This window comes from Mycolicibacterium gilvum, assembly GCF_900454025.1.
Classification (GTDB): domain Bacteria; phylum Actinomycetota; class Actinomycetes; order Mycobacteriales; family Mycobacteriaceae; genus Mycobacterium; species Mycobacterium gilvum.
In genome coordinates, this window is sequence record NZ_UGQM01000001.1 from 5958186 (window position 1) to 6014007 (window position 55822).

60 protein-coding genes and 4 pseudogenes (2 of these 64 only partly in view) are annotated in these 55822 nt (G+C 66.2%); 33 read left to right on the forward strand and 31 right to left on the reverse strand.

Annotation, left to right across the window (positions count from 1 at the left end):
• From DYE23_RS28120 to DYE23_RS28125, 3 genes and pseudogenes are all read left to right on the forward strand, one after another.
• Window positions 1-222 (forward strand): annotated as a pseudogene (locus DYE23_RS28120) (spirocyclase AveC family protein) (it extends 692 nt beyond the left edge of the window).
• Between the two features lie 16 nt (window positions 223-238).
• On the forward strand, window positions 239-391 hold the full coding sequence (locus DYE23_RS30990; protein WP_172527855.1) for a DUF7156 family protein: 153 nt from the start codon (window positions 239-241) through the stop codon (window positions 389-391).
• A 151-nt stretch (window positions 392-542) separates the two neighbouring features.
• A complete protein-coding gene (locus DYE23_RS28125; RefSeq protein ID WP_172527856.1) occupies window positions 543-1400 on the forward strand; it encodes a 3-carboxyethylcatechol 2,3-dioxygenase in 858 nt (285 codons plus the stop codon).
• On the opposite strand, the gene DYE23_RS28130 is transcribed toward DYE23_RS28125, so the two are convergent.
• Entirely contained in the window at window positions 1369-2448 is a 1080-nt protein-coding gene (locus tag DYE23_RS28130; protein WP_264033115.1) for a CaiB/BaiF CoA transferase family protein, read from the reverse strand. The two genes, DYE23_RS28125 and DYE23_RS28130, sit on opposite strands and share 32 nt — an antisense overlap.
• A gap of 139 nt (window positions 2449-2587) precedes the next feature.
• On the opposite strand from DYE23_RS28130, the gene DYE23_RS28135 reads away from it, so the two are divergent.
• Window positions 2588-3787 (forward strand): CaiB/BaiF CoA transferase family protein, encoded by a 1200-nt coding sequence (locus DYE23_RS28135; protein ID WP_172527956.1) that lies wholly within the window; start codon window positions 2588-2590, stop codon window positions 3785-3787.
• Here the strand turns inward: DYE23_RS28135 and DYE23_RS28140 are convergent.
• Genes DYE23_RS28140 through DYE23_RS28150 form a run of 3 tightly spaced genes read right to left on the reverse strand, consistent with a single transcriptional unit; the run spans window position 3784 to window position 6017 of the window.
• Window positions 3784-5124 (reverse strand): TetR/AcrR family transcriptional regulator, encoded by a 1341-nt coding sequence (locus tag DYE23_RS28140; RefSeq protein WP_115328715.1) that lies wholly within the window; start codon window positions 5122-5124, stop codon window positions 3784-3786. The two genes, DYE23_RS28135 and DYE23_RS28140, sit on opposite strands and share 4 nt — an antisense overlap.
• A gap of 12 nt (window positions 5125-5136) precedes the next feature.
• Entirely contained in the window at window positions 5137-5586 is a 450-nt protein-coding gene (locus DYE23_RS28145; protein WP_115328716.1) for a MaoC/PaaZ C-terminal domain-containing protein, read from the reverse strand.
• Window positions 5583-6017 carry an FAS1-like dehydratase domain-containing protein gene (locus DYE23_RS28150; RefSeq protein WP_172527857.1) on the reverse strand — a complete coding sequence of 145 codons (435 nt, stop codon included), beginning with the start codon at window positions 6015-6017 and terminating at the stop codon, window positions 5583-5585. The genes DYE23_RS28145 and DYE23_RS28150 overlap by 4 nt, the downstream gene beginning before the upstream one ends.
• A 78-nt stretch (window positions 6018-6095) precedes the next feature.
• Here DYE23_RS28150 and DYE23_RS28155 point away from each other — a divergent pair, with 78 nt between their 5' ends.
• Together DYE23_RS28155 and DYE23_RS28160 are read left to right on the forward strand one after the other, a co-directional pair.
• Window positions 6096-7556: an aldehyde dehydrogenase gene (locus tag DYE23_RS28155; protein WP_115328717.1), complete on the forward strand. Its 1461-nt coding sequence runs from the start codon at window positions 6096-6098 to the stop codon at window positions 7554-7556.
• 19 nt (window positions 7557-7575) lie between these two features.
• The gene (locus tag DYE23_RS28160; RefSeq protein ID WP_115328718.1) at window positions 7576-8709 is read left to right on the forward strand and encodes an NDMA-dependent alcohol dehydrogenase; all 1134 of its coding nucleotides are present in this window, start codon (window positions 7576-7578) and stop codon (window positions 8707-8709) included.
• A 5-nt stretch (window positions 8710-8714) separates the two neighbouring features.
• On the opposite strand, the gene DYE23_RS28165 is transcribed toward DYE23_RS28160, so the two are convergent.
• Complete coding sequence (locus tag DYE23_RS28165; RefSeq protein ID WP_115328719.1) at window positions 8715-9815, reverse strand: Gfo/Idh/MocA family protein; 1101 nt, start codon at window positions 9813-9815, stop codon at window positions 8715-8717.
• A gap of 169 nt (window positions 9816-9984) precedes the next feature.
• Between DYE23_RS28165 and DYE23_RS28170 the strand changes: the two genes are divergently transcribed.
• From DYE23_RS28170 to DYE23_RS28185, 4 genes are read left to right on the forward strand one after another with little or no spacing between them, the layout of a single operon-like run.
• The gene (locus DYE23_RS28170) at window positions 9985-11256 is read left to right on the forward strand and encodes a cytochrome P450 (protein ID WP_115328720.1); all 1272 of its coding nucleotides are present in this window, start codon (window positions 9985-9987) and stop codon (window positions 11254-11256) included.
• Complete coding sequence (locus DYE23_RS28175) at window positions 11253-12056, forward strand: enoyl-CoA hydratase/isomerase family protein (protein ID WP_115328721.1); 804 nt, start codon at window positions 11253-11255, stop codon at window positions 12054-12056. The genes DYE23_RS28170 and DYE23_RS28175 overlap by 4 nt, the downstream gene beginning before the upstream one ends.
• Window positions 12057-12061: 5 nt before the next feature.
• Complete coding sequence (locus DYE23_RS28180; RefSeq protein ID WP_115328722.1) at window positions 12062-12484, forward strand: Zn-ribbon domain-containing OB-fold protein; 423 nt, start codon at window positions 12062-12064, stop codon at window positions 12482-12484.
• Window positions 12481-13404, forward strand: a complete 924-nt coding sequence (locus DYE23_RS28185; RefSeq protein ID WP_115328723.1) for an SDR family NAD(P)-dependent oxidoreductase — start codon at window positions 12481-12483, stop codon at window positions 13402-13404. Before DYE23_RS28180 ends, DYE23_RS28185 begins: the two co-directional genes overlap by 4 nt.
• Before the next feature lie 26 nt (window positions 13405-13430).
• Here DYE23_RS28185 and DYE23_RS28190 read toward each other — a convergent pair whose 3' ends face one another.
• From DYE23_RS28190 to DYE23_RS28205, 4 genes are read right to left on the reverse strand one after another with little or no spacing between them, the layout of a single operon-like run.
• Entirely contained in the window at window positions 13431-13709 is a 279-nt protein-coding gene (locus DYE23_RS28190; protein ID WP_115328724.1) for a cytochrome C oxidase subunit IV family protein, read from the reverse strand.
• On the reverse strand, window positions 13709-14299 hold the full coding sequence (locus tag DYE23_RS28195) for a cytochrome c oxidase subunit 3 (protein ID WP_264033118.1): 591 nt from the start codon (window positions 14297-14299) through the stop codon (window positions 13709-13711). Before DYE23_RS28195 ends, DYE23_RS28190 begins: the two co-directional genes overlap by 1 nt.
• A complete protein-coding gene (locus DYE23_RS28200) occupies window positions 14296-15015 on the reverse strand; it encodes a hypothetical protein (RefSeq protein ID WP_172527858.1) in 720 nt (239 codons plus the stop codon). The genes DYE23_RS28195 and DYE23_RS28200 overlap by 4 nt, the downstream gene beginning before the upstream one ends.
• Window positions 15016-15050: 35 nt before the next feature.
• Window positions 15051-16109 (reverse strand): TIGR03857 family LLM class F420-dependent oxidoreductase, encoded by a 1059-nt coding sequence (locus tag DYE23_RS28205; RefSeq protein WP_115328725.1) that lies wholly within the window; start codon window positions 16107-16109, stop codon window positions 15051-15053.
• 43 nt (window positions 16110-16152) lie between these two features.
• Between DYE23_RS28205 and DYE23_RS28210 the strand changes: the two genes are divergently transcribed.
• Window positions 16153-17238 (forward strand): phosphotransferase family protein, encoded by a 1086-nt coding sequence (locus DYE23_RS28210; protein ID WP_115329145.1) that lies wholly within the window; start codon window positions 16153-16155, stop codon window positions 17236-17238.
• A gap of 67 nt (window positions 17239-17305) precedes the next feature.
• Here DYE23_RS28210 and DYE23_RS28215 read toward each other — a convergent pair whose 3' ends face one another.
• The 5 genes from DYE23_RS28215 to DYE23_RS32045 all read right to left on the reverse strand — a co-directional run bounded on the left by DYE23_RS28215 (window position 17306) and on the right by DYE23_RS32045 (window position 20048).
• Complete coding sequence (locus tag DYE23_RS28215) at window positions 17306-18130, reverse strand: mycofactocin-coupled SDR family oxidoreductase (protein WP_115328726.1); 825 nt, start codon at window positions 18128-18130, stop codon at window positions 17306-17308.
• On the reverse strand, window positions 18127-18966 hold the full coding sequence (locus DYE23_RS28220) for an NAD(P)-dependent oxidoreductase (RefSeq protein WP_069412407.1): 840 nt from the start codon (window positions 18964-18966) through the stop codon (window positions 18127-18129). Before DYE23_RS28220 ends, DYE23_RS28215 begins: the two co-directional genes overlap by 4 nt.
• The gene (locus tag DYE23_RS31560) at window positions 18966-19196 is read right to left on the reverse strand and encodes a cytochrome P450 (protein WP_235660521.1); all 231 of its coding nucleotides are present in this window, start codon (window positions 19194-19196) and stop codon (window positions 18966-18968) included. Before DYE23_RS31560 ends, DYE23_RS28220 begins: the two co-directional genes overlap by 1 nt.
• Window positions 19197-19201: 5 nt before the next feature.
• Complete coding sequence (locus DYE23_RS28225) at window positions 19202-19663, reverse strand: cytochrome P450 family protein (protein WP_235660522.1); 462 nt, start codon at window positions 19661-19663, stop codon at window positions 19202-19204.
• A gap of 178 nt (window positions 19664-19841) precedes the next feature.
• Entirely contained in the window at window positions 19842-20048 is a 207-nt protein-coding gene (locus DYE23_RS32045) for an SDR family oxidoreductase (protein ID WP_372516267.1), read from the reverse strand.
• A gap of 392 nt (window positions 20049-20440) precedes the next feature.
• Between DYE23_RS32045 and DYE23_RS28235 the strand changes: the two genes are divergently transcribed.
• Window positions 20441-21847, forward strand: coding sequence for an IS1380 family transposase (locus DYE23_RS28235; RefSeq protein WP_016341434.1), 1407 nt, complete (start codon window positions 20441-20443; stop codon window positions 21845-21847).
• Between the two features lie 131 nt (window positions 21848-21978).
• Here DYE23_RS28235 and DYE23_RS30995 read toward each other — a convergent pair whose 3' ends face one another.
• The 3 genes from DYE23_RS30995 to DYE23_RS28245 are packed head-to-tail and all read right to left on the reverse strand — an operon-like array spanning window position 21979 to window position 23740.
• Entirely contained in the window at window positions 21979-22128 is a 150-nt protein-coding gene (locus DYE23_RS30995; protein WP_172527859.1) for a hypothetical protein, read from the reverse strand.
• A 5-nt stretch (window positions 22129-22133) separates the two neighbouring features.
• A complete protein-coding gene (locus tag DYE23_RS28240; RefSeq protein WP_115328727.1) occupies window positions 22134-22577 on the reverse strand; it encodes a Zn-ribbon domain-containing OB-fold protein in 444 nt (147 codons plus the stop codon).
• Window positions 22574-23740, reverse strand: coding sequence for a thiolase C-terminal domain-containing protein (locus DYE23_RS28245; protein WP_115328728.1), 1167 nt, complete (start codon window positions 23738-23740; stop codon window positions 22574-22576). The genes DYE23_RS28240 and DYE23_RS28245 overlap by 4 nt, the downstream gene beginning before the upstream one ends.
• Window positions 23741-23791: 51 nt before the next feature.
• Between DYE23_RS28245 and DYE23_RS28250 the strand changes: the two genes are divergently transcribed.
• Window positions 23792-24328 (forward strand): hotdog domain-containing protein, encoded by a 537-nt coding sequence (locus tag DYE23_RS28250; protein ID WP_115329146.1) that lies wholly within the window; start codon window positions 23792-23794, stop codon window positions 24326-24328.
• Window positions 24329-24399: 71 nt separating this feature from the next.
• On the opposite strand, the gene DYE23_RS28255 is transcribed toward DYE23_RS28250, so the two are convergent.
• From DYE23_RS28255 to DYE23_RS28285, 7 genes are read right to left on the reverse strand one after another with little or no spacing between them, the layout of a single operon-like run.
• A complete protein-coding gene (locus tag DYE23_RS28255) occupies window positions 24400-25899 on the reverse strand; it encodes a class I adenylate-forming enzyme family protein (RefSeq protein WP_115328729.1) in 1500 nt (499 codons plus the stop codon).
• Window positions 25900-27051 (reverse strand): acetyl-CoA acetyltransferase, encoded by a 1152-nt coding sequence (locus DYE23_RS28260; protein WP_115328730.1) that lies wholly within the window; start codon window positions 27049-27051, stop codon window positions 25900-25902.
• On the reverse strand, window positions 27048-28070 hold the full coding sequence (locus DYE23_RS28265) for an acyl-CoA dehydrogenase family protein (RefSeq protein ID WP_115328731.1): 1023 nt from the start codon (window positions 28068-28070) through the stop codon (window positions 27048-27050). Before DYE23_RS28265 ends, DYE23_RS28260 begins: the two co-directional genes overlap by 4 nt.
• Before the next feature lie 19 nt (window positions 28071-28089).
• Entirely contained in the window at window positions 28090-29262 is a 1173-nt protein-coding gene (locus DYE23_RS28270) for an acyl-CoA dehydrogenase family protein (protein ID WP_115328732.1), read from the reverse strand.
• Window positions 29263-29307: 45 nt separating this feature from the next.
• Complete coding sequence (locus DYE23_RS28275; protein ID WP_372516205.1) at window positions 29308-30072, reverse strand: aldolase/citrate lyase family protein; 765 nt, start codon at window positions 30070-30072, stop codon at window positions 29308-29310.
• Window positions 30069-30890, reverse strand: a complete 822-nt coding sequence (gene hpaH / locus DYE23_RS28280) for a 2-oxo-hept-4-ene-1,7-dioate hydratase (protein WP_115328733.1) — start codon at window positions 30888-30890, stop codon at window positions 30069-30071. The genes DYE23_RS28275 and hpaH overlap by 4 nt, the downstream gene beginning before the upstream one ends.
• Window positions 30891-30918: 28 nt before the next feature.
• Window positions 30919-31851 (reverse strand): alpha/beta fold hydrolase, encoded by a 933-nt coding sequence (locus tag DYE23_RS28285; RefSeq protein ID WP_115328734.1) that lies wholly within the window; start codon window positions 31849-31851, stop codon window positions 30919-30921.
• A gap of 197 nt (window positions 31852-32048) precedes the next feature.
• Here DYE23_RS28285 and DYE23_RS28290 point away from each other — a divergent pair, with 197 nt between their 5' ends.
• The 15 genes from DYE23_RS28290 to DYE23_RS28360 all read left to right on the forward strand — a co-directional run bounded on the left by DYE23_RS28290 (window position 32049) and on the right by DYE23_RS28360 (window position 44904).
• Window positions 32049-32294 (forward strand): hypothetical protein, encoded by a 246-nt coding sequence (locus DYE23_RS28290; protein WP_098002342.1) that lies wholly within the window; start codon window positions 32049-32051, stop codon window positions 32292-32294.
• 32 nt (window positions 32295-32326) lie between these two features.
• Window positions 32327-33445, forward strand: a complete 1119-nt coding sequence (locus DYE23_RS28295) for a thiolase family protein (protein WP_115329148.1) — start codon at window positions 32327-32329, stop codon at window positions 33443-33445.
• Window positions 33442-33891 (forward strand): Zn-ribbon domain-containing OB-fold protein, encoded by a 450-nt coding sequence (locus DYE23_RS28300; protein ID WP_069412422.1) that lies wholly within the window; start codon window positions 33442-33444, stop codon window positions 33889-33891. Before DYE23_RS28295 ends, DYE23_RS28300 begins: the two co-directional genes overlap by 4 nt.
• On the forward strand, window positions 33888-35177 hold the full coding sequence (locus DYE23_RS28305) for an aromatic ring-hydroxylating oxygenase subunit alpha (RefSeq protein ID WP_172527860.1): 1290 nt from the start codon (window positions 33888-33890) through the stop codon (window positions 35175-35177). The genes DYE23_RS28300 and DYE23_RS28305 overlap by 4 nt, the downstream gene beginning before the upstream one ends.
• 1 nt (window position 35178) lies before the next feature.
• The gene (locus DYE23_RS28310) at window positions 35179-35691 is read left to right on the forward strand and encodes an aromatic-ring-hydroxylating dioxygenase subunit beta (protein WP_115328735.1); all 513 of its coding nucleotides are present in this window, start codon (window positions 35179-35181) and stop codon (window positions 35689-35691) included.
• On the forward strand, window positions 35691-37265 hold the full coding sequence (locus DYE23_RS28315) for a class I adenylate-forming enzyme family protein (protein WP_172527861.1): 1575 nt from the start codon (window positions 35691-35693) through the stop codon (window positions 37263-37265). The genes DYE23_RS28310 and DYE23_RS28315 overlap by 1 nt, the downstream gene beginning before the upstream one ends.
• Window positions 37262-38047 carry an enoyl-CoA hydratase/isomerase family protein gene (locus DYE23_RS28320; RefSeq protein ID WP_115328737.1) on the forward strand — a complete coding sequence of 262 codons (786 nt, stop codon included), beginning with the start codon at window positions 37262-37264 and terminating at the stop codon, window positions 38045-38047. The genes DYE23_RS28315 and DYE23_RS28320 overlap by 4 nt, the downstream gene beginning before the upstream one ends.
• 10 nt (window positions 38048-38057) lie before the next feature.
• Complete coding sequence (locus tag DYE23_RS28325) at window positions 38058-39548, forward strand: aldehyde dehydrogenase (RefSeq protein WP_115328738.1); 1491 nt, start codon at window positions 38058-38060, stop codon at window positions 39546-39548.
• Window positions 39549-39569: 21 nt separating this feature from the next.
• On the forward strand, window positions 39570-40160 hold the full coding sequence (locus DYE23_RS28330) for a flavin reductase family protein (protein ID WP_115328739.1): 591 nt from the start codon (window positions 39570-39572) through the stop codon (window positions 40158-40160).
• The gene (locus DYE23_RS28335) at window positions 40160-41326 is read left to right on the forward strand and encodes an acyl-CoA dehydrogenase family protein (protein WP_115328740.1); all 1167 of its coding nucleotides are present in this window, start codon (window positions 40160-40162) and stop codon (window positions 41324-41326) included. The genes DYE23_RS28330 and DYE23_RS28335 overlap by 1 nt, the downstream gene beginning before the upstream one ends.
• A gap of 53 nt (window positions 41327-41379) precedes the next feature.
• Complete coding sequence (locus DYE23_RS28340; protein WP_172527957.1) at window positions 41380-42276, forward strand: LLM class F420-dependent oxidoreductase; 897 nt, start codon at window positions 41380-41382, stop codon at window positions 42274-42276.
• Between the two features lie 13 nt (window positions 42277-42289).
• Complete coding sequence (locus DYE23_RS28345) at window positions 42290-43027, forward strand: alpha/beta fold hydrolase (RefSeq protein WP_115328742.1); 738 nt, start codon at window positions 42290-42292, stop codon at window positions 43025-43027.
• A 7-nt stretch (window positions 43028-43034) separates the two neighbouring features.
• Window positions 43035-43853: a thioesterase family protein gene (locus DYE23_RS28350; RefSeq protein WP_115328743.1), complete on the forward strand. Its 819-nt coding sequence runs from the start codon at window positions 43035-43037 to the stop codon at window positions 43851-43853.
• A complete protein-coding gene (locus tag DYE23_RS28355; RefSeq protein ID WP_235660524.1) occupies window positions 43850-44572 on the forward strand; it encodes an enoyl-CoA hydratase/isomerase family protein in 723 nt (240 codons plus the stop codon). Before DYE23_RS28350 ends, DYE23_RS28355 begins: the two co-directional genes overlap by 4 nt.
• A gap of 125 nt (window positions 44573-44697) precedes the next feature.
• On the forward strand, window positions 44698-44904 hold the full coding sequence (locus DYE23_RS28360) for a hypothetical protein (RefSeq protein WP_115328744.1): 207 nt from the start codon (window positions 44698-44700) through the stop codon (window positions 44902-44904).
• Window positions 44905-44933: 29 nt separating this feature from the next.
• On the opposite strand, the gene DYE23_RS28365 is transcribed toward DYE23_RS28360, so the two are convergent.
• Window positions 44934-46163 carry a CaiB/BaiF CoA transferase family protein gene (locus DYE23_RS28365; protein ID WP_115328745.1) on the reverse strand — a complete coding sequence of 410 codons (1230 nt, stop codon included), beginning with the start codon at window positions 46161-46163 and terminating at the stop codon, window positions 44934-44936.
• Between the two features lie 226 nt (window positions 46164-46389).
• On the opposite strand from DYE23_RS28365, the gene DYE23_RS28370 reads away from it, so the two are divergent.
• From DYE23_RS28370 to DYE23_RS28385, 4 genes and pseudogenes are all read left to right on the forward strand, one after another.
• Window positions 46390-47061 (forward strand): TetR/AcrR family transcriptional regulator, encoded by a 672-nt coding sequence (locus DYE23_RS28370; RefSeq protein WP_115328746.1) that lies wholly within the window; start codon window positions 46390-46392, stop codon window positions 47059-47061.
• A 181-nt stretch (window positions 47062-47242) separates the two neighbouring features.
• Window positions 47243-48406 (forward strand): acyl-CoA dehydrogenase family protein, encoded by a 1164-nt coding sequence (locus DYE23_RS28375; RefSeq protein ID WP_115328747.1) that lies wholly within the window; start codon window positions 47243-47245, stop codon window positions 48404-48406.
• Window positions 48407-48426: 20 nt separating this feature from the next.
• The gene (locus DYE23_RS28380; RefSeq protein WP_115328748.1) at window positions 48427-50067 is read left to right on the forward strand and encodes an FAD-dependent oxidoreductase; all 1641 of its coding nucleotides are present in this window, start codon (window positions 48427-48429) and stop codon (window positions 50065-50067) included.
• A 160-nt stretch (window positions 50068-50227) separates the two neighbouring features.
• Window positions 50228-50614, forward strand: a pseudogene (locus DYE23_RS28385) (enoyl-CoA hydratase-related protein); the annotation flags it as partial.
• Between the two features lie 232 nt (window positions 50615-50846).
• Here the strand turns inward: DYE23_RS28385 and DYE23_RS28395 are convergent.
• From DYE23_RS28395 to DYE23_RS28425, 6 genes and pseudogenes are all read right to left on the reverse strand, one after another.
• Window positions 50847-51659: an alpha/beta fold hydrolase gene (locus DYE23_RS28395; protein ID WP_115329150.1), complete on the reverse strand. Its 813-nt coding sequence runs from the start codon at window positions 51657-51659 to the stop codon at window positions 50847-50849.
• 133 nt (window positions 51660-51792) lie between these two features.
• Window positions 51793-52935 carry an acyl-CoA dehydrogenase family protein gene (locus DYE23_RS28405; protein WP_115328750.1) on the reverse strand — a complete coding sequence of 381 codons (1143 nt, stop codon included), beginning with the start codon at window positions 52933-52935 and terminating at the stop codon, window positions 51793-51795.
• A gap of 7 nt (window positions 52936-52942) precedes the next feature.
• A pseudogene (locus tag DYE23_RS31860) lies at window positions 52943-53297 on the reverse strand (hotdog family protein); the annotation flags it as partial.
• Window positions 53292-53384, reverse strand: a pseudogene (locus DYE23_RS31070) (SDR family mycofactocin-dependent oxidoreductase); the annotation flags it as partial. The pseudogenes DYE23_RS31860 and DYE23_RS31070, both read right to left, overlap by 6 nt.
• Window positions 53385-53386: 2 nt before the next feature.
• On the reverse strand, window positions 53387-54196 hold the full coding sequence (locus tag DYE23_RS28415) for a crotonase/enoyl-CoA hydratase family protein (protein ID WP_069412439.1): 810 nt from the start codon (window positions 54194-54196) through the stop codon (window positions 53387-53389).
• A gap of 355 nt (window positions 54197-54551) precedes the next feature.
• Complete coding sequence (locus DYE23_RS28425; protein ID WP_069412440.1) at window positions 54552-54746, reverse strand: ferredoxin FdxE; 195 nt, start codon at window positions 54744-54746, stop codon at window positions 54552-54554.
• Between the two features lie 127 nt (window positions 54747-54873).
• Here DYE23_RS28425 and DYE23_RS28430 point away from each other — a divergent pair, with 127 nt between their 5' ends.
• On the forward strand, window positions 54874-55822 hold the 5' portion of the coding sequence (locus DYE23_RS28430) for a pyruvate, phosphate dikinase (RefSeq protein ID WP_115328752.1). 686 nt of this gene lie beyond the right edge of the window; 949 of the gene's 1635 nt are visible here — the first part of the coding sequence; it begins with the start codon at window positions 54874-54876; its stop codon lies off the right edge, out of view.

The window sequence follows — 55822 nt, forward strand, 5'->3', positions numbered from 1 at the left end:
GGTCGGCACGCTAGCTGTCGCCACGAAGCACTCTCGGCTGACCAAGCAGCAAGAGTTCGATGACTGTCTCACTACGAGGTCACCATTCCGCGGTAGCGCTTCGAGCTGATGCGACTGGGGGCCTGGTTCATCGTGTTCCAGGTCAGCTTCTTCGTGTTCCTTATTCTGCCGCTGGTCATCATGCGGTGGGCCACCGGCGCCGACAGCCCCTACATCCCCTGATCACTGAGGAGCCGACATGAAGGACATGCCCGCCGAGTTCTTCCTTCCCCCGCAGGGCAATGAGGCGCTGAAAAGGGAAACCATCCGACTGCTCGCGGGGTGCACCGCGTTCATCGTGATCCTCGGCATCATCGTGGCGCTGACGCAGGGCATCGTCGTCAGCGTGTAATCCCGTCGTCCGAGGGGTGCGCGGTGCAATAGCGTTGTCTAGCAATCCAAAGGACAGGATTCGGGCCAGCTCCTCGATGGACACGGCGGGAGTCTCCCGCGGAGCGGCGCACTCATCTAACATTGGTGTCACTTCTACCGGAGGTGCGTAAGTGACGTCAGAACGGTTGGTGGTCTGCGCGAGCCACAGCCCAGGCAAGGAACGCGATGTGGAGCACGCCTTCGGGCGCCGCTTCCGAGCTGCGCTGGACATGGCAGCGGACCGGGTCCGGCAGTTCGATCCCGACCTGGTGGTGGTTTTCGGCGGTGACCACCGCCGGGCCTTCCGCCATGTCGTGCCGGCGTTCGGGATCGCGCTGTCCGCATCGATTCTCGCCGAGGGCCGGCATCCAAGCGGTGATCTCGACGTGCCACCCGACACTGCCCGCCTCCTGTGCGAACACCTGCTGTGGGAAGGCTTCGATGTCGCCGCGTGCCGCGACATCGGATTGGATCATGCATTCGCACAGCCGATCCGAGACCTGGTGGGCGAGTTGGCCGACAAACCTGTCATCCCCGTGGCAGTGAACTGTGCGACCGCTCCCCTGCCCAGGGGGCGCCGCGTCGCCGAGTTCGGCGCGGCGGTGGGACGGTTCCTCGACGGCCTCGACGAACGGACCGTGGTCATCGGGACCGGCGGCTTGTCGCACTCGCCGCCCAGCCTGGAGGTCGACACCTACGACCTCGGTGACGAACAGCGGGCCAAGATCATCGCCGACGGAATGCCGGAGGCTCGCACCAAGATCCGGCCCGACTGGGATGCCGAGGTGTTGCAAGCGATGTCGGCCTGGGATGTCGAGAGGTTGGTCGGACTCGTAGACAACGCGCACGCGCGAGCGGGGGCGGGAGCCAACGAAGTCCGCACTTGGCTGGCAGCCGGGGCCGCGGGCGGCGGACGGCCGGTATCACCGTTGGTCTACGAGCCGGTGCCGGAATGGATCACCGGGATGGCGGTCGCCGCGTCGGCGTGAGTGGACCGTCCGCGCCGGGCTTCGGGGTAGGCGCAGGCGTGCGGGAAAACAGCGGCGCAGGTGCCGGCTGGAGCGTTCCTCCGACGTCGACGAAGATGTTGCGCGCCTTCAGATGTGGATCATCCATGGCTTCGGTGGCGGTCAACACCGGTGTGACGCAAGCATCGCTGTCGGCGAACAGCCGCGACCAGTGGTCGCGGGGATGCGCACCGAACCGCTCGGACAGCACCCGCCGCATCGCCGGCCAACCCGCGGGGTCACGTTGCGGACCAAGAGTGGTTGGATCGATGGCCAGCAGTCGAAGCAACTCGGCATAGAACGCCGGCTCCAGTGCGCCGACCGCCACGTAACGGCCGTCGGCGCACTCGTAGGTGCTGTAGAACGGCGCCGAGCCGTCAAATGCATTGGCTCCCCGCTCATCCGACCACCGTCCGTCGGCCAGCATCGACCACACCACGTGGCCCAGCATCGAAGCTCCGTTGACTATGGCGGCGTCGATCACCTGCCCGCGCCCGGAATTCTGGCGCTCGATCAGGGCGGCGAGCACGCCGACGACCGCGAACAGCGAGCCCCCTCCGTAGTCACCGACGAGGTTGAGCGGCGGCGGTGGCGGCCGGTCCGGGGCACCCATAGCGTGCAGCAAGCCGGTGAGACCGATGTAGTTGATGTCGTGCCCGGCCTGCTGGGCGCGGGGACCAGTCTGCCCCCACCCCGTGACCCGGGCGTAGATCAGACGCGGGTTGAGCTGTGCGCACTCGTCTGGACCCAGGCCGAGCCGCTCGGTGACCCCAGGGCGGAACCCCTCGAGGAGAACGTCGGCTCTGTCGATGAGTTCACGCACGGCGGCGAGTTCGTCTGGATTCTTCAGGTCCGCGGCCACGATTCGCCTGCCGCGGTGGCCCGCGACCGCGCCCCCGGGTCGCTGCACACGAGTCACCTCTGCGCCGAGGTCGGCCAGCAGCATGGCGGCATGCGGACCGGGACCCATACCCGCCAGTTCGACTACGCGGATCCCAGACAGCGGACCTGACGAAACGGCGTGCTCCACGATCCCAACCCTAGCGATAATCTGACAGATTGCGCATATTTAATATCGCAGCCATAGGCCCAGACGATCTAATACGCGGTCTGTGGCATTGTTAATCTGACATCAACGTCATACCGCATGGGAGTATCGCACCGTGAGTATCTCCGCGCCGGAGCAGGAGCCGCTCTCGGGCATCAGCGTCGTGAGCCTCGAGCAGGCCGTGGCCGCGCCGTACGCGACCCGACAGCTCGCTGACCTCGGCGCACGTGTCGTGAAAGTCGAACGGCCCCCTGGCGGCGACTTCGCCCGCGGCTACGACCACACCGTCCGAGGCGAATCGAGCTATTTCTTCTGGCTCAACCGCGGCAAGGAGTCGCTGGCCGTCGATCTCAAGCACCCAGACGGGCTGGCCATCGTGCACCAGCTTCTGGAGACGGCCGACGTGCTCGTCCACAATCTCGGGCCGGGCGCGGCCGCCCGCATGGGACTCGACGCCGATGCGGTCGCGGCCTCGCATCCAAGGATCATCACCGCGACCATCAGTGGCTACGGGAAAGACGGCCCATGGGCAGACCGCAAGGCCTATGACCTGTTGATCCAGGCCGAAGCCGGACTGTTGTCCGTGACAGGTTCGCCCGGCAACGTGGCGCGCACCGGTGTATCCATCGCCGACATCGCCGCCGGGATGTTCACCTTTTCGGGCATCCTCACCGCGCTCTACACGCGGGCAATGACCGGCGTGGTTCGGCCGGTGTCGGTGTCGCTGTTCGACGCGCTCGTGGAGTGGATGTCACAGCCCCTCTACTACGGCCGCTACGGAGGCACTCCACCTCTACTCACGGGAGCGCGCCACCCGACGATTGCGCCGTACGGGCCGTTCATTTCCCGTGATGGCGACACGGTGTTGCTGGCGGTGCAGAATACGCCCGAATGGCAGCGCTTCTGCGAAGTCGTATTGGAAGCGCCCGAGTTGATCACCGACTCCCGGTTCGCGACGAATCCCGACCGGGTCGCACACCGCAACGAACTCGAGCCGATCATCAGCGCGACGGCCGGGGGCATACGCACCGACGCCTTCGAGCAGCGCCTGCGGCTCGCCGGTGTCGCCCACGCGCGGATGAACGACGTCGAGCAACTGGCGCACCATCCGGTGCTGACCGGCCGTGACCGCTGGCGCACGGTACGCACCCCGGGCGGGGATGCAGACGCGTTGGCGCCGCCGGTTGCACTCGGTGGCGTCGAGCCTTCGATGGGTGACGTGCCCGCCCTGGGCGCGCACAGCAGAACGATCCTGCGGGAACTTGGGTTTTCGCCCGAAGCGATCGACGGCCTCTTCGATGCGGGAGTGACGTCCGGCTAGGTCGAGCGCCCGAAGAAGCCCCGCTTGATACAAGTCATCAGCAAGGTGACGATCTCGTCGTCGTCGACGGGGTGGGGCAGATCCAGAGTGGCCTGCGGCACCCGCGTGACCAGCGCGCGCACGATCAGCGCGGAGACCACGGGGTCGAACGGGTAGACACCCGGTCGCCGGATCAGCATCCGTGCCGCACCGAGGTCCATGAGCACCTGACCGTGCTCGCCGATGCCGAGGACGGTGGCGTCGTCGGTGGCGCCTTCGGCCCACACGTCGATGCAACCGGAATACCTGTCGTAGAACTCGACGTAGGTGGCCAGCCAGTGCTGAAGCGTGGATTCGTCGGCGACGGGATCCAGCAGGGCGATCCGGTCCGCGAATGCCATTGCGGCACCGTAGATTTCGCTGGCGATAGCCGCTAGCAGATCCTGCTTGTCGCTGAAGTACTTGTAGAAGGTGCCCCGCGCCACGGCCGCGGCCTCCACGATGTCGTCGACGCTGGTACTGCGATATCCGCGGGCCCGGAACTGCGCGGCGCCCGCGTCGGCCAGCGCGGTCACGGTGGCCACCGCCCGCTTGCTGAGGTGGGCGGTGCGCTCGCTGATGGACAGTCCCGCGACGTTCGGTTCCTCAGGAACCTCCACCGCATCCACCTCGGCGGCGGGGTCGTTGCTGGCGCGCAGCCGTAGCGAGGTCAACACAGCGGCGGGGGTGTCGGGAAACAGCACCAACTGCAGGAACACCGACAAAGTGTCGACGGCATCCTTGGCGCTGCGGCCGTAGGCGCCGTCGGTGTGGACGAACAGGTTGATGCGGTGCACGAGGGCGGTCATCGTCATGGCCGCGATCTCAGGATCGATCCCTGTCACACCCGAGGCGGCGAGGCGTTCGGCCACCCGGTGGTTGTAGCTGCGGACGAAGCGGGCGATTTCGGGCCGGACGTTCGCGTCCGACGAGGCGATCGCCGTCCACTGGACGAACATCGTTGAGTACTTCTCGAACACCCAACTCCACTCGCCCAACCACCAATTGAGGTTGTCGAAGCCGACCTCGTCCGGCCCGAGAGGACCGATGCGCCGCGCCACCCGGAACAGCGCGCTACCGCATTCGTTGAGCAACTCGAGGAAGATCTCGTCCTTGCCCCTGAAGTACTGGTAGAGCGTGGCCCGCGACACTCCCGCCGCCTTGGCGATCGCATCGACCGACGTGTCGAAGTATCCGAGCCGTCCGAACAACTCCAGCGAGACCTCGGTGATCCGGGTGCGGGTACTGGCACCACGGGCACCGATGGCAGGACTCGATGGGCCGTAGCTGGCCCGGCGGACGATCGATGCTTCGGACATGATGCGTCCAGCCTATGGTCTGGCTGGGCTGACGGCGCCGCTCGCTGTCGTGTTTCGCGGAATCAGGAACTCCGCCGAGCCGGTCACAGCCACCCCGCCCGTTTGGCGGGTGGCCGCCAACTCCACTGTCACCCGGTCCGCGCCCGGCTCCTCGGTGACGTCAACGATCGTCCCCGAGCAGGTGAGCACGTCACCGGGCCACACCTGTTCACGGAAACGCACCCCGAATCGGCGCACGTTGCCTGCCCCGAGCCAATCGGAGGCGAATCCGGCCAGCAGGGCCGCGGAGAACATCCCCTGCCCGAACACCGACGGATACCCCGCCGAGCGAGCGAATTCGTCGTCGTAGTGCATCGGGTTGAGGTCGCCGGACGCCCCGGCGTAGCGGACGAACATCTGACGGGTGAGCGGGCCGAACTCTCGTGCCGGCGCCGGCGTTTCCACCTGTGCTGCGGCGCTCACTTCGCGGCCATCTCGATGAAGGTCGCCCTGGCCTCCGCCACGAGTGCTCCTTGTGGATCGCGGTATTCGGTGACGACGGTGGCGAACTGCATGGTGCCGCCCCGCTTACCTGGTTTGGAGAATCGCTCGACGAGACGCTCCCGCGCGGTCAGGACCGCGCCGGCGGTGGGCACCTCGCCGTGGAAGGTGTATTCCTGCTCGCCGTGAAGCAGTCGCTTTCGGTCGAACCCCACATTGACGCGCACGCCGGGCGGCGCCCAGCGGGCGGCGGTGGTGAGGAAGGTCGGTGGCACGATCGCGTCGGGTCCGCGGAAGTCTGGGTTGTCGGAGAGCATGGCCTCGGCGAACTCCGCGATCTTGCCCCGCTCGACGACCACTTCCCACTGGCGGCCCTCGGTCTCGTTGCTATCACTGTCAGGCATACCGGTCATAGTGACCAATAGTGTCAGAATATCTTCTCCACGGGTAGGTTGATCTCTCATCATCCCCAATGAGCCGCTTGTCTGAAAATGACATTGCTGCCAGAATCGGTGCCCATGGTCGAGTTGGCGGCGAGCTACGTAGCGGGAAAGTGGGCTGCAGGTGCACTCGCGGAAACTGTGGAGGTGACGTCACCGGCTACGGGCCAAGTGGTGGGCGCGATCGGCGTGGCGGGCGCCGAAGAGGTTGATGCCGCTGTCGTCGCAGCGCGTGCAGCGTTGGTGACGTGGAGGCAGGTCTCCCCCGCCGACCGGGGCGCCGCGCTGGGCAGGCTCGCCGACGCGTTGACCGCCCGCAAGGGCGAACTGGCCGATCTGGCCACGGCGGAGATCGGCTCGCCGCGGTCGTGGAGCACCTTCGGGCAGGTCCTCACCGCCACCGGCGTATTGAAGGCCTATGCCGCGATCGCACCCGAGTATCCGTTCGTCGCCACTCGCCCCTCGATGACCGGTGGAACCGTGGAGGTACGCCAGGTGCCCATCGGTGTCGTGGGCGCGATCGTCCCGTGGAACACCCCGCTGTTCATCGCCGCTCTCAAACTCGGCCCCGCCTTGGCGGCCGGCTGCACGGTGGTGCTCAAACCCGCTCCGGACGCACCACTGGCCTTCGGCGTGCTGATGGAGGCGATCGAGCAGGCCGGCATCCCTGACGGTGTGGTCAACGTCGTCAACGGAGGCACCTCGACCGGCGAGCTGCTCGTCGCGCATCCGGGGATCGACAAAATCAGCTTCACCGGATCTACGACGGTCGGCGCCAAGATAGGCGCGGCGTGTGGCACCAGAGTGCGACGCTGCAGCACCGAACTCGGAGGCAAGTCGGCGGCCATCGTGCTGCCCGACGCGCCGCTGGAACAGACGGTCAAGGGTCTGGTCGGCGGCGTGATGGGCAACAACGGTCAGTTGTGTGCCGCGCTGACGCGTATCCTATTGCCCCGCAGCCGATACGACGAGTTCGTGAGCGCGCTCCAGGTGGCCGTCGAAGCGCTGACCGTCGGAGACCCCGCGGACAGATCCACCGATATCGGTCCACTGATCAACGAAGCCGCTCGCGACAAGGCGGAAGGGTTCCTGCAGCGGGCACGGGACGAAGGAGCCACCGTGCTCGTCGGCGGCGAACGACCGAACCTGCCAGGATGGTTCGTCGCGCCCGCGCTGGTGGCGGCGACCAACGACATGGAGATCGCTCGCGAGGAGGTCTTCGGTCCGGTGGCCGTCGTCATAACGTACGACGACAGCGAACCGGACGCAGAAGATGCGGTCAGCATTGCCAACGATTCCCGCTACGGCTTGGTGGGCGCGGTCTGGTCAGCCGACGAGCAACGGGCCGCTGAGGTGGCAGCACGACTTCAGGTCGGCTCGGTGGCGGTGAACTCGACCGCGGTCCTCGATTTCGGCAGTCCGTTCGGCGGATTCAAGCAATCAGGCATCGGTCGCGAAGGCGGCCCCGAGGGCCTCGCGGGCTTCGTCGAATACCAAGCCATCATCCGTTAGGCCGGAAGGAAATCACGGAATGCAGACACAGGCTGCCGTGCTGTTTGAGCGCAACACGCCATGGTCGATCGAGACCATCGAACTGGACCCGCCGAGGGCGACTGAGGTACTCGTCGAGCTGCATGCCTCGGGCATGTGCCATTCCGACGACCACCTCGTCACCGGCGACATGCCGATCCGGCTGCCCTGCATCGGCGGTCACGAGGGTGCGGGCGTCGTCAAGGCGGTCGGCGACCACGTGTCCTGGCTCGCGCCCGGCGACCACGTCGTGTTCAGCTTCATCCCGTCCTGCGGCCGGTGCCCGTCGTGCTCAACGGGCCATCAAAGCCTCTGTGACCTTGGCGCAAAGATCTACTCGGGCATGCAGATTCACGACGGAACCGCACGCCACCACCTGAACGGCGAGGATCTCGCACTGGCTTGTGGTGTCGGATCATTCGCGCACCACACCGTCGTTCACGAGGCGAGTTGCGTCAAGATCCCGGAGCACTACCGGCTGGACCGGGCGTGCCTGCTGGGCTGTGGCTTCATCACCGGATGGGGATCATCTGTCTATGCCGCCGAAGTCCGACCGGGTGACACGGTTGCTGTTGCGGGCGTGGGTGGCATCGGCGCCGCGGCAGTGCAGGGTGCACGACTGGCGGGCGCCCGCACGATCACCGTCATCGACCCGTCGGAGTACAAGCGGGAGGAGGCGCTCAAGATGGGCGCCACCCACACGGCAGCGGATTGGAAAGAGGCGAAAAATGTTGTTGCCGAGGCGACTTGGGACCGCGGGGTGGACAAGTTCATCTGCGCGATGGGCGTCGGTGATGGTCAACTCATCGGGCAGGCGCTGGCAATGACGGCCAAACGCGGCAAGCTGGTGGTCACCAATATCCACCCGATGTTGGAACGCGAGGTCCGAGCGAACCTGATGGATCTCACGCTCACCGAGAAGCAGATCGTCGGAACCCTATACGGCTCGGGCAATCCACGGGCGGACATCCCGAAGATCCTGGAGCTCTCCAGTGCCGGACAGGTCGACCTGGATGCGATGGTCACCCGCACCTATCCCCTGGCGAAGGTCAACGACGGCTACGCCGACATGCATGCCGGTGCCAATATCCGTGGCGTGCTCATCTATCCGCCCGCCGAGGCCGCGCTGGGCTGAACCGCTCACGCCTTTGCGTGTACCGGTTCCCATCCACCGCCCTGGGCGGAGCGGTGCGCTGCGTCGATCACCGCGAGTGACACCAGACCGTCCTCGAACGTGGCCGCGGTACTGGGCTCGCCGTCGAAGGCGGGCAGCCAGTCCTCGAGCATGAGCGCCATCGCCCGACTGGCATGGCCGGCCAGGCCGGTGGGCAGCTGGTCCGGGTGGGCGGGTTCACGCTCATCCACCTGCAGCGGGGTCAATCCGTCATCGGTGGCCAGACCCGCCGAGTACCGTGCCGATCGAAGATCGCCGTCCCCGATGATGGTGCCTTCGGAGCCGAACACCTCGAGGCGGTAGTGGTCGGCATGCGCACCCATCACCGAGACACTGAGCACCGCAGTCATTCCGGACGGCATCCGCATGAGCACAGCTGCGGTGTCATCTGCGGTGATTCGCAAGGTCTCGCCGTCGGCGAGGTGACGGACGGGGTCGCTGACGGTGACCTCGGCACATACTTCCTCGGGCGCACCGAACAGGCTGCACACGAAGTCGAGGTCGTGCACCAGCATCCCGGCGAGGTAGCCGCCACCCTGTTCCCGGTCATACATCCAGCGCGCCTGCGGCGGATGGCTCGGGTGCCAGTAAGACGCGCTGCGGCTCACCCGTGCCAGGTACTGGTCACCGAGGAACCCCGAACGCACCCGATCAGCAACAGCGAGCCAGTCCGGATTCCAGCGATTTTCAAAGCAGCATGCCGTGGGTACGCCGGCTGCCGCGGCGGCACGCACCATCTCGCGGGCCGCCTCCGGGTCGCCGGCAAGCGGCTTCTCGCACAGCACGGGTTTGCCCGCGGCGAGGGCGGCCAGCGTCATGTCGCGGTGCAGCACCGTCGGCGTAGCGACGGAGATCACGTCGAGGTCGTCACGCTGGACGAACGACTCCCAGTCTGTCGACGTCTCCTCGATCCCGAGCTTGGCCGAGACGCGCTCCAGACGATCCGGGGTGCGGGCGCAGAGCGCAACGGGCTCGAAGCCCGCCGCCGCCCGGAAACCTGGCACCTGTACGTGCGCGCCCCACCCCACACCGATGATGCCGACTCTCAGCGGGGTGCGGTCCGTCATGTGCTCTCCTCGGCTGTCCTTTTGTCGATCGCCTCTTGGCGGACTCGACCACTAGTGACACTAATGTTAGATATCGGTGCGGATCAAGGAGGGGAAAACCGCGCAATCCCCTCAACTAACGCCTACCCGACATTGCCTATAAGTGACATGAGTGCCAGAATCTAGAGCTGTGAGCGCGATCGACGTCGACGAGCAACAGTTCGCACCATTGATCGACCTGCGGTGGTGGCAGGAACATCCCGCAGAACGCCCGGAGATTTACCGGCGCCTGCGGGACGCTGGCGCGGTCTTCGTGCGGACCAACCGGCCCGATGCTCCCCGCGCCCGCGGCTTTTGGGCGGTCGGCGCACACCGCGATGTGGTCGACATCAGCCGACGAGCCGACGAGTTCTGCTCCGGGCATGGCACCCAGATCTTCGACCAGACCGCCGAGATGCGCGAATACCGCGGGTCCATCATCGACATGGACGACCCCGAGCACATGCGGCTTCGCAAGATCGTCTCCCGCGGGTTCACCCCGCGCATTCTCGCCGAGATGCGTGGCTTGGTGGAGGAGACAACCGCAGAGATCCTGGACGAGATGCCCCGCACCGGGAAGTGCGACTTCGTCTCGGCGTTCGCCACGCTGCTGCCGCTGCGCATCATCGACAACATGCTGGGGGTGCCGCGGGAGCACGAGCAGTTCATCGTCCATGCCACCAACGTCGTACTCGGCGCCTCAGATCCGGAGTACGTACCCGATCAGACCGCGGCGGGAATCGGGGCGGCGGTCTCCGAGGCCAGCGAGCGGCTCATCGAACTGCTCAAAAGTATCGCCGAAGACCGCATCGCCCGGCCGCGTAACGACGTGATCAGCAAGCTCGTCACCTCCGACGAGGAGAATTTGACGCCGCAAGAACTGGCGAAGTTCTTCATCTTGCTGATCGGCGCGGGCAACGAGACCACCCGCAACGCGCTCACGCACGGCCTGCTGATCCTCAGCGCGCATCCGGACCAACGCGACCGGCTGCTGGCGGACTACGACGAGTTGGCGCCGACTGCCGTCGAGGAGATTCTGCGGTATGCGAGTCCTGTGATCCACATGCGCCGCACCGTAACCCGCGACGGTGTGACGCTGACAGACGCGGACGGGCAGGTGACACACACCTTCGCCGCCGGGGACAAAGTAGTCGTCTGGTATCCGGCCGCTAATCGCGACCCCGCTGTATTCGCCGACCCCGAGGCGTTCGACATCGCACGAAAGCCCAACAACCACATCGCCTTCGGGGGACCCGGCCCTCACTATTGTCTCGGGGCCCACCTCGCCCGCTTGGAATTGAAAGTGGCCTTCCAGATGCTCTACGACCGCTACCCCGACATCAGCGCTGCCAGCGAGCCGGTCATGCTGAGATCCAACTTCGTCAACGGCATCAAACACCTCGAGGCGACCTACACACCATGAACACCACTGCGGCCGTGCTATCCGACACCACCGATGGCATCCTCACAATCACCCTCAATCGGCCAGAGGCCGCGAACGCGGTCCGGCCCGACGACCGCGACACGATCATCGCGCTGCTGGCCGCCGCCGCGGACGACGAGAAAGTACGCGCGGTGGTGTTGCGCGCCAACGGGAAACACTTCTGCTCGGGCGCTGACGTGGCTTCGCTGGCGGACCGGCGGGCGCGGGGCGAGAAGCGAGTGCTGGAGCCGACGCGACGCATCATGAACGGGGCCCAGAAATTGGTTGCCAGCGTGTTGGATTGCCACAAGCCGGTGATCGCCGCGGTGCAGGGTGCTGCGACAGGCCTGGGGGCCCACATTGTCTATGCGTCCGATCTCGTGATCGCCACCGAAAATTCCTATTTCGCTGAGTCATTCGTCAAGCGCGGGCTGGTTGTCGACGGTGGAGGGTGCTACCTGCTGCCTCGAAGGATCGGCATGCAGAAGGCAAAAGAGATGGCCTTCTTCGGAGAGCGCCTGACGGCAGCCGAAGCGTTGGCACTCGGTCTGGTGAACCGCATGGTCGCCCCGGCTGAGTTGGACGCGGCGGTGGCCGACTTCGCCGGGCGACTGGCGGCGGCACCGACGAGCGCCATCGCGTTCACCAAGCGACTCCTCAACGACTCCCCCGACACCGATCGGTCCGGGGCGTTCGTCGCCGAGGCGATGGCCCAGGAGATCCAGTCCTACTCACATGACTCGAAAGAGGGTGTGCAGGCGTTCATCGACAAGCGCCCGACCGAGTTCACCGGGTGGTGAAGTAGATGGCGCGCGCCGACATCCCGGTCATCGACCAGGTCAGCGAGCCGTATTGGGCCGCGGCGCGGCAGGGTCACCTGCTGATCGCCAAGTGCCGGCCGTGCGGGCGGGTGCATCACTACCCGCGGCCGTTCTGCCCCTTCTGCTGGAGCGACGACGTCCACCCTGTTCAGGCCAGCGGAACCGGAATCCTGTACACGTATTCGACGGTGTACGTGAATGATCTGACTCCGTTCAGCTCGCGACTGCCCTACGTTGCCGCGATCGTCGAGCTGCCCGAAGGCCCGCGGCTGATGACCGCCATCGAGGGCGTCGAACCCGAGCGTCTTCGGGTCGGAATGCCCGTCACCGCGATTTTCCGGCCCGTAGACGAGACAGATCCCGACAGCCCGTATCTCACGATATTCACCCCAAGAGAGGACTCATGACCGGACTACTCGACGGCAAGGTCGCCCTGGTGACCGGCGCCGGGCATGGCATCGGCCGTGGCCACGCACTCGAACTGGCCAAGCATGGCGCGACGGTGATCGTCAATGACCTTGGCACCACCCTTTCCGGCGAGGGCACCGGCAAGGTCGCCGACGAGGTCGTCTCGATCATCGAGAGCCGCGGTGGCAGCGCGGTGTCCGACTTCAGCGACGTGGGCGACGAGCAGCAGGTAGACCTTGCCGTGGAACGCGCCTACTCGCAGCTGGGCAGGCTTGACATCGTGGTCAACAACGCGGGCATCGTGCGCGACAAGGCGATATGGAACATGACGGCCGACGACTTCGACCTGGTGATGCGGGTGCACGTGCGCGGCAGCTGGCTGACCAGCCGCGCGGTCGCGCGGAAATGGCGCGCGGAATCCAAGGAATCCGGCGCAAAAGTCTATGGCCGCATCATCAACACCACCTCGGGCGCCGGCCTGCACGGCCACTTCGGTCAGACGAACTACAGCACCGCGAAGTCGGCGATCGTGGGCCTGACCCAGACGCTCAGTCTCGAGCTCGCATCGATCGGCGCCACCGTGAACGCCATCAGTCCTGGTGGACGCACGCGCATGTCCGCGTCCATGCCGGGAGCAGAGGCGGCCATCGAGCCCGACGAGCGCGCCGAGGACGAATTCGATCCCAAGGACCCGTCGCTGGGCTCTCCCGTGGTGGCGTGGCTCGCCAGTCCCGAAGCCGGCCATGTCAGCGGTCAGGTGATCCGGGCCATGGGCGAGCATCTGCAGCTGCTCAAGGGCTGGCATCCGGTGACGTCGGTCTCCAACGGCCAAAAGCGATGGGATGCAAACAAACTCGGTGCCATCATGGCCACCGACGTGTTCGGGACGCGTAACACCGGCCTGCGACTGGGCGGCTGACGCGCTGCCGGACGTTGCACAAACGGTCACAGAAATAGGTATAGCCCGGACAGCAAGGCCCACAGCGCCACGCAATATCCCTCGAATGCGATCCGCAGAGGCTTTGGAGCGTTTCGCAGTTCCATGAAGTCGAGCCCGACGAGCCGTATCTTGATCGCGGCGATCCCAAGGATGACGACCGCCATCGCCGAACCGGTGCCATGGTCGGCGCCCAGAGCGAAGGACACCACCGTCGCTGCGATCAACACCAGCCAGGACACGCCCGCGCGGCCACGGACGAAGGCCAATACGGAGGGGCCCGGCATCACGACACCAGGTACAGCAGCGGAAACAGCACGATCCACAGCAGGTCGACGAGGTGCCAGAAACAAGCCCCGCCCTCCACGACGGCCATCCGCGTTGGTCCGAGTTCGTGCCGCCGCGTCTGGGTGAGCAGGAATGTCAGCACCGTAATACCGACACAGACGTGAAGCAGATGTATACCGGTGAGGATGAAGTAGTACAGGTAGAAGTGATTGGCGATGACCGCGTGTCCACCGGTCACCAACGAGTAGTACTCGAAGGTCTTGAGGGCGATGAACACTCCGCCCCACGCCATTGCCGCCACGGTGGCCGAGCGCGCGATGTGCCGGGCTCCCGACCGCAGCGCACGCAACGTGATGACCACGAGCAGTGAACTCGTCAGCAGTACCAGCGTGTTGGTGAACCCAACCCCGAGGTGCAGCGTCTTGCGCGCGAGGTCGAACTGTTCGGGGTTCTTGGCCCGCTCGACCATGAAGGTGGCGAAAAACGCGCCGAATACCAGCATGTCGCCGAACAGGAACACCCACGTGCCGCTCTCACCGGGCACGCGCCGCGTCGGCGTCGCGGTCAGCGAAGATGCATGAACTGTCACGAAGCCACGAGGGTGAGGGATCGCTCGGCGGCCTGCTCCGCACTGATCGAGCGGAGCAGCACCAGCGTCACCGCGATCATCCAGACACTGAACGCCACCAACGGAATCCAGAACGCGAAGACGCCGTTCCACGCCAGCGGCCCGCTGTTGAAGACCATCACCGCGCCGCCGGGCAGCGCGAGCAAGGCGTACCAGGCGTTGAGGTAGCCGAACCACCGCGGGAACGTCCCCGGTTCCGTGCGGTCGACGAACGACGCGGTCGTGAGCACCACGGCCTGCACGACCAGGGTTCCCACGATGCCGACGAACATCAACCAGAAAACGTCGTTGAGCGCCTGGGTGATCTGGGGATCACGCTCTTCGGGCCGAAACGCTGCGGTGGCCATCACCATCATCGGGAACAGAAAGCCCGGCACGAAGATGACGCCACCGAAGATCTGGGTCACCGACAGCACACCCCACTTGCCTTCGACCCGTCGCACCCGCAGGCAGATGGTGGCCAACCACGGCAGCGCGAGGCATGCGGCGAGCAGGCTGAACGCCAGGCCGACTCGCACCCGCAGCTTGTTGGCGACGAGAAAGTCGGCGATGGACTGGGCGCTCGCGGTCGGCGAGAGCGGCGGGATGAGCTTGGCGATGAGCATGAAGAAGACGAAGAACAGCGCGAGCATGACAACTCCGCCCCACGCGGCGATGCGTTGGAGTTTCAAGTCCACGGGCGAAGTGTAGGTCTAATCCGCTCAATGTTTAACTAGTTTGATGATTTTGCTTCGGCGCCGTTGAACAGGGCGTCGAATCGGTCGGGCGTGCTGCTGTGCAGTACCAATTCGTCGGCACCCGCATCGCGGAAGCGTTCGAACATCAGATGGCAGGAGCGCGCCGACCCGACCGCCGCCGCCTCCGCCGTCCACGGCCCAGGTAATGCGGAGGCGGCCTCGACGAGTTCCTCGCGGGTGAGCACCGAGTCCGCCGAACCCCTGACACCGGCAAGTAGCGGATGACTTCGCAACCTGCTCAATGGTTCCGGATCCCACCCGTTGACTGCCGCCAATCGCTCGCCGAATCCCGGAATCTGGTAGTACGTCACCGCCCGAGCGTCCACTACAGCGAGCTCCTCCTCGGCGGGCAGCTCGCACGCGACCACAACAGTGGCGTACACCCGCACACTGCCCACCGGGCGGCCCGCTGTGCGCTCGGCGTCCCGGACGCGCCGTACCGAACGCTCGACGGCGGCGGGGGTCAGGAACGGATGCAGCAGCACGCCGTCGAAGTGGCGACCCGCGAGCTCCAGGCCCTTGGGTCCGATCGCCGCGAAGACCACTGGCGGCACCGGCTGATCCGGTAGGTCGTTGAGCCGCAACGACGGGTACCTGCCCGCGGGTCCGTCGTAGCTGACCTTCTCACCCCGGCACAGTCGGCGGAAGATGTCAGCGTGGTCGACGATCGACGCGTTCGTGGAACGAGGTAGCCCCACCGCCGCCCACATCGCGTCGACCGAGCGTCCAACGCCAAGCATGAATCGTCCGCCCGACAGCGCCTGAGCCGTCATCGCCAGCGACGCCAGCAGTGCGGGATGCCGGGACTGGAGATGGGTGATGCCCGAGGCTATCCGGATCCTCGAGGTGGCTTGGCTCACCGCGCCTGCGATCACCCCGAGATCCTTGGTCCCCCACCGCTCGCTGAGCCATACGGTGTGCAGATCGAGACGCTCGGCGGCCTTCGCCTGATCGACGACGACCGCGGGGTCGGCGACGCGTCCGGGGAGCACGTAAGCGCCGAGCGCTATGCCGCTGAGCTGTCTGCCATCCATCCCGCTATTCTGACAGTAGTGTTCAGGTCCGCGAAGGGGGATGATGGCTTACACATCTGCGCGCGGCCAATTCGGTAGTCGGACGAGCGACATTCTGCAGGCCTGGCTGCCGCCGAGCCTCGCGCCCGGTGGCACAACCGACTTCGAGATCTCCGAGTTCACCGCCCCACCGGCCGGCTACTCAGGAAAGACAGCGTTCTTCACTGCCTCGTGGAAGGACCCGGCCGGCGAACGCCACAGCGCTGACCTGGTGCTGCGTGCACAGGCCGAGGACCACCAGCTGTTCACGACGCCCGACGCACCGCGCCAGGCCGAGGTTATGAAACGTCTTGCCGAACATGCAATTCCAGTGCCGCACGTCGTCGGTATCGAACGCGACGCATCGATTCTGGGATCGCCGTTCTATCTGATGCGCCGGGTGCGAGGTCGAACGCCATCCGACGTTCCTAGTTGGCACAAGCGAGGCTGGACCGTCGAACTGTCCCCCGTCGAGCGAGGCCTGCTGTGCGACAACGGGTTGCAGGCGCTTGTGTCGCTTCACCGCATCGACGACCCCGACACGCTGGCGTTCTTCCGTGGCGGGACCGATCCGAGTAGGACAGCGCTGCAGCGCTACCTCGACAAACTGCGCGGATGGTACGAATGGTGCCATGCCGATATGCAGGTAGGCGGTGCCACATTGGCCGAGGCGCTGCGTGTCATCGTGGATGCGGCGCCCGACACAGACGCGGAGACTGTGGTCTGGGGCGACGCCCGGGTGGGAAACATCAGCTTCGGTGACGACCTCTCGGTCGTCGCGTTGTTCGACTGGGAGACTGCGGGCACCGGGCCGCCGGACATCGACGTCGGTTGGTGGCTGATGTTCGAGCGCTTTCTGTGCGAAGCACTGGGGTTCACCCGGCTGCCCGGTATTCCGGACGACGACGAGATCGTCAGGCGCTACCTCGAATTCGGTGGGACCCTCACCGGCGACATCGCCTACTACCAGCTGATAGCCGCCTTTGTTCTGTCGCTGATCAACAATCGGCTCGCCCGGCTGCTCGAGCGTGACGGCTTAGATGTGGTGACGGCTCAAAGTTATCCCCGCATGTCGGTCGGACTGGTCGAGCACTATCTCGACCGGCTCTGAACCTTGGTCAGGCCAGTTCACCAGCCCGCGGGTGGCGCCGCCCCGACCACGACGTGACCCTGGTGCGCTAGAACTGCGCCATGCCCTGGTCGACCGACAGCCGCGTTGCCGTCACGAAGCGTGACTCGTCGGACGCCAACCAACACACCGCGGCCGCGACGTCCTCCGGTTCGCACGCCCACTGCGGCAGGAATGGCGTACCCATGTTGTTCAGCGTGGGGTTGCTCTCAATCGCGGAGAACAACGCGGCGATCATGTCACCGCCACCCATCGGGGTGTTGACCGGTCCGGGATGGACACTGTTGACCCTGATTTCGTGCTTGCCCAGCTCGGCCGCGAAAGCCCTGGCCATTCCCGTCACCGCGTGCTTGCTGGCCGTGTAATGCACCATGTACGGCTGCACCTTGACGCCTGCGTAGGAGCTGATCAGAATGATCGAGCCGCCGCGGCCCCCTTCGATGATGCGGTGAGCACCCGCCATCACCGTGTTCCAGGTGCCCGTCACGTTGACGTCAATGATGTCGCGGAACGACTCCGGGGTGATCTCGTTCCATGGCGCAGGGACGCAAATTCCCGCATTGGCAACGATGATGTCCAGCCGCCCGAAGGCGTCGACTCCCTGATCGACGGCCGTCCTCAGTCCGTCGAGATCGCGGATGTCGGCCGCCGTGGCCGTTATTCGGCCCCCCGCAGCCTTGACTGCCCGCACCGTCTCGTCGAGATCGTCCGGTGTGGCCGACGGGTAGCGCACCCATTCGGGAAGCGGGCCTGCGATGTCGACGGCGATGACATTGGCCCCTTCGTGTGCCATCCGGACCGCATGGGCACGTCCCTGCCCCCTGGCAGCACCGGTGATGAACGCGACCTTGCCCGCCAGCCGTCCCGTCGTCAACGTGTTCCCTCCCGCGTCGTGTCGACCGCATCGAGTGATAACGGCCCTTCCCGTACGGCCATCCCCAGAAGCCCGAGGTCGACCCCCGCTTCGATGGCGGCCTCACGGCACGCGGCAACGTCTTTACGCAGGAAGTGACCGGCCATTTCCTCGAAGCGTTCCATCCCACCGATGCGGTGTGCGTGAGCCGCCACATGACTGCGGGCGCTGCACACCTGCAACGTCGACAACAACGCGGTCGGTTCGACACCCAGCTGGCCGCCCAGTTCCGTTGCTGCTGCGAGCAGTTGAGCGTTCGCCGCGAACAACAGATTGTTGACGAGCTTGATGGCCAACGCACTGCCGAGTTCCCCGGTGGGCACCACAGGTTCGGCGTAGGCGGACAGCACGGGTGTCACCCTGGCAACGGCGTCGGCAGGTCCACCGAGGAGCACGGTCAACGTGCCCGCATCAATGTTCTCGACGGTCCCACTGACCGGCCCATCGAGGATCACCGGCCCAGCCGGGGAGGACTCCTGCAAGGCCTGCAAGGTGGCCAACGTGCCGGTGGTGTGGGACACGAACACCGATCCTGGCTTCGCGTTGGCGATGAAACCTTCCGGGCCGAGGCCCGTTTCGCGCAGTTGCGCGTCAGCGTACAGGCAGGCGATGAGGATGTCGCTGCCGCGCGCCAACTCTGCCACGGAGCCTGCCGGCGTGGCGCCCCGGTCCACCAGCCGGCTCCGCACGTCGTCGCGCCGGGCGTACACCAGCACGTCGTGGTCCGCCGCGAGCAGGCGCGCCACCATGGGTTCGCCGAGTTGGCCGGCCCCGAGAAACCCCACAGTTCCGGCCATCAGGCGCTCCCTGTGCGCTCCGTGCGCGGCCCGCTCACGTCAGCCACGTCAGCGGCAGCGACGGCATCCGGCTCGCGGTTCTCGCGGCGCTGTTGAATGAGGCCGGAGAAGTAACCCATCACGTGCGTCATGTCCTCGAGCCGCGCGGCGTTGGCTTCCCCTCCCACGCCCGTTTGATGCAGGATCTTGTCCTCCCAGGCCATGAACTGCTCGAGATCCTCGACGGGCACGCCCATTATCGTGAGGAAGACTGTCGACGGGAACACGCGCGAGTCCGTTCGACGAAGTCGCACCCGCCGTCGCTGACGAGCTGGTCGACGAGTTCCGCCGCCAGCTTCTGCTGCGCCTCGCGGAGGCCCTTGACGCGGCCGGGCGAGAAGTATTCCGCCAGTACCTGCCCCCACTTGGCATGGTCGGGCGGGTCGATCATGATCGGAATCCACTTGTACGGCGGCTCCGGGTCGGTCGGCACGATGAAGCTACTCGACCACTTGTCCGGGTGCTGCAAACCATCGAGGATCACCGCGTTGTCGGTGAATACCCAATACTCGACGCCGGCCTCCCGGTTCCGGAAGGCCGGCCGCGCGTCATCCTGGCACTCGTCCGGCAGGCGGAAGTGCGTCAGCGCGGGCGAGTCTGGCGTGTTCAACTCCAGGTCCTTGACGGGACATGTTGCGCCTGACTGACTCTCGCTCATGAGATCCTTCCGGTTGACGGCGACCGAGCACGTACTCGAATCAGCAGCGTCTTGTCATGTTACGACAGTCAACTGTCATAGTTGATCGAAACCGGGCAGCCGATCACACTCCACTCATCCAACTAGGTTAACTACGTGTTTGCGGCGAGTGCGATACTGCTCGCGCTCCTCAGGATTGTCAGCGAACGGGGAAGCCGGCATTCAGCGGCCGGGTGATGCCGGTGATGAACTTGGCCTCGTCGGACACCAGGAAGGCCACTGCGTTCGTGATGTCCGCCGGCATGAGGATCTGGATGGGCAGCGCATGCTGCATCGAGGACAGTCCGGGGTCGTTGGCTTCAACCATTGTGGCCATGGCGTCGTTCATGACCATCCCGGTCGCCACGCCGGTCGGCTGAATCGTATTGACCCATTGCAGTACTGCGCCAGTTGATTTGCAAGCGCCTGCATCGACCCGACCAGGCCACGCTTCATGGCCGGGGTATCCTGCCCGCCTGCGGCTCAGGTGATGACGGCGACTTCGCCGTTCAAATTCCCCACGCGCGGGCTCCTATTCAGCGTGACGTACTTCCGGTGTGAATGCGGGCCAGCCGCAAGCCTTCCTGCGGATCATCGACCTCGATGTCCCAGTTGTCGCATGAGCACGTGCACCGATAGCCCGGATTTTTCGTGGAATGTTGACTGTGGGGGTGTGTAGATAAGCGAAAGTGCCTGTCCTGCAAGGAATAATTGGACTTCTCTACGGTTCAAAAACCCTGACGGGAAGGCACTTCGCAGGTGAAGAATATCGCGGCGGCATCGCCGGTGAAAGTTTCCGCCGACGGCCATGGCGTTGTGTCGCATGCCGGGATGGGCATGCTGCGTGAGCTTGCCGACCGGACCGGCTTATCGGCGCAGGTCACGGCCGCGTTGGCCGACACCTACCGCGGCCCGTGGGTGTATGCGCCTGGGGAGGTGTTCGCTGATCTGGCGGCCGCGGTCGCCGACGGCGCGGACTGCATCGACGCGGTCGGTCAGCTGTGCGGTGACCGGGAGCACGTCCTGGGGGCCAAGGCCTCAACGACCACCATGTGGCGGCTGATCGATGAGCGGATCGATGCCGCGCATCTACCCGGGGTGCGCGCAGCCCGAGCCGCGGCGCGGGCAGCGGCCTGGGCTGTCGGAGCCGCCCCCACCACCGGCGGCTGGCTGCATATCGACATCGATGCCACGCTGGTGATCGATCACTCCGACAACAAGGCCGGGGCTGCGCCGACCTGGAAGAAAACGTTCGGGCTGCACCCGCTGCTGGCGTTTCTGGACCGCCCCGACATCGCCGGCGGCGAAGCCCTGGCCGGGTTGCTGCGCAACGGTAACGCCGGCTCCAACACCGCCTCCGACCACATCATCGTCCTGCACCAGGCTTTGGCATCGCTGCCAGCGGCGTGGCGGCCCAACCCCGACGATCCCGACAACCCCGAGGCCCCGAAGGTGTTGGTGCGCTGCGATACCGCCGGATCCACCCACAAATTCGCCGCAGCGTGCCGGGCCGCCGGGGCCGGGTTCTCCTTCGGGTACCCCGTCGATACCCGCGTCCAGGACGCCGTGGACACCCTCAACCTCGGCGATTGCTGGTATCCAGCGATCGACACCGACGGCGGGATCCGCGACGGCGCGTGGGTCGCTGAAGCCACCGACCTGGTCAACCTGGCCTCCTGGCCCGAAGGGACCCGGCTGATCCTGCGTAAAGAACGCCCCCACCCCGGCGCGCAGTTGCGGTTCACCGACGCCGACGGCATGCGGGTCACCGCGTTCATCACCGACACACCACCGGGTGTCGTACCCGGTCAGGTCGCCGGTCTGGAACTACGGCACCGCCAGCACGCCCGCGTCGAGGACCGTATCCGCGAACTCAAAGCCACCGGGCTGCGTAACCTGCCCTGCCACTCCTTCTGGGCCAATGCTGCCTGGCTCGAAATCGTCCTGGCCGCCGCTGACCTGGTCACCTGGACCCGCCTCATCGGGTTCGCCAGCGATCGCGCTCTGGCCCGCGTCGAGATCACCACGTTCCGCTACCGGGTCCTGCACGTGGCCGCCCGTATCACCCGCGGCGCCCGCCAACTGCGGCTACGCATCGATGCCACCTGGCGCTGGGCGGCGGCGATCGCCGCCGCCTGGCACCGCGTCCGCACCGCCTTCGGATAACACCCCACCCCATCGGACCCATCAACGATGAAGGACCCACAGGCCCCAGGAAAGCCCGCCCCACCCGGCGACACGGGACAGCACCTCTACGCCACCACACGAAAACCACTACCCAACAACACAACTCGGCATCACACCGAACCCACACCAATTACCACGCAAAATCCGGGATAGTGCCCGTTCTCGGGCAGGATCGCTTGACCGTCACACGACCCGCCGGTATTCGCAATGCTTGTGAGGAACTCCAGAGGCTTCTCGTGCAGAGCACTGTCGTCGGACATGGCCCTCACTCCTCGCCGTCGACTCGGAAAACTGGGAGCAGCCATCCGTCAGTAATCGGTGAAAAATCTACGCGCACCGACATTCCGATCGTGACGCCACTAGGCGCGACATCGACGACGTTCGACACCAGTCGGGCACCAGGGGCGTCGGGAAGGTCCAGCACGGCAGGTACTAGGACGAGCTCGGGCATGCCAGGGAAGCCGTGCACCACGGCGAAACTGTAGACGGTGGCCCGGCCGCTCAGCTCGACCCAGTGCACCGCCTTTGATTGGCAAGTGGGACAGAACGGAGTCGGAGGCAGCCGGAACGTCTGGCAGTCAGCGCATTGCGGCGCGACCAGCCGACGCTCCTTCGCGGCCTGCCAGAACGGTTCTGTGTCCTTGTTGACGGCGATCCGCACGTGCTCGCCGGGGATGGTGGCGGCCAGGGTGACCGCAGCGGTGCTCATGCGGCACGACCCAGGATCAGCCCGCTCACGGGCAGGCTCGCCGGGCCACCGGTGACCAGGGCGAGTTCAGCGTCGAGAACCTGGTTGATGGCGGTGCCACGCATCTGCTCGACTCCTTCCATGATGTGGGTCATCCCGATGATGTACGCCTCGGACAGCTGACCGCCGTGGGTGTTGACCGGAATGGAACCACCTTCGTAGCGGATCGCTCCGCTCTCGACGAATGCGCCACCCTCGCCCTTGTCGCAGAACCCGTAGTCCTCGAGCTGCATCAGCACCATCGGGCTGAAGTGGTCGTACAGCAGGGCCACGTCGATATGGCCCGCGCTGATGCCGGCCTGCTCGTAAAGCCGCTTGGCGATGGGTGCATTGCCCGACGAGGCGAAGTATTCGTCGGGCATACCCATCCAGGCGAATGCCCTCCCCCAGTCGCGGACGCCACCGTGGGCGGCGGCAACCACGGGGACCGGCGGCTGCTTGCAATCCTTCGCCCGGTCGGCGCTGGTGGTGATCACCGCCACCGCGCCATCGGTCTCCTGGCAGAAGTCGTAGAGGCACAGGGGTTCTGCGATCATCCGTGCGTTGAAGTAGTCCTCGAGCGTCAATGGCTCGGGGTGCATGGCCTTCGGTCGATTCGCCGCGTTCGCCCGCGTCGAAAGGGCAATCTCGGCGAACGCTTCGCGACGCGTACCGTACAAGTGCATGTGCCGCCGGGCCATGACCGACATCAGGTGTCCAGGACCGAAGAGGCCGGATGGCTGCAGGAACGAGTTGATCGGATCCGGCTCCAACGCCGAGAAGACCGAACCCAACCGCTGCTTGGCCTGCTGCAGCGCCATCACCGTGACCACCACCGAGGCGTCGCCGGCCACGATGGCGGCTCGGGCCAGCCCGATCGCACCCGCCGAACCACCGCCACCGGAGGTCAACGCCGCGGTGAAACGGATCTCCGGAATCCCCAGGGTTTCCATGAAGTCGGCGGAGTCCATCTTCTCGGTGTAACCCGCGCTGGCACCGGAGTAGTAGGCGAACCCATCGATGTCGGAGCCCGGTATGCCGGCGTCCTCACAGGCCGCCAGGATTGCGTCGCCGGCCAATTCGGTGATCGACTTCGGTAGCGATCCGCCGCGCTTGTAGTACGGTGTGGCGCCAACGCCGACGATCGCAACGTCGCAACCGTGCGCAGCCCGGGCGGCGGCGCCGAATACGGCGACATGATCGCCGCGCTGCGGGGCTTCCTCGACGACGTCGCTGCCGCCGCTCCGGACACCGCGACGACGGTGGCCCTGACAGAGGCCCTGACGGAGTGGGCCGCCCGACTGGCCGAGGTCGCAGTCGGAGAGCGCAGGCAGATCTTCGCGAGGAGGCTCGACCTACCGGGCCGTGGGCAGAGCATGTGCCCTAACTTCATTCCCGTCGCGGGCGACCGGCAGCGGGTCGAGGGCACCATCACGTTCGGCCGGTACTTCCTCGGCGGGGGTGGGGCGGTGCACGGCGGGGCCATCCCGTTGCTCTTCGACGAGGTACTCGGCCGGCTGGCCAGCAGCGGGGATCGGACACCGGCTCGAACCGCGTATCTGCACACGGACTTCCGGTCCATCACACCCGTCGGCGAGGAGCTCGTGGTACGGGCCTGGTTCGTCAGCGAGCAGGGACGCAAACGGATCCTTCGCGCTGAGCTCATGCACGGTGAGACGCTGTGCGCCGAAGCCGAGGGACTGTTCATCGAGCTACGGCCCGGCCAACCATGATCCGTCTGGATTAGGTCGCGAGCGTGCGTGAAGTCGGGTTCCTCCGCGGCCTACCCACACGCACGTCCGCGCTAACCCCGCGCTGGTTGGCGACGCTGAATATCCCTGTCGTGCAGGGTGATCAGATCGCGTAGCGCAAGTCGGTCCGGCTTGAGCATCGCCGTCAGGGGCAGCTCGTCAACGATGAGCAATTCGTCGGGGGCCTTGTAGTCGGCCAGTTGACCCGTCACGTGTGAACGTAACTCGGCCAATGTCGGTGGTTCGGCACTTTTTGCCGGGACCACGACGGCGACGCCGATCTCTCCGATCACCGGGGCGGGACGGCCAACCACCGCAGCCTGTTTCACCCCTGGGTGTCCGGTGAGCGCTCTCTCGACCTCCCCGGGATGGACGTTGTATCCACCTCGGATGTACATGTCGCCGCTACGTCCGACGAGCACCAGGTTGCCGTCCGCGTCGAGCGTGCCGATATCACCGGTACGCAGCCAGCCGTCGCGCAGCACCTCGGCGGTGAGTTCGGGGTTGCGCCAGTATCCACGCATCACACAGGGGCCGCTCACCTCGACGACCCCGTCGGGAGCTACGCGCACCTCCATCCCCGCGGCGGGCCGGCCGACAGTTCGGAACGCAATCTCGGCGGGGTCGGTGGGTTCGGTGCCGCAGATGGTCGGACACTCGGTCATCGCGTACCGCACAACCAGCGGAACCCCGATCCGCTCGGCGACCCGATACACCAGTTCGGGCGGCGCCGGCGCGGTGGCCACGATACCGATCCGCAGATGCGGCAACGCTTTCCGACTCACACCCTCGACCTCGAGCAGCTTCGCCCACTGGGTCGGCACGGCACCGGCCACCGTGATCCGCTCATCGCGCAGCACATCGAACATGCCCTGTGCCGACCACGGTGCCGGCGGCACCACCAGGGTGCTCCCCCACACCAGCTGATCCCAGAGCTTGAACATGTAGCCGGCATGGGCGAACGGCGTCGACGTGAGGCGCCGGTCGTACGGGGCGCTCATGACCCCGGCCGCGGCGGCACCTGCCGCGAGCTGATCAGAGTCGTACACCGCACCCTTCGGCGTTCCCGTCGTACCGCTGGTGAAAATCAGCGCTACCGGGTCCCGACGGGTCAACGGCACCTCGGGCAGCGTCGGGCCGCTCGTATCAGTGGACAACGACGTCCGCGGCAGCATGCGCCGGTGAGTCTGCAGCGCGCCAAGTCGTGCGTCGGTGACGACCAGCGCAGGAGTTGCCTGCTGCAGAATCGATTCGATCTCGCGACGCCCGAGTCGAGGGTTCAGACCGGTGGTGATAGCGCCGATCATGGCCGCTGCGGCGTAGCACGTCGCATAGTCGATGCCCGAGGGCAGCCACAGCAGGACCACGTCGCCTTTGCCGACTCCGAGATCGGCGAATTGCGCTGCCACGCAACGGGCCCGGCCAACCCACTCGGCGAATGTGATCCGCGCGCCCGGCTCGACGTAGGCCTCGACATCACCGTGGGCGGCGGCCGCGGACTCCAGCATCGACCGGGTGTCCCCGACGTCGGAACTCACCGGCGCGCGCGACATCTACGGCTCCTCGGCGCCGAGAATAACGGTCCCGCTGGAACAGAACCAGCCGCCGGTGCCGCTGACGCAGGCGATCCGCGCGTCGGGCACCTGCCGCGGGCCGCATTCGCCGCGCAGCTGACGGGCCGCTTCAACCAACAGGAACAATCCCCGTTGGCCGGGATGGCAAGCAGACAGCCCACCACCGTCGGTGTTCGTGGGTAGCTTGCCGCCCAGTCGCAGCGAGCCCTCTTCGACGAACGCGCCGCCCTCCCCCTTCGGACAGAAGCCGAGGTCCTCGAGGGTGAGCAGCAGCATGTAGGTGAACGCGTCGTAGATCTCGGCGACGTCGACGTCGGACGGGGCGACCCCGGCGCGCGCGAAGGCCAGCGGGCCGCTGACCGAAGCCGGACCGACGGTCAGGTCGTCCCACTGAGACGTGAGCATGTGCGAGGTGGTCTCGCCGGAACCGAGCACCCAGACCGGTTTGGTCGGCAGGTCCCTCGCACGCTCGGCGCTGACGAGCACGACGGCCGCGCCGCCATCACTGCGAATGCAGCAATGCAGCTTGGTGAAGGGATCGGCGATCATCGGACCGGCCAGTACGTCGTCCACAGTGATCGGGTCGCGGTAGTAGGCCTCAGGGTTGTCGGCGGCGTTGAACCGAGCCGACACCGCCACCTCGGCCAGCTGCTCGATTGTGGTTCCGTAGGTGAACATGTGGCGCCGAGCCGCCATGGCGTACTTGGAGATCAGCGTGTGGCCGTAAGGCGCTTCCCATTGCAGGGGGCCGCGGACACCCCAGTTGATGTTGGCGCCCCGTAAACCTTTGCGGAGATCCGACCGAGCGGTGGAACCGTAGGTCAGCAGCACCACGTCGGCGTGCCCGGCGGCGATCGCGTCCGCCGCGTGCGCCGCCATCACTTCCCACGACGCGCCACCGACGGCGGTCGAGTCGATCCAGCGCGGCCGCAGCCCGAGGTATTCGCCGACGTCGACCGGCGGCAAGGTGCCCTGACCGGTGGAGGCCAGTCCGTCGATGTCTGCGGGTGTCAGTCCTGCATCGGCCAGGGCGCGCCTACTGGCCTGGGCGATCAGCTCGTAGGCCCCTTTGTGGTCGACGCGCCCCACGTCGGAGAGGGCGACGCCGGCGATCGCGACGGCGCGGCTCACTGGGCGCGGTCCTGGGCGAGCAACTCGGCGAGCACGTCGGCCGGCTCAGCGAACAGGTGCCGAAACACGTGGGCACGCTTGAGGTACAGATGCATGTCGTTCTCGAATGTGTAGCCCATTCCGCCGAAGACCTGGATGCCCGCGGCGGCATTGTCGACGGCTGCCGAGCCGGCCACCGTGGCTGCCGAGAGCACCTGCAGCAGCGCATCCGTGCGTTCACTCACCAAAGCGATTGCGGCGAATAGGGTCTGGGCCTGTGCGGCCTCGGCGGCGATCTCCATGTTCACGCAGGCGTGCTTGATGGCTTGATGAACGCCGATCGGCTTCCCGAATTGCTCCCGGGTCTTGGCGTGTTCGGTCGCCAGCGCTGCAGCAGCCGACGCCAGGCCTGTGAGGTATGCGGCGGCAAGCACCACGGCGCGCCCCCAGACCCAGTCGTCTTCGCTTGACAGCCAATGCGACGCCTCCACGGACTCGACTGTGGCCGAGCACAGCCGGATGCCCGGGTCGGCGGCACTCACGGGGGTCAGCGGACCGAGTGACTCGATGTCGACCAGCGCGGCGCCACCGCGGGCGACCACCAGGGCGTGCGACGCGCCCGCCGGCTCGAACAGATCGAAGGTGCCCTTGATCGGCCGCACGTCGCCGTCGCCCCGCAGCACTGCGAGCGCCACCAGGGCTGTCCCGGAGCCAATGCGCTCGGCAAGCGCCACGTCGCCGCAGCGGGCGGCCACCCGCGCGGCCAGGGTGCACGCGAGAAACGGACCCGGCGAGAGTCGCTTGCCGAGCTCGATGAACAGCAGCGCTTCGTCGTCGAACGTGCGCCCCGACCCGCCTGCCTCCTCGTCGAGTCCGAGTGTGAGCAGACCGAGTTCGGCGCACTCCCGCCAAAGGCCTTCCGGCACCGCCGCTTCCGCATGGCGATGGGCGCGGATGCTTTCGATGGGCATCCGCTCGGCGAGGAATTCTCCTGCAGCCTCGATGATTTCGAGCTGCTCGGGTCCAGGCAGCAGATTCACGACGATCTCCTCATCGAATTCAACGGGGCAATCCGAGCACGCGTTCGCCGACGATGTTGCGCTGAATCTCCGACGTACCGCCACCAATGGCCTGGGAAAAGCTGTAGTAGTAGTAACCGACCCAACCGTCGTCGTCCCACCGCGACGTGTGGCGGATCGCCCCCGACCCCACAATGTCCATCGCCAACTTGCCGATCTCTTTGGCCAGTTCGGCGTACATCAACTTGACGATCGAACCGCGCGGACCGGGCGTTTCGGTCTTCATCGCCTCGCAGATGTTGGTATAGGTGAGGGCGCGCAGCGACGCCACCGAGGCGCGGGCCCTGGCCAGGCGCCGCGCAATCTCGTCGTCAGCGATGGCGGGCCTGCGTCCGTCGGGGCCGACGTGGTCGTGGGCGTAGTCGATGAGGTCCTCGATGATCTTGGCCAACCTCACCTGGTTGGCAGTGAACGCGGTGCCGCGCTCGAAGGACAGCGTCGCCATCGCGACCGACCAGCCTTCACCCACGTCGCCGACCACGTCGGACAGCGGGATGCGGACGTCGTCATAGAACACCTCGCAGAACTCCGAGCCGCCCTCAATGGTCTCGATCGGGCGCACATCGATGCCCGGGGTGTTCATGTCGCAGATGACCCAGGTGATGCCCTTGTGCTTGCTGCCGGTGGTGTCAGTGCGGACCAACAGTTCCTGGTAGTCCGCGACGGTGGCGAAACTGGTCCACAACTTCTGGCCGGACACCACCAGGTGCTCCCCGTCGACGACCGCCTTGGTGCGCAATGCCGCCAGGTCCGAACCGGCGCCGGGCTCGGAGAAGCCCTGACACCAGATCACCTCACCGCGAAGGATCTTCGGCAAGTGGAACGATTTCTGCTCCTCGGTGGCCCTGGTGATCAGCGTGGGGCCGGCGTGCGAGTTGCCGACGAAGCACGCGTCGATGCCGGGGAACCCCCGCGCCGCGTATTCCTCGTACCAGATCAACTGCTGAAGCAACGTCAGCCCTTTGCCGCCGTACTCCTGCGGCCACGCGATACCCGCCCAGCCACCGTCCCATTGGGTGCGCTGCCAGGCGAGGTCGTACTCGCGGATGCCCGCGTCGTCGCGCGGCCGTGGCTCGCTCGGCCGGTTCTCATCGAGCCACGTGCTGACCTGGTCGCGGAACTCGAGTTGGTCAGGCGTGAAATCGAGGTCCATGATTCGAAAGTGTAGGTGACACGATAGTCAGAAACAATGCGTTGATCATGGTCGGCGGTATTTGGCCGTCAGTTCCTCGGCGCCGCGCGCCAGCAGTGCCACGTCCGCCCCCACGAGCACAAAGGACGCGCCTGCCCCCAGGTAGCGGCGCGCCACCGACTCTTTGAACGCGTTCACACCGGCGCTCTTGCCATGCTCAAGGATCGTCTCCAGCGCTTTCTCGATGGCGTGCAACACATCTAGATGCTCCGGTTGGCCGAGCTTGCCCATCGAAGCCGCGAGGTCGGCCGGTCCGATGAACACCGCATCCACGCCGTCTACGTCGGCAATGTCACCAAGGTGCGCCAAGCCGGCGACGCTCTCCACCTGCACGGTCAGGGACACCGTGGCATCGGCGGTGACAAGGTAGTCAGATATGCGGTTCCAACGGGATGCGCGCGCCAGTGCGCTGCCCACTCCCCGGATGCCTGCGGGTGGGTAACGGGTGGCGGCGACGGCGGCAGCAGCCTCGGGGGCATCGTCGATCATCGGGACGATGATGTTCTGAACGCCGATGTCGAGGAGTTGCTTGATGAAGACCGGGTCGGCGGACGGCGGACGTACCAGCACGTCGACGTCCGGATAGCCGGCGAGCACCTGCAGCTGTTCGAGCGTGGTACGGAGGTCGTTGGGCGCGTGTTCCTGATCCAGCAATACCCAGTCGATTCCCGATCCCGCGCAGATCTCGGTCACGTAACCGCTTCCTGAGGCCAGCCACATGCCGAACCGCGGGTCGCCGTCGCCGATGCGCTGGGTCCACCGATTCGTCACGATTCCGGCCCGTCGAACGAGACCGACACCGTGCCCAGTGGACCGTAGTCGGCGACGAAGCTGTCCCCCGGTTCGGCGAAAACCGGCTTGGTGAACGACCCGGACAGGATCACCTCGCCTGGCTCCAACGAAACACCATGCGGTGCAAACCGGTTCGCCAACCACGCGACGCCGTTGCCGGGGTGGTTGAGCACCGCGGCGGCCACCCCGGACTCCTCGATGGTGCCGTTGCGCAGCAGCAGAGCCGCGACCCAGCGCAGGTCGATGTCCAGCGGCCGCACCACCCGCCCACCGAGCACGAGCCCCGCGTCGGCCGCGTTGTCGGCGATGGTGTCGACGATGGTGCGCAGGTGACCGGTCTCGGGATCCGACATCTGCACCCTGGCGTCGAGAATCTCCAATGCGGGCGTGACGAACTCGCATGCCCGGAGGACGTCGAACAGCGTGACGCCCGGACCGCGCAGCTGCTCGCCCAACACGAAGGCCAACTCGACCTCGACACGCGGCCGGATGAAACGGCCGAGCGGAACCCGGCCGCCGTCCTCGACGAACATGTCGTCGAAGAGAGCGCCGTAGTCCGGTTCGTCGATCGACACCGCGCGCTGCATCACCTTCGACGTCAGGCCGATCTTGCGGCCCTTGACGTGCAGGCCGTCGGCGACCTTCAGCGCGACGAGCGCCCGCTGGACGGCATAGGCGTCCTCGATGGTCATGTCGGGGTAGTCGAGGGACAGCTGCCGAATCGGCGTGCGTGTCTGCTCAGCCTCGTACAACCGGCGCGCGATTAAATCGAGCTCGGTGCCAGCGGGTCTCGTCATGATCTGATGCTCTTCGCGCAGGCGCTCATCATCGAGTCAGAAAATCCACAGCCGCCGCGTTGAACGACTCGGGGTCCTCGAAGTGCGGCCAGTGCCGCACCGACGCCATCTCGAAGACCTCGGAGTTCGGGATCAAGCCCGCGATCGTACGCGCGGTGTCCTGGTACACGCCGTGATCCTTGCCCGACGCCACGATCATCACGGGGGCAGTGATGCCGCGCCACCCGTCGTCGGGAATCAGGTTGCGCTCGCGCACCTTCTCGTCCTGCAGGATCAGCAGCCGGTCGATGGTGCTGCGGGTGTCTTCGCGCCGGTAAACCGCCTGGCGCAGCCCGATCAGATCGGGCAGCCGGTTGCCCTCGTCGGCGATCAGATGGGCGAATACGGCATGTAACGACTCCCATGTCGGCTCATTTACCGCCTTGGTGCGCTCCGCGCGGATACGCGCCATGTTCGCCGCCGACGCCTCCCGCCCGGCCGGCGACATCAGGACCACCCTGTCCACCCGGTCGGGATGCCCGACCGCAATCGCGGATGCGACGAAGGCACCGAGCGACATGGCGACTAAGTGGGCCGACGTCATCCCGAAGTGGTCCATCACCCCCAGCACGTGCTCGACATAGATCGCGATCTCGTAGTCGTAGTCCGGCTTGTCCGAGAACCCGTTGCCCACCATGTCGATGGCCACGCAGTGGAAGTGCTCGCTCAACGCAGCCAGATTCGGGGCGAACGTCTCCCAGTGCCCGCCGGTGCCGTGCAGCAGGATGAGGTGCGGCTTGTCCGGGCTGCCGGCCTCGGCGTATCGCGTACTCACGGCCGCGCCGTTGACCGAGATCTCGACGAAGCCCTGACGGAAGTCCAATTCCTTCAGGTACATCCAGATGCTGCGGTAGTCGTCGGTGTCCACAACGGCCCCGACAGCCGCCGGGGCGGTGGTGGCAGGTACTGGCGCTTGGCTCATCTCACCTTCTCAGTTTCGCTATCTGACATCACTGTCATCTACTGCTGGCGTCATGGCGCTTGTCTGACCATCGTCGCACAGACGATATGTTCGCATGTAGACAACAACTCACACCACCCAGCCGACGTCCTCGGCGCGTACGGCCATTGCACATACTTCCATTGCTTCTGACAGTTGTATGCGGTAGAACTGAGCGAGTGAACACCCCGGCCGGACGCCGCGTCCTCGCCGAACTCGCCAACGAGTTCGCAGCGGTGCGTTTGTCGTTGGACGTCAGCGGCAACGGCCCCCGCCTGCTTGTCGAAGACCTCGAGAGTGGCGAACACGTCTTCCTTTGCCCGCTGGAGTTGGCGAGCTTCACCGAGGCCACCCCCGAGGACCGCGAGGACTGGCTGCGAGTGGGCAACTACCGCGGAGAACGTCGACCCGGGAAGCGTTCGTGAGCACGCCCGACGTCGACCTGGTCGGACTGGGCATGACGGCGATGTCGCTGAGGCCGGGTGCCACACCGCTCGAACTGGCCGCCGAGGCAACTGGCATCGCGCTGGCCGACGCCGGACTCGGGCGCGCAGACATCGACGGCCTCCTGGTCGGCTCGTCGCAGGGCGTGCGGCCGGACCGACTGGGCGTCGGCTTCGCCGCACGAGGCGGCTTCTCGGACCTACGCCTCCTCGAACACGTCGAGATCAAGGGCGCCACCACGATTGCCATGATCCAGCGCGCGCGCCACGCGATCACCACCGGCGAGGCGACGACCGTGGTGTGCGTGTTCGCCGACGCGCCGCTGGTTGCGGGTCGCGGCGCGGGCTCGTCGTACGCGCACAGCGGCGGCAACGTCGGGGTCCGCGGGTTGGAGCGGGCCTCAGGACTGCTCGGATCGGTGCCGACGTACGCGCTGCTGGCCCAGCGGTGGCTGCACGTCACCGAAACCGATGCCGACGCATTACGCGCGGTGGCCGTCACCGCGCGAGCGTGGGCGCGCGGCAATCCCGACGCTGTAAACCGCGAACCGCTCGACGATGCCGGCTACAACGCCAGCCCGATGATCGCCGAACCACTGCGGTTGTTGGACTGTGCGCGGCCGGTGAACGGGGCGGTCGCCGTGGTGCTCACCGGTTCGGCCTCGATCGGCGATACCCGACTGCGGGTGCTCGGCACCGGCCGGGAGCATCCGGTCCGACGCCGACGCGCAGGCGCCGAATCGTGGTTCGGCGGCGGGGCGAGAGCGGTGGACGACGCGTTGGAACAGGCCGGCATGACACGCTCGGACCTCGATGTCGCCGAGCTCTATGACCCGTTCTCCATCGTCACGCTGGTGCTGCTCGAGGAATACCGGCTCACCGGTGACGTCCCGGTGGGCGCCTTCGTGAGCGAGGGTCACACCGGACCGGGCGGCACGCTGCCGACCAACACCGGCGGCGGCCAACTGTCCGGGTTCTACCTGCAAGGCATGACGCCCCTGGCCGAGGCCGTGATCCAGCTCCGCGGCGCGGGCCGGGATCGTCAGGTTCCCGACGCCACCGTGGCCTTGGTCGGCGGCATCGGAGGTCGGCTTGACCACCATGCTGCGCTGGTGTTGGAGCGTGTGGCGTGACCACCGTGGACAAGCGGCTGCTCGAGGACTGGTTGCTGGATCCAGCACTGGCACCCGATGCTGAGCTCGATGTCCTGGCGCCGCTGTACCGGGCGGCGGAACGGCACGAGCTGGCACTGCCGTTCTGCGCGGCGTGCGAGAATCCACTGGAACTCGACCAGGAAGTCTGCGACTACTGCGGGGGCACCGAACCCGACTGGCGCACAGTCGAACTACGCGGGACCGTCCACGCCGCAACTCTGATGCACCGACGCGAACCCGGGCTGGTCCATGCGCAGGCCCCCTACCCCATCGTCGACGTCGAACTGGCCAGCGGACACCGCTTGCTGATGACGTCCGCGCAGCCCGCGGACGGCGTGCCGGCCATCGGCGGAACAGTGCGCATCGGCTTCCGCCGCCTCGGCGGCGTCGCAATCCCAGCCATCGACACCTTGGAGGACGAGTGACAACACTCGAATCAGCCCCTGCCACCGACGATTTCGATGTCAATAGCGTCGTCCGTGATGACCGGGTGCACGGGTCGGTCTACACCTCGGCCGAGATCTTTCGCCGCGAAATGGCGACCATCTTCAAGACCGGCTGGGTCTACGTCGCGCACGAAAGCGAAGTAAGCGAGCCTGGCGACTACCTCACCCGGCTCATCGGCCACGAGCCAGTCGTGGTGGTGCGCGGCAAGGACGGCGTGGTGCGCGTGGCGCTCAACCGCTGCACACACCGCGCCAACAAGTTGTGCAACGCCGAGAAAGGCAATGCCAACTCGTTCCGCTGCCCCTACCACGGCTGGACCTTTACCAATACCGGTGCGCTACAAGGTGTTCCGATGCGAGAGGGCTACGGCGAGGCCTTCAACCAGGTGCGCTCCGAACTGGGCCTGGCGCAGGCGCCCCGGGTCGACAGTTACGGCGGCTTCGTCTTCGCGTCGCTGGCGCCCGACGGCGTCTCCCTGCGCGAACACCTCGGCAAGGCGACGAGCGCCATCGACCGACTGCTCAACCTGTCCCCCACCCGCGAAATCGACCTACGGGCCGGCTGGATGAAGCATCTGCACCACGCCAACTGGAAGATGGTTGTGGAGAACAACGTCGACGGTTACCACGCGCTGTTCACGCACGCCTCGGTATATGACGCGATCAAGCCGGCCAAGGTGTCCCACGTCCCGACGAAGGTCGACGTCCTGGTCCGCGACCTCGGCGACGGACACTCCGAGATCGATTACACCGACGAATACCGCAAGCTGGACGAGGAATTCATCTGGTACGGCCGAATCCCGCGGGCGAAGCTCGGCGGTTACGTCGACGCACTGGAGCAGGCATACGGACCCGAGCAGGCGCACGACGCTCTGGTGGTGGGCCCCCCGCACACCCTGATCTGGCCCAATCTGTTCCTGGCCGAGATGAACGTCATGTTCGTCGAGCCGCAGGCCCCCGACCGCACCGTCGCCTACACCACGGCCGTGTTGATCCCGGGCCAGGACGCACTGAACGAACGCACGCTGAGGCGCTCTGAAGGGGCGATGGGTCCGGCGGGGTTCCTGATCGCCGACGACGGCGAAATCGGCATGCGCAACCAGGCCGGCCTCGCCGCCGAGTTACCCGAGTGGCTGGTGCTGGCACGCGGTGTAGAGCATGACATCACCGACGACACCGGAATCATCAACCGGGACAAGAGCGCTGAGACACCGCAGCGCGGGTTCTACTCGCAGTGGGCAGCCGTGGTCGGCGGGAGGGCGTGAAATGACCCTTGACACCGAGTCACAGATGCGTCCTGTGCCGCGGCCGTTGCCGGACGCCGAGATCCTCTCGTTCCTGTACCTGGAGGCGCGGTTGGCCGACGAGGGCCGCTACTCGGAGTGGGAGGCGCTCTGGGCTGACGACGACACGGTCGTGTACCGCGTGCCCATGCATCCCGACGACGACCCGCGGACCTCGCTGGCCTACATCAACGACAATCGGCGGCGAATCAAGAGTCGGGTGGCTCAGTTGAACACGGGTAACCGGCACTCTCAGACCCCGCCGTCGGTAATGCGGCGCGTGGTCTCCAACAGCGAAGTGGTCGAGGACATTGACGGTCTGGTCACCATCGAGTCCAACTTCGCATTGTTCGAATACCGTATCCGGCAACGCTTCTGGGCCGGTCGGGTGAGCCACACCATTTGTCGGACGGCGGAGGGCCCGCGACTCGTCCGCAAGATCGTAAACCTGATTGACGCGGGCGGTCCGGTCGACACCCTGGCATTCCTGATCTGATGCTCATCGGAGACATCGCCACCAACAACGCACGTCGCTACCCGGACAAGCGCGCCCTCGTCGACGCCGACCGGGTGCACACCTGGACCCAGGTCGACGAACGAGCTCGGCGCCTGGCCGGCTACCTGGCCGGACAGGGGCTGGAACCCAGAGACCGGGTGATGGTCATCGCCCGCAACTGCATCGAATGGCCCGAGATCTCGTTCGGGTTGGCCAAGGCCGGACTGATCGCTGTGCCGGTGAACATCCGGCTCGCGCCCGACGAGGTCGCTCACGTCCGCGACGACTGCGGTGCCCGTGCGGTGATCGTGCACGCCGACCACCTGGACAAGTTCACCGGCGAACTGGCCAACCTACCTGTAGTCCTCACCATCGGCCCGGAATACGAAACCGCCTTGTGGGCAGCCGATCCCGAGCCACCGCGCCTCGCTGTCAACCCCGACGACGTCGCGGTGATCCTTTACACCAGCGGCACCACCGGTCGCGCCAAGGGTGTGATGCACACCCACCGAAGTCTGCTGTATCAGGCGGCCGACACCAATTTGGTGACCGAGGCCAACCGGTCGGACGTCATGCTGGCGACCACCCCGTTCTTCACGGCCGGGGGGATGGTGCGCACGGTGTCGTGGCTTTACCTCGGCCAGACGATGGTCATCCATCAACGGTTCGACCCGCAGGCGGTGATCGACGAGATCGAACGCAGCGCAATCACCTTCACCACGTTCATCCCCACGATGCTGCACCGTACGCTGGCAATCCTCGAGAACGGCCCACCGCGGGACATGTCGAGCCTGCGGCGGATCTCGTACGGCTCGGCACCAGTGCCGCCAGGCCTGGCCCGCAAGGCCATGGACCTGCTCGGCTGCGATCTGCAGCAGCGGTACGGGCTCACCGAATGTGGCGGGCAGGCCACGATTCTCACGCCGCAGGATCACCGCGACATCGTCGCGGGCCGGACGTCGATCGGTACGTCCTGCGGTCGAGAGACCCCGATGTGCGCGATCCGCGTCATCAACCCCGACGGGAGCGACGCCCCGATCGGCGAGGTCGGCGAACTCGTCATCGTCAGCCCGGCCAACGCCGTCGGCTATTGGAAACTGCCCGAGCAGACGGCCGAGACCTTCCGGCCGGATGGTCTCCGCACCGGCGACCTGGGCTTCCTCGACGCCGACGGCTACCTCCACATCACCGGCCGGCGCACCGACCTCATCATCTCCGGTGGCTTCAACGTCTACCCCGCTGAGATCGAGCGGGTCATCGCACAGCACTCGGGTGTTGACATGGTCGCCGTCGTCGGCGTGCCCGATGCGGACTGGGGCGAGACGCCGGTGGCGGCGGTGATACCCAAGGCCGCCGTCAACGACAACGACGCATTGGCCGCCGAACTGGCCGTACTGTGCCGCGCCGAGTTGGCCGGATACAAGCAACCCCGCCGGTTCGTGTTCTGGCGCGAGTTCCCGCTGGGTCCAGCGGGCAAGATCCTCAAGCGCGAGATAGCTAACCAGGTAAACCAGGTAGGCGATGCGGATGCGAAGATTTCGGTACCGACCGGATCCACCGAGGGGCGCCCGTGACCGAACAGACCGACCTTGCCACCATCGAATTCAGTGTCGCCGACCATGTAGCCACCATTGCGCTGAACAGGCCCAAACGGATGAACAGCTTCACCGAACAGATGGCGGACGAGCTGGCCGCGGTGTGGGCCAGGGTCCGGGACGACGACGACATCCGCGTTGCCGTGTTGCAAGCCAACGGCGACCGGGCCTTCTGCACCGGCCTCGACGTGTCCGAGGGCACGTGGTGGACGCACAAGACGATCTTCAATCAGGAAGACCCCGGCGAGGTGCTCGGCCCGAAGGCGCACCGGGTGTGGAAGCCGGTGATTGCGGCCCTGCACGGCATCGTCGCGGGCGGGGCGATGTACTTCGTCAACGAGTGCGACTTCTCCATCTGCAGCGAGACCGCCACGTTCTTCGACCCGCATGCCAACGCGGGCATCGTCTCAGCACTCGAGCCCATGGGCATGCTGGCCCTCGGTGTGCCCTACGGCGAGGTCATGCGCTGGGCTCTGCTGGGCAGCGAGGAGCGGATGTCCGCGCACACGGCGCTGCGGATCGGACTGGTCACCGAGGTGGTGCCCGATGATCAGTTGCGCTCCCGGGCTGCGGAACTGGCGGCGGAGATCGCCGCGCGACGCCCCGCGGGTATCCAAGGCACAGTCCGCGCGATGTGGGAGGCTCGCGACCTGACGCCCACTGTCGCGGCGCAACACGGGAAGTTCTACACCGATCTGGGTAACGCCGGTGCCGGTCGCACGGATTCTCGCGCCAACAAGAAGAAGCCGCGCACTCGATGAGGAGCACGCCATGACCGACACCACAACTGAGCGGCTGGTCGAGTTCGACTTGCTGATCGGCGGCGAAACAGTGACTGCTGCTTCCGGTTCCACGTACGACAGCGTCGACCCGTTCACCGGGCGCCCCTGGGCGCGGGTGCCCGACGGCGGTGCCGACGACGTCGACCGCGCCGTGGCCGCCGCCCGCGCCGCACTGGACGGCCCGTGGGGCGAGCTCACCGCGACCGCGCGTGGCAAGCTGCTGTGGCGGCTCGGCGAGGTCATCGCGCGCGAGGCGGAGCACCTGGCCGAGTTGGAGGTCCGCGACGGGGGCAAGCTGACCCGCGAGATGGTCGGCCAGATGAAGGCGCTACCGGACTACTACTTCTACTACGCCGGGCTGGCGGACAAGCTGCAGGGCGAGGTCGTGCCGGTCGACAAGCCGAACTTCCTGGTCTACACCCGCCACGAGCCGGTAGGCGTCGTCGGCGCGATCACCCCGTGGAACTCGCCGCTACTGCTGTTGACGTGGAAGCTCGCCGCAGGCCTGGCCGCCGGATGCACATTCGTGGTCAAGCCGAGTGACCACACGCCCACGTCGACCCTCGCGTTCGCAAAACTGTTCGCCGAGGCGGGCTTTCCGCCGGGCGTGATCAACGTCGTCACCGGCTGGGGTCCCGAGACCGGCGCCGCCCTGGCGTCGCATCCCGGCATCGATAAGGTCGCCTTCACCGGGTCCACCGCCACCGGCATCCACGTCGGCAAGGCCGCGATCGAGCACATGGCCCGCTTCACGTTGGAACTGGGCGGCAAGTCGGCGCAGGTGGTGTTCGACGATGCCGACCTCGACGCGGCGGCCAACGGCGTCATCGCGGGCGTCTTCGCCGCCACCGGCCAGACCTGCCTGGCAGGCTCCCGCTTGCTCGTTCACGAGAGCGTCGCCGATGCGCTGGTCGAGAAGATCGTCGCGCGTGCGGCCACGATCAAGCTGGGAGACCCGAAGGATCCGGCGACCGAGATGGGCCCGGTGTCCAACCAGCCGCAGTACGAGAAGGTGCTGTCGCACTTCGCCTCTGCCCGCGCAGAGGGCGCGACGGTAGCCTACGGCGGCGAAGCCGCCGGCGAGCTCGGCGGCTTCTTCGTGAAGCCTACGGTGCTGACCGGCGTCGATCGCTCGATGCGCGCCGTCGCCGAAGAGGTCTTCGGGCCCGTGCTCGCGGTGATGACCTTCGCCGACGAGGATGAGGCCATCGCCACCGCGAACGACACAGAGTTCGGATTGGCCGCAGGCGTGTGGACCAAAGACATTCACCGCGCGCACAGGGTGGCCGCCGAACTACGGGCAGGCACCGTATGGATCAACGCCTACCGCGTTGTCGCACCTCACGTTCCGTTCGGTGGCATTGGCTACAGCGGTATCGGCCGGGAGAACGGCATCGACGCCGTGAAGGACTTCACCGAGACCAAGGCGGTGTGGGTGGAGCTCTCCGGAGCCACCCGCGATCCGTTCACGCTCGGCTGATTCCAATACAAGGGAGAGAAGATGACAGTCGACACCAACGCCGCTAACGCGGTGCTCAACGGACTGCGCCCGTTTCCGGTCGCGGTCACCACGATCGACGGCGGCTTCGCCAACGGCCTGATGTCGTTGTCGGCGGGCTCGGCCAGCATCGTGCCCGAGCTGCCCCGCGCCACCATCAGCCTGACGAAGTACAACAAGACCCACGACATGCTGGTGAACTCCGGCATCTTCGTCATGCACATGCTGTCCGCGGGGCCCGACGAGATCGACGCGTCGATGGACATCATGATGACTCTGGGCGGCAGCTCCGGCCGTGACGGTGACAAGATCGCCAAGCTGCGCACCAAGCCCGGCGTCACCGGCGCCCCGATCCTGCTTGACGCCCACAGCTACGTGGAGTGCCGGATCACCGGGTCACTCGACAACGACGAGAACACCATCTTCGTCGGCGACGTCGTCGCGGCCGAGGTGTTCAGCTCCGCACAGCGGCTGCGCATCGGCGAGGCGTGGGGCAAGTTGCCGCATGAGTGGATCGAACAGTACGAGGCGAACCACGAGCCGCAGCTGCAGAGCGCGCGCGACCTGCGGGCGGCTGCCGCAGCACGGGTCTGATGTCCGAAGACTCCACCGGCGCTTGGGAGTTGCCGGAGGAACTGGTGATGCTGCGGGACACCGTGCGGCGGTTCATGGACTCGCACGTGCGTCCGCTCGAGGAGAAGCTCGACCACGACACTGTCGGGCTGCCGCGCGAGCAGCTCGTCGAGTTGCAGGCCAAGGCCAGGGCACTCGGGCTGTGGGCGCTGCAGACACCAGCCGAGTACGGCGGCGCAGGCCTCAGCGTGCTCGGCCAGGTGGTGGTCGCCGAGGAATCGGCGAAATGCCGAATGGGGGCGTTCTTCCCCGCGCTCGGCGCCTTCGGGGGCAACCCGCCCAACATCATGTTCAAGGCCTCGCCCGAGCAGTTCGAGAAGTACGCCAAGCCCATCGTCGAGGGCACCATGTCCAAGGCGTACACCGCGATCACCGAAGCGTCCGGTGGATCGGATCCCGCGCGGGCGATCAAGCTGAAGGCGGTCCGCGACAGAGACGGGGCTTACGTGCTCAACGGCTCGAAGATGTGGATATCGCACGCGCCGAACGCTGACTGGGGCGTGGTCTACGCTCGCACCGGAGAAGGCCGCCAAGGCATCTCGGCGTTCATCCTCGAGAAGGACACTCCTGGCGTCACGTTCAGCCGCATTCCGGTGATGGCGTCGTTCGCGCCCTACGAATTGCACTTCGACGACGTACGGCTCGACGCCGCCCAGTTGATCGGCGTTGAGGGGCAAGGCTTCAGACTGGCCAGCGACTTCCTCGTGCACGGGCGCATCGTGTACGCCGCCGGTCCGATCGGCATCGCGCAGGCTGCGTTGGACATGACCTGCCAGTGGGCGCGGGACCGAGACGTGTTCGGCGGACGACTGGCCGACAAGCAGGGTGTCCAGTGGATGCTCGTCGACAGCGAGGTCGATTTACGCGCCGCGCGACTGCTGATGTACCAGGCGGCCTGGAATGCCGACCTGGGCCGCAACGTCCGGGTCGACGCATCGGTGGCCAAGATGTACGGCACCGAGGCCGCCTACCGAGTGCTCGACCGCTGCATCCAGATTCACGGCGCACTGGGCATCTCCACCGAACTGCCGCTGGAGCGGTGGTTCCGCGATCTGAGGGTCAAGCGGCTCGGCGAGGGTGCCACCGAAGTCCAGCGCGAAGTCGTCGCCCGGTCGCTCTTAAGATAGTTATACAGTTATCTGGTTCCGGGTGGCAGAGGAGTCATGTGCGCTACAACCTGATGTTCCCGATGCGGGCAGTCAAGCACTGGAATCGTTGGTGCGAAGGTGCGTCCTTGGGCGATGTCGCACGCCTGGCAGAGGATGCCGGCTTCGACGCCTTCGCGATGTCCGAGCACCCCTACCCCGACCGGGAGTGGCTGGCGAACGGCGGCCATCACGCCTTCGACCCGTTCGTGTCGCTGAGCTTCGCCGCGGCCGCAACCACCCGGATCCGGTTGATGACCTACATCCTGGTGTCCGGCTACCGCAGCCCGTACCTCACAGCCAAGGCGGCCGCGAGCTTCGACCTGCTCTCCGGCGGCCGTTTCACCCTCGGCACCGGAGCCGGGTATCTGAAGGCCGAATTCGGCGCGCTTGGAGCCGATTTCGACCGCCGCGGCGCTCTTCTCGACGAGGCGATCGCCGCCTGGAAGGCGACGTGGGCCGGTGTCGACCACACCGGTCCGGAGTTCGGCGTCAGCGGTCACGTGGCCCTGCCGCCGCCCCTGACCGACGGCGGCCCGCCGATCTGGATCGGCGGGAACGGTGCCGCCGCGCAGCGCCGCGTCGTCGAGGTCGCCGACGGCTGGATGCCGATGGCGGCGTCCGGTGAAATGGCCGCCATCACGCGCGCGAGGCCGCTCGAGGACATCGAGACGCTGGCCGACTGGATCGCGACCGTCAACAAGCGGCGCGGTGAGCTCGGCCGCGAGGCCGCCGACGTCGCGTTCGTACCCTTCGAAGCCGACCTGCTCGCCAGCGGCGACTGCACCGCTTTCTGCGAGGCGCTGCGACCGCGGCTGGACGCATACGCCGAAGCCGGCGTCACGTGGATCACCATCGAGCCGGCGAGCAGAAGCTTCAGCGACTTCCGCACCGACATCGACCTGCTGGCGTCCCAGCTGGTCCACCGCTGAAACGGAGGCCAGCATGGCCCTGCCCGACCTCGTACTCGTCCACGGCGGCGAGCACGCCGGCGACTGCTGGGACCTCGTGATCGACGAATTACACCGTCGGACACCGGGTCTGCGCGTCCTCGCAGTGGATCTCCCCGGTCGGGGCCGCACGCCGGGAGACCTCGCGACCGCGACGATCGGTGAATGGGTGGATTCGGTGGTGGCCGACATCGACCGCGAAGGGCTCGGCGACATCGTGATCGTCGGCCACTCGATGGCCGGCGTGACCGTGCCGGGCGTCGTCGCGAAACTCGGTGCTGCACGGGTGCGGGAGATGGTGCTGGTCAGCGCGTTCGTCCCCAGACAAGGGGAGGCCATCGTGGATACGTTGGGCGGACCCTTGGCGATCTTCGCGCGATGGGCTGCTCGGGGCGGCCGACCGTTCAAGGTGCCCCGCGCAGCCGCGCAATATGCGTTCTGCAACGGCATGACAAAGGAGCAGCGTCGGCTGACCCTGTCAAAGCTGTATCGCGAATCCGCCCGCATCCCGGCCCAACCGGTGGATCGCAGCGATTTTCCCGAGGACGTGCCGAGAACCTGGGTACTGACCACGCGGGACAGGGCCCTCTCGAAGAAGTCACAGCAGGCGAGCATCGCAGCGCTCGGCGGGGTGCAGGACGTCATTCCCATCGACGCCTGCCACGACGTGATGTTCAGCCACCCGGAGCAATTGGCGGATATCCTCCTCGAGCGATGCCGACAGAGACAGTGAGGGCCACGTGACCGAGACCAGCTTCTTCGTCAAGGACGGCAACAGTTACGTGCCAACCTCTTTGGGGCGAGGTCCATGGGGCCCCTCTCTCTCAGGCAACTACATCGGCGGGTTACTCGGCCGTGCGGTCGAACGAGATGTCGACGACGTCGAGCTGCAACCGGCGCGGTTGACGGTCGACCTGCTCAGGCCGGTGGCCCTGCAACCGGTGCAGATGCAGACAACGGTTGTGCGGGACGGCCGACGCCTCCGACTGGTGGACGCGTTCATGACGCAGAACGACGTCCTGGTGGCACGGGCGAGCGGACTGTTCCTTCGCCGCAGCGAGCACACCGAGGACACGGTGTGGACGACCCCGGTCGCGATGCCCGCGATCCCGGCCGAACACGACCAAGTCGCCGGTGGGCTACCCATGCTGCTCCAGTCGTACGGACGCGATCCGGTCGCGGGCAGCCCCGGCGTCGGTGTCACCGAGTGGTGTCACGACGGACAGAAGTTCGCCTGGGCGCGGGAGACGAAACTGCTCGTGGACGACGAGCCGCTGTCTCCTTTCACTCGCGCCGTCATGGCCGCAGACATCACCAGTTCGCTGACGCATTGGGGTACTGCGGGGTTGCAGTTCATCAACGCCGACTACACCGTGACGCTAAGTCGGCTGCCCGAAGGCGTCTGGATCGGACTCGCGGCGGTGACGCACTACGGCGATGCCGGGGTCGCCACCGGTGTAGCGACGCTGTTCGACGAAACGGGACCCATCGGCAGCGGGGTGGCAACAGCGTTGGTGAATCCGGGCTTCACACCGCCGGCGTCCACGGCGTCGCCGTGACAGCCCCGGCCATCGAGCAACGTGACGACGGCAAGGTCCGCACGCTGACGTTGAATCGGCCGGATCGGCTCAACGCCTTCACCGCATCGTCCTACCAACTGCTCGCATCGATGCTCGATGACGCGGCCGCGGCCGATGACGTCGCCGTCGTCCTGCTGACGGGGGCCGGCCGGGCGTTCTGCAGCGGCGTGGACCTGAGCGCGTTGTCTGACGGTGACGACGGACCGGCCGAGTTCGGTGCTGCGTTCGACACACTGCTCGAGAACCTGCTTGCGTTCCCGAAGCCGCTGGTTGCCGCGGTCCACGGTGTCGCCGTCGGCATCGGCTTCACACTGCTGCTGCATTGCGACGTGGTGCTCGTCGCCGATGGCGCACGGTTGCGCGCACCGTTCACCCAACTCGGGACCGCACCGGAAGCCGGAAGCAGTTGGCTGCTCCCCCAGGTGGTCGGAGCGCAGCGCGCCGCGGAGCTCGTCCTCACGTCCCGATGGCTCGAGGCAAGCGAGGCCGTGGACTGGGGGTTGGCCGCGCAGTCCTGTTCGCCAGACACCCTGCACCGGAGGGCGAGTGAGCGAGCACACGAGATCGCCGCGCACGCGCCGCGGCGACCAGGGCGGCCAAGCGCCTACTCCTGCACGACCGCACCGAATCCGTTCGCGCCGCGCTGCGACGCGAACGCGGTGCGGCCACCGAACTGCTGCGGCTGCTCGGTCCGATAGCTCGGAAGAACGGCCCGTCCACCACGATGTAGCCGATGCGCACGGGCGCGACCCTCGGCCGCAGCCGCACTGGCGGACTTCGGAGCCGATGTGGTCAAGATCGAACGGTCCACCACCGCGATCCGATGCGGACCGTCATCGGTCGCGGCATGGTGGCCAGTCGCGACGGCTACGACTACCTCTTCGAGTTCACAACCGCAACAAGCGCGGTATCTGCCTGGACGTCGAAATCGACCGCGGGCGCGACGTTTTCGAACGGTTGGTGGCGAGCGGAATCTGCGCCGCCGTCCTTCAGTGGACTCGAAGGCCTCGTTCGCGTGATCGCGATCTGAGCCTTGCTAACTCGGCGATCCGCCGTCGATCAGGTAATGGCACCTTCGATCTTCAGATCGATGAGGTCGAAGTCTTCCATGCCGAGTTCCCGCAGCACCTCATCGGTGTGCTCGGCGAACAAGGGTGCGCGGATGAGTTCGGCGGACGCGTCGTCGAACTTCACAGGATTGGCAACCAGCCGTTGCCTATTGCCCTGCGCGTCTTCGACGGCTGCGATCCGCCCGTTGGCGAGCATCGACTCGTCGTTGGCGACCTCCCAGGCGTCCTGCACCGGCGCCCACTGCCCGCCGAGCAGATCCAACAACCTCGTGCAGTCGTCGAAGGTGCGCGCGCCGATCGCGTCGGCCAGTAGAGCGGTGGCCTCATCGGCATTGGCAGCCAAGGACTCCGACGTCTCGAACCGTTCGTCGTCGGCCGCCTTCCGCAGGCCCAACAACCGGCACAGCGGAGCCCAGTAGCGGGTGGGCTGCAGCATCGACAACTGGATGAACCGGCCGTCGGAGCATCGGTAGGCGCCGGTGAGTGGGTTGCCCAGCGCCTGAGTACGGTGGTCGATCTTGGGCAGCGGACAGCCGTACAACATGGCCAGGTTCACGTTGGACTGATTGGCCCACGCCCCCACCGCCAGAAGCGATACGTCGACGACCGAGGTCTCGCCCGTCGCCTGCCTCCCGTACAGCGCCGCTGCCACCGCACCCGCGATGGTGATGCCGCCGATGTTGTCGCCGAACGCGCCCGCGGGCATGCCCACGGGGACCTCGGATTCGGCCGCTGTGACACCGTCGGCATTACCTGCGCGTGCCCAGAACGCCGTGGAATCGTATGCGCCGTTGTCACGATCGGGCCCCTCGCTCCCGAACCCGCTACCCGCGACGTAGATGATCGACGGATTGATCCGACGGATCTCGTCGAGATCGATTCGCAGTTTCGCGCGCGCTTGTGGTAGGTGGTTGGTCAGAAACACGTCGCTGCGCCGGACGAGTTCCTCGAACACCGGACGCGATTGATTGAGCGCCAACGACAATCCGACGCTGCGCTTACCGCGGTTGGGCGCCTCCACCATCGGCGAGAACGAAACGCCGGTGGCGGTGGCGGAGCGGCCTGCGACCGTGACCAGTCCCCGCTGCGCATCCCCGGTCACCGGGTTCTCGACCTTGATGACGTCCGCACCCCAGTCGGCGAGCACCGCGCCGGCGGACGGCACGAACGTGAACTGCGCGACCTCCAGCACCCGCACGCCGGTCATCGGTTTACGCATCTACCCACATCCGTCCCCACGCGGTCCGGTATCTCCCGGACCTCGATCAAGTCGCAAGGCCTACATAGATTACTAGGTAAGCAATGTCACGCATTCGTGTTTTTACGCAACCCTCGCCGACAGGCGGCTCACCTCGGACCACATATTTGAGATTTTGTGGTCTGGGGCACAGATTAAGAGCTAATGTGGTCCGAGTCAAGGTTGTTCATCGAGGGGGTTTGCGAAGATGGCAGGCGTGTCAACGCGCGCGAGTTCGGGCCGAGTCGCGTCCTGGGGCGCCGATGCGCCGGTTGGCGAGGAGCAGGCCAGGGAGCGACTGCTGGACGCGGCGGAGGCCTGTTTTGTCGACTTCGGGCCCGGCCGCACCCGGATGAGCGACATCGCCAAGCGGGCCGGCGTGCATCGTCGAACGGTGTACGACTACTTCCCCACGAAAGACGCGCTCGTGGCCGCATCCTTCGTGCGGGCGATCAGCGCAGTGCTCGAGGCTTCAGAATCCTGTTGGCAGACGGATGAACCTTTTCTGGATCAACTGTGCAATGCGATGTTGATCGGACTGCGGGCCGCACGGGACTCGCCCACAATGTCGCTACTGATCGGTGCCGACGACCTCGGACGAACGTTTCGGGCCGCCGAGGGCTCCGAAGTCTGGAGCGACCGTCTTGCGAAGGCACTCGGCGGCCGCCTCCAAATAGCCATCGCGGCGGGTGAGGTCCGCGACGATCTCACTGCCGAGACCATGGCCCACTGGGTGACCCGCATTGCATTCAGCCTCGCCGCCGAACCCGGCAGAAGCGAGGACGGAGGCGACGCCGGCCTGATTCGAGCATTCGTCCCCGCCTGCCTCGCACCGCGACGAATCGGAACGCCCCTAGACAGGGCGAACTGTCCGACCTGAAGTAGACACGATTGTCAGAATCGCATCCCACTGACCATCTCGACTCACATCAGCGGACAGTCAAAGCTGACTATTGTCAGAACGTAGGGACACAGAAGCCGATTGCCTGAAAGTGACACACATGCCAGAATCTGCGGTGACAGACATTGACGAGCAGCCGACTCGGCTGTAGGAGTGCCACATGAGTACGGATCTGACCGAAGAAGAGACGATGCTCGTCGAAACAGTGCGCGCCTTCGTCGACCGCGACGTCCGACCGACGGTGCGCGAGGTGGAGCACGCGAACGAGTATCCCGAGGCGTGGATCGATCAGATGAAGCGCATCGGCATCTTCGGTCTCGCCGTTCCCGAGGAGTACGGCGGCACGCCCGTCTCGATGCCCTGCTACGTCGAGGTGACGCAGGAACTGGCGCGCGGCTGGATGAGCCTGGCAGGCGCGATGGGCGGGCACACCGTGGTCGCCAAGCTGCTCACGCTGTTCGGTACCGAGGAGCAGAAGCAGAAGTATCTGCCCACGATGGCAACGGGCGAGTTGCGCGCCACCATGGCGCTGACCGAACCGGGCGGTGGCTCGGACCTGCAGAACATGACGACCACCGCGCTCGCAGCGGACCGGGACGGCGAGGAACTCGTGATCAACGGCGCCAAGACGTGGATCAGCAATGCGCGACGCTCCGGACTGATCGCGCTCCTGTGTAAGACCGACCCCAGTGCCACACCTCGTCATCAAGGCATTTCGGTGATTCTGGTGGAACCCGGCCGGGGTCTGACGGTGTCGCGGGATCTACCCAAGCTGGGCTACAAGGGCGTCGAATCCTGCGAACTGTCATTCGACGACTGTCGCGTGCCGGCTTCGGCGATCCTCGGCGGAGTGGTGGGCCAAGGTTTCGCACAGATGATGAAAGGCCTTGAGACGGGCCGCATTCAGGTGGCGTCGCGCGCATTGGGAGTGGCAACAGCGGCGCTGGCCGACGGGCTGCGCTACGCCCAGGAGCGGGAGAGCTTCGGCAAGCCGATCTGGAAGCATCAGGCGATCGGCAACTATCTCGCGGACATGGCCACCAAACTCACAGCGGCGCGGCAACTCACCCTGTACGCCGCCCGACGCTACGACAGCGGCGAGCGGGCGGACATGGAAGCGGGCATGGCGAAACTCTTTGCCTCGGAGGTGGCGATGGAGATCGCGTTGAACGCCGTCCGGATCCACGGGGGCTACGGCTACTCCACGGAGTACGACGTCGAACGCTACTTCAGGGATGCACCACTGATGATCGTCGGAGAGGGCACCAACGAGATTCAGCGCAACGTCATCGCCGCCCAACTGGTCGCCCGCGGCGGCATCTGAAACGCGATAGGAGACGCGCCGTGGCGTACGTGATCACTCAGAACTGTTGCAAGGATGCCAGTTGCGTGCCAGTGTGCCCGGTCGACTGCATTCGTCCGGTTGGCGCCGCCGGTCAATTCACCGGCGCCGAAATGCTCTACATCGATCCGGAGGCGTGCATCGACTGCGGTGCCTGCCTGGAGGAATGCCCGGTCGACGCGATCCACTACGATGAGGACCTGCCGCCGGAACTCGAACGCTTCCGCGACATCAACGCGGCATACTTCGAGCGTCACCCCTTGGAACCCAGTGCACCTGCGCAGCCCCGCCGTGGCGACCAGGTCCGGCCGGGGACTCTCCGGGTCGCGATCGTCGGCGCCGGGCCTGCCGCGTGCTACGCCGCGACCGCTCTGATGGAGGTCGACGGTGTCGAGGTCGATCTCTTCGAGCGGCTCCCCACGCCCTTCGGCTTGATCCGTGCGGGCGTGGCCCCTGACCACCAACACACCAAGGCGGTCGCCCAGGTCTTCGAGCACGCCCTGGGAAACAAGCGCTTACGCTGTCACCTCAACGTCGAGGTCGGCGCCGACGTGACTCATGACGATCTGCTCGCTCACCACCACGCGGTCGTCTACGCGGTCGGCGCTTCCCGCAGCCGGGATCTCGGCATTCCCGGCGAGGACTTGCCGGGAAACCACTCCGCGGTGGACTTCGTCGGGTGGTACAACGGCCATCCGGACCACGCGCATCACAAGTTCGACCTGTCCGGCGAGCGAGCGGTCATCATCGGCAACGGCAACGTCGCGCTCGACGCAGCCAGGGTGCTGCTCCTGGACAACACGCAGCTCGCGAAGACCGATATCGCAGCACATGCACTGGATGCGCTGTCGCACAGTCAGATCCGCGAGGTGGTCATCCTCGGGCGGCGCGGACCCCGTGATGCCGCGTTCTCCGCCGGTGAGTTCCTCGCCCTCGGCCATCTGTCCGGGGTGGACGTGGTGATCACCGACGACGAGCTGACGGCGAGCTCGACCGACGACGTCGAGACCGAACTCAAACTTCGACTCGCCCGCGAGTACGCCGACAAGCCGACCACGCCCGAAAACAAGCGCATCGTCTTCCGCTTCCTGGCCTCGCCCTCGGAGGTCGTCGGTTCCGACCGCGCCGAAAGCCTGCGCATCGTGTCCAACAGCGTCGACGAGACAGGCGCGTTGGTGACCGGCGATCCCTCCAACGGCACCGAACTGATCGAGACCTCTCTGATCCTGCGGTCCATCGGATATCACGGATCGCCGATCGACGGATTGCCTTACGACGCAACCAAGGGCGTCACGCCGAACGATCACGGTAGGGTCATCGACGATGACGGTCAGCCCTTGACCGGGGTGTACGTGACGGGATGGATCAAGCGGGGTCCGCGGGGCGTCATCGGCACCAACCGCACATGTGCAGAAGAGACTGTGGCTGCACTCCTCGACGACTACGCAGCCGGCCATCTCTCGCGACGTGTCGCCGATCGCAACGCCGTACTCCAATTGCTCGCCGAACGCGGGTCGAGCCCCATAGCCTGGAGCGGTTGGAAGGCCATCGACGCGGCCGAGCGGCGGCGTGGGGCCGAGCAGTCACGGCCACGGGTGAAGTTCGTCGACGTCGCCGAGCTGGTCGCCAGTGCAAGGGCTTGAGGTCGACCTCCTGCGGAATGCCAGACCGTTGGCTCGGGTCATATTCAAGCCATTGAACACGTTGTAGGTCATCGCATAATTCGGCACCTACTGACTCCGATCAGTCGGCGACCCCGCTGCCCCTCGTCGCCGAGCGCCTGAGGTCCCAAAGACTGATGTCGAACTCGTTCTCTACCGAGCGAACGACGGTGTCGCACTGATCACCGTCAACGACCCGGACCGGAGAAGCGCGGTCACCGACGCCATGTCGGCGCAGTTGCGCTCGGCGGTGGAACGCGCCGAGGCCGACGAGACCGTCCACGCCGTCGTCGTCACCGGCGCGGGCAAGGCCTTCTGTGCCGGTGCCGACCTCAGCGCGCTCGGCGAAGCAGCAGAGGAGGGACTGCCGGAGCTCTACGACGGATTCATGGCTCTCGCCAACTGCTCCCTGCCCACCATTGCGGCGGTCAACGAGGCCGCGGTCGGGGCCAGGCTCAACCTTGCGCTGGCCGCTGACGTCGAACTCGGCTCGCGTTGTGTTGCCCTCCTCCAACAGTTTTCGGCGATCCTGTTGATCGCCGATGACATGTCCGTTGAAGCGGGTGGCGTATTCGCATAGATGCCGACGGTGGTCGCCGTATCCGAATGCGAAGTGGCGCGACCTATCCCACGTGACTTCGTAGTCGTGCGGCTTGTTCTGCTGGGGACGGAGCACCCCCAGGCGGAGGCGAGATCGCTCGAACGCCGCGTCGGTGAGCGTGCCGCGAAAGTTCCGGCGGTCTGCTCCGGAACGGTGGTCATCACGGACTCCCCGTCGAGTTGGTGCGGATCGCATCGGCGAGCACGCCCGGCGCATCGAGCATGACGAACGCCGAGCAGTCCGGGATCTCGATCAGAGTGGCGTTCGGGAATGCGTCGCGCAGGCGCGCGGCGTGGGCGAGCGGGAAGAGGTCGTCATCGGTGCCCCACGGCAGGGTGACGGGCTTCTCGAAGGCCTCGATCGCCGATGCGGCACGGAGCGTCAGCGCCGGATCCAGCGATGCGGTGACCGTGACGGCGTCGCGGCGGGCGGCCGCGCTAGTGGCGAATGCTCCGAACACCTCACGCTGGCGGTCCTTCGCTGGCCGGGTGTGGCAGACGACCTTGAGGAAGAAGGCCCGTCCCGGTCCAGTGGCCAACAGTCGCACGACTGCTCCGCCCAGTGCAGAACTGAACCGGCACAGCTTCACGATCTGCGCGAACGATCCCGGCGGAAAGTGTTCGTAGCTATCGCAATTGGTCAACACCAGTCGAGCGATGCGGGACGTGTCCAGGGTGGTGTCGCCTAGCGCGGCCAGCACGAGGCCGCCGCCGGTGTCGTTGGCGACGAGGGTGACGTCAGTCAGGTCGAGCGCCTCCATGAAGTGCACGATGCGGCGGGCAGCCGCCTCGGCTCCGAGGTCGGCGCCGGCGGTCGACGCGCTGTGCGCACCCAGCGGCCACGTCGGGGTGATGCAGCGTAACCCGTCACCGAGCTCGGCCACAACGTCGTTCCACACCGCGCCCGTCACGTAGACGCCGTGCACGAACAGGACAGTCGGCCCGCTCCCGGTATCCGCATACTCGACGTCCAGTCCATCGACACGCGCTCGCTCTATGGTCATTCCCGCTCCCGTCTCTCAGCGCCCGTGGAATTCCGGTGGTCGCCGCTCCCGGAAGGCGCGAACGCCCTCCCGGAGGTCGGCAGTGTCGATCAGAGCGAGCCGGTCATAGTCCGAGGTCGCGGCCGATGATGTCCTTCATGATCTCGGTCGTACCGCCGAAGATCGTCATAATCCGGTTGTCCATGTAGTCGCGTGCGACCCGGTACTCCGTCATGTAGCCGTAGCCGCCGTGCAACTGCACGCAGCCGTCGATGACTTTCTTAGCCGTCTCGGTGCACCACCATTTCGCCTTCGACGCCTCGACCGCGGTCAAGTCACCGTCGACGACGGCCTGCAGGCACCGGTCGATGTACTGCTCCCCGATCTCGAGTTCGGTGTCCATCTCGGCCAACAGGAATCGGTTGTGCTGGAAGCTGCCGATCGGCTGCCCGAAGGCCCTCCGGTCCTTGGCGTACTGCAGCGTCTGGCGCCAGGTTTCACGGGCTCCCGCGATGGCCGAGATGGCGATCGACAGCCGCTCGGACGGCAGGTTGTGCATCAGGTGATAGAAGCCGCCCCCCTCCTTGCCGAGCAGATTGGCCGACGGCACCCGGACATTGTCGAAGTGCAGTTCCGCGGTGTCCTGGTAATGCAGACCCATCTTCTCGAGCTTGCGGCCGCGGGTGAAGCCCTCCATGCCGTCCTCGATCACCAGCAGAGTGAAGCCCTTGTGCCCCGCCTCGGGATCGGTGCGGCACACCGTGACGACCAGGTCGCAGTTGATGCCGGAGGAGATGAACGTCTTGGAACCGTTGACAATCCAGTCGTCTCCGTCGCGCACCGCGGAGGTGCGGATGCCCGCCAGGTCGCTGCCGGCTCCGGGTTCTGTCATGGCGACGGCAACGATCAGTTCGCCGCTTATGATGCCGGGGAGCCAGCGCTTCTTCTGCTCGTCGTTGCTCAACGACGAGAAGTACGGGCCGACTACATCGTTCTGCAGGCTCAGCGCAGGTGCCGGTCCACCGTAGCGGGCGATCTCCTCGTCGATGACGGCATTGAACCTGAAGTCGTCGACGCCACCACCGCCGTACTCTTCGGGCATGTTGAACCCGATCAATCCGTACTTGCCCGCGGCAACCCACGCCGACCGGTCCACCAGCCGGTCAGCTTCCCACCGCTCGGCGTTGGGCACTAGCTCCTGCTCGATGAACTGCCGAACCGTATCGCGGAAGACCTCGTGGTCGGCTTCCAGGACCAATCGCTTCATGGTGGGCTCACTCTCCATACAGTCGGCGAAGTTCCGCGCCCACCTTGCTCGACGCACGCGAAACCACCTGCGCCCCCGCGCCTTCTGAGTTCGGCATCGGGCATTGGGAGCACAACGGCGCCCGTAGTCTTGGACGGGAACAGCACCTGTGCGGTGCCGCACGTAGTGGTCTCGTCGCGCTGACTGATAGCCGAGACGTCGATCGAAACGACGTCGTCAGCGGTGTCGCTCTTGGCGGTGACCTTGCCGGTGCATCGGTGCACGTCTCCGTGGTAGTTGAACCCGCGCATCTGCAGGTCCATCTCGGCCAGCCAGCCGTCGTCACCGATCCAGTTCGTCAGCAGTTGGCTCACCCACGCCGCTTCCTCGGCCAGCTTCACCGCGTGGCTACGGCCCTGACCGCGGGCGCCGCCCGTGACCAGAACCACTTTGTCCTGTACTCGTCCCATATCTAGCGTGCCGTCCATACTGGTCGACGTTTCTCGGCGAAGGCCCGCGGACCTTCCTTGGCGTCTTCGGATTTGAGCAACTCCGTGAACTCACGCGTGGTGCGCTCCCATTTGGGTTCCTCATCGGCGATGATTCCGCCGTCGGCACCATAGGCGAGTCGTTTGCTGGCCTGAACCGACAGTGGTGCGTTGACCGTGATGCGCTCGGCGAGCGCGATTGCCGCCTCGACCACCGCGCCATCCGGTACAACCTCGTTGATCAGGCCCCACCGAAGAGCGTCTGCCGCGGCCATCGGCTCCCCGGTGAACACTAATTCCAGTGCCACCTTGCGCGGCAACTGCTCGACGATCCGGAACACGCCGCCGGCCCCGGCGATCAGCCCGCGCTTGACCTCGGGCAGGCCGAATGACGCGCTCTCGCAGGCGACGACAAGATCGCTGGCCAGCGCAAGTTCGGAGCCGCCACCCAGCGCCGTGCCGTTCACCGCAGCGATGGTGGGTTTGTCGACGAAGTGGTGTACGTAACCGGCGAAACCCCATTCCGGGTGTTCGTCGTGAAAAAGGTTCTCGCCACGGGAGATCGCCTTGAGGTCGGCGCCCGCGCAGAATGACTTGTCACCTGCCCCGGTGATCACCACCGCCCACACGTCGGGGTCGGCCTGCGCGGCCGACAGCGCGTCACCAACCGCCGTGCTCACCGCGCCGTTGACGGCATTGCGGGCCTCGGGCCGGTTGATGGTGATCAGTGCGACGTTTCCACGCCGCTCTACCAGTGCCGCTGGGCTCGCCACGTCGGTGGCAGATTCGTTCATCAAGGCTCCTTTGAATTGGATGGTTGCGTGTAAAGGTCTTCAACCACCGTCCGTTGTCCACAGCGGCGGTCGCCCGACTGCCGAGCGCGGCGTGGGGGCCGACGGCACGCAGTGCGAGCGCATGCAGGTGCCGCCAAGTGCTGGTCGACAAGTTCGGCGTGCCAAGCCCGCGCCGCGGCGATACGGTCCGGCTTCTCCCCAGACCGGGCAACCTGATCCTGACATCGACGAAAGTCGGCGAGTAACGATTCCAGCCGGGGACGCCAATCAGCGGACTGCATCACACCTCACAAAGTCAACCTGGTTAACCATATCGATGGCGCAGAGTCACATAGCCGCTTGGCAAGCCCGTCGGTCAGTCCTCTTCGAGAGTGAGCGCAAGCTCCGGGCAGGCAGCGACTCCGTCGCGGGTGGCCTCCTCGTCCTCGGGGCGAACGTCATGCGCTTCTAGGATCGAGTAGCCCGAGTCGTCGATCGGGAACAAGTCCGGGTCGACTGCATAGCACTGAGCGTGACCCACGCACTTCGACCGTTCGAGACGAACCTTCACGAGACCTCCTCTGCTCGACCGCGAGGGCGTGCGGCCTGGTCCACTGAGACAGCATAAGACTAAAGGATTAACTAATTAACTCAATCCGGGGGCTGACCGGGTTCGACATCTGGCAAGCTTTCCAAACATGACAGGGGTCAGCGGTGTCGATGCCGAGCCACCACTCGGCCGAGACAGTGTCGTAGCGCTCGACGGTGGTTCGCCGCTGAGCCGTCAGGCACTGGGCAACAAGGGTTTCGGCATCAATCTGATGCGATCCGCCGGGCTAGCCGTTCCGCCGGCCTTCTGCCTCACCACCGAGCTGTGCGCGCAGTGGCTGGATGGAGCCGAGGACGTGCTGGACAGGGTGTGGCCCGACGTGCTCCAGAGCCTGCGGTGGCTGGAGCGGCAGACGTCGCGTACCTTCGGCCACGGCCCACGGCCGCTGCTGCTCAGCGTGCGATCCGGTGCGAGTCAATCTATGCCGGGCATGCTCGACACGGTGCTCGACCTCGGCATCAACGACGCCGTCCACGAAGCCCTCACAACCCACGTGTCGGCGGGGTTCGCCGCCGACACCCGGGCCCGTTTCGAGGCGATGTACCGCCGAATCGTGCTCGCAGACACATCCGCAGCCGTACCCACCGATCCGCTGCTGCAGCTCCGATTGGCCATCGAGGCAGTGTTCAGCTCGTGGACCAGCCCGCGGGCGCAGGCCTACCGCGCCCATCACGGGCTCGACGCCGCCGGGGGCACGGCGGTGGTGGTGCAAGCGATGGTGTTCGGGAATCTGCACCACGACTCGGGAACCGGGGTGCTGTTCAGCCGCAACCCTGCGACCGGAGCAGACGAACCGATGGGCGAATGGTTGCCAGGTGCGCAAGGCGAGGATGTGGTCTCGGGAACCTTCGATTGCCTGCCGCTGAGCGCGTTGCGGACCGCTCAGCCCCGTGTATTCGACGAATTGATGGCCGCGGCCGCCGAGCTCGAACGCCTCGGCCGCGATGTGCAGGATATCGAGTTCACCATCGAAGAGGGCCGGCTGTGGCTGTTGCAGACGCGCACCGCCAAGCGCTCCCCGCAGGCAGCCGTCCGAC

Coding starts and splice junctions, on each gene's coding strand:
- DYE23_RS28415 (WP_069412439.1), bottom strand. CDS start 54,196: ATGAACGAATCTGCCACCGACGTGGCGAGCCCAGCGGCACTGGTAGAG.
- DYE23_RS28335 (WP_115328740.1), top strand. CDS start 40,160: ATGTCCGAAGACTCCACCGGCGCTTGGGAGTTGCCGGAGGAACTGGTG.
- DYE23_RS28270 (WP_115328732.1), bottom strand. CDS start 29,262: ATGGACCTCGATTTCACGCCTGACCAACTCGAGTTCCGCGACCAGGTC.
- DYE23_RS28285 (WP_115328734.1), bottom strand. CDS start 31,851: ATGAGCCAAGCGCCAGTACCTGCCACCACCGCCCCGGCGGCTGTCGGG.
- DYE23_RS28295 (WP_115329148.1), top strand. CDS start 32,327: ATGACGGCGATGTCGCTGAGGCCGGGTGCCACACCGCTCGAACTGGCC.
- DYE23_RS28150 (WP_172527857.1), bottom strand. CDS start 6,017: ATGACCGGTATGCCTGACAGTGATAGCAACGAGACCGAGGGCCGCCAG.
- DYE23_RS28155 (WP_115328717.1), top strand. CDS start 6,096: ATGACATTGCTGCCAGAATCGGTGCCCATGGTCGAGTTGGCGGCGAGC.
- DYE23_RS28360 (WP_115328744.1), top strand. CDS start 44,698: ATGCGGACCGTCATCGGTCGCGGCATGGTGGCCAGTCGCGACGGCTAC.
- DYE23_RS28340 (WP_172527957.1), top strand. CDS start 41,380: ATGTTCCCGATGCGGGCAGTCAAGCACTGGAATCGTTGGTGCGAAGGT.
- DYE23_RS28220 (WP_069412407.1), bottom strand. CDS start 18,966: ATGGCCGGAACTGTGGGGTTTCTCGGGGCCGGCCAACTCGGCGAACCC.
- DYE23_RS28185 (WP_115328723.1), top strand. CDS start 12,481: ATGACCGGACTACTCGACGGCAAGGTCGCCCTGGTGACCGGCGCCGGG.
- DYE23_RS28225 (WP_235660522.1), bottom strand. CDS start 19,663: ATGAGCGAGAGTCAGTCAGGCGCAACATGTCCCGTCAAGGACCTGGAG.
- DYE23_RS28365 (WP_115328745.1), bottom strand. CDS start 46,163: ATGCGTAAACCGATGACCGGCGTGCGGGTGCTGGAGGTCGCGCAGTTC.
- DYE23_RS28140 (WP_115328715.1), bottom strand. CDS start 5,124: ATGTCCGAAGCATCGATCGTCCGCCGGGCCAGCTACGGCCCATCGAGT.
- DYE23_RS28375 (WP_115328747.1), top strand. CDS start 47,243: ATGAGTACGGATCTGACCGAAGAAGAGACGATGCTCGTCGAAACAGTG.
- hpaH (WP_115328733.1), bottom strand. CDS start 30,890: ATGACGAGACCCGCTGGCACCGAGCTCGATTTAATCGCGCGCCGGTTG.
- DYE23_RS28310 (WP_115328735.1), top strand. CDS start 35,179: ATGACCCTTGACACCGAGTCACAGATGCGTCCTGTGCCGCGGCCGTTG.
- DYE23_RS28345 (WP_115328742.1), top strand. CDS start 42,290: ATGGCCCTGCCCGACCTCGTACTCGTCCACGGCGGCGAGCACGCCGGC.
- DYE23_RS28325 (WP_115328738.1), top strand. CDS start 38,058: ATGACCGACACCACAACTGAGCGGCTGGTCGAGTTCGACTTGCTGATC.
- DYE23_RS28315 (WP_172527861.1), top strand. CDS start 35,691: ATGCTCATCGGAGACATCGCCACCAACAACGCACGTCGCTACCCGGAC.
- DYE23_RS28255 (WP_115328729.1), bottom strand. CDS start 25,899: ATGTCGCGCGCGCCGGTGAGTTCCGACGTCGGGGACACCCGGTCGATG.
- DYE23_RS28190 (WP_115328724.1), bottom strand. CDS start 13,709: ATGCCGGGCCCCTCCGTATTGGCCTTCGTCCGTGGCCGCGCGGGCGTG.
- DYE23_RS28250 (WP_115329146.1), top strand. CDS start 23,792: ATGATCGCCGCGCTGCGGGGCTTCCTCGACGACGTCGCTGCCGCCGCT.
- DYE23_RS28175 (WP_115328721.1), top strand. CDS start 11,253: ATGAACACCACTGCGGCCGTGCTATCCGACACCACCGATGGCATCCTC.
- DYE23_RS28180 (WP_115328722.1), top strand. CDS start 12,062: ATGGCGCGCGCCGACATCCCGGTCATCGACCAGGTCAGCGAGCCGTAT.
- DYE23_RS30995 (WP_172527859.1), bottom strand. CDS start 22,128: ATGTCCGACGACAGTGCTCTGCACGAGAAGCCTCTGGAGTTCCTCACA.
- DYE23_RS28205 (WP_115328725.1), bottom strand. CDS start 16,109: ATGGATGGCAGACAGCTCAGCGGCATAGCGCTCGGCGCTTACGTGCTC.
- DYE23_RS28330 (WP_115328739.1), top strand. CDS start 39,570: ATGACAGTCGACACCAACGCCGCTAACGCGGTGCTCAACGGACTGCGC.
- DYE23_RS30990 (WP_172527855.1), top strand. CDS start 239: ATGAAGGACATGCCCGCCGAGTTCTTCCTTCCCCCGCAGGGCAATGAG.
- DYE23_RS28370 (WP_115328746.1), top strand. CDS start 46,390: ATGGCAGGCGTGTCAACGCGCGCGAGTTCGGGCCGAGTCGCGTCCTGG.
- DYE23_RS28240 (WP_115328727.1), bottom strand. CDS start 22,577: ATGAGCACCGCTGCGGTCACCCTGGCCGCCACCATCCCCGGCGAGCAC.
- DYE23_RS28210 (WP_115329145.1), top strand. CDS start 16,153: ATGGCTTACACATCTGCGCGCGGCCAATTCGGTAGTCGGACGAGCGAC.
- DYE23_RS28165 (WP_115328719.1), bottom strand. CDS start 9,815: ATGACGGACCGCACCCCGCTGAGAGTCGGCATCATCGGTGTGGGGTGG.
- DYE23_RS28160 (WP_115328718.1), top strand. CDS start 7,576: ATGCAGACACAGGCTGCCGTGCTGTTTGAGCGCAACACGCCATGGTCG.
- DYE23_RS28405 (WP_115328750.1), bottom strand. CDS start 52,935: ATGAAGCGATTGGTCCTGGAAGCCGACCACGAGGTCTTCCGCGATACG.